The 57,671-nt window shown below is 47.1% G+C and carries 56 protein-coding genes (2 of these 56 cut by a window edge); 21 read left to right on the top strand and 35 right to left on the bottom strand.

What is annotated here, in order from left to right; all coding sequences use genetic code 11:
• A protein-coding gene (locus U1F02_RS07010) for an AAA family ATPase (protein WP_409989662.1) crosses the window boundary here: on the bottom strand, positions 1-1,298 show its 5' portion. It extends 184 nt beyond the left edge of the window; 1,298 of the gene's 1,482 nt are visible here — the first part of the coding sequence; the start codon lies at positions 1,296-1,298; its stop codon lies beyond the left edge, outside the window.
• Positions 1,299-1,460: 162 nt separating this feature from the next.
• Between U1F02_RS07010 and coq7 the strand changes: the two genes are divergently transcribed.
• Positions 1,461-2,099, top strand: a complete 639-nt coding sequence (gene coq7 / locus U1F02_RS07005) for a 2-polyprenyl-3-methyl-6-methoxy-1,4-benzoquinone monooxygenase (protein ID WP_409989661.1) — start codon at positions 1,461-1,463, stop codon at positions 2,097-2,099.
• A 5-nt stretch (positions 2,100-2,104) separates the two neighbouring features.
• Here the strand turns inward: coq7 and U1F02_RS07000 are convergent, their stop codons facing one another.
• From U1F02_RS07000 to U1F02_RS06975, 6 genes are all read right to left on the bottom strand, one after another.
• Positions 2,105-2,884, bottom strand: coding sequence for a lytic transglycosylase domain-containing protein (locus U1F02_RS07000; RefSeq protein ID WP_409989660.1), 780 nt, complete (start codon positions 2,882-2,884; stop codon positions 2,105-2,107).
• Between the two features lie 124 nt (positions 2,885-3,008).
• Complete coding sequence (locus U1F02_RS06995; RefSeq protein ID WP_409989659.1) at positions 3,009-3,644, bottom strand: MarC family protein; 636 nt, start codon at positions 3,642-3,644, stop codon at positions 3,009-3,011.
• Between the two features lie 125 nt (positions 3,645-3,769).
• Entirely contained in the window at positions 3,770-4,264 is a 495-nt protein-coding gene (locus tag U1F02_RS06990) for a CinA family protein (RefSeq protein ID WP_409989658.1), read from the bottom strand.
• Positions 4,265-4,267: 3 nt separating this feature from the next.
• Positions 4,268-4,621, bottom strand: a complete 354-nt coding sequence (locus U1F02_RS06985; protein ID WP_409989657.1) for a hypothetical protein — start codon at positions 4,619-4,621, stop codon at positions 4,268-4,270.
• 101 nt (positions 4,622-4,722) lie between these two features.
• The gene (locus U1F02_RS06980; RefSeq protein ID WP_409989656.1) at positions 4,723-5,712 is read right to left on the bottom strand and encodes a rhodanese-related sulfurtransferase; all 990 of its coding nucleotides are present in this window, start codon (positions 5,710-5,712) and stop codon (positions 4,723-4,725) included.
• 130 nt (positions 5,713-5,842) lie between these two features.
• The gene (locus U1F02_RS06975) at positions 5,843-6,169 is read right to left on the bottom strand and encodes a BolA family protein (RefSeq protein WP_409989655.1); all 327 of its coding nucleotides are present in this window, start codon (positions 6,167-6,169) and stop codon (positions 5,843-5,845) included.
• A 205-nt stretch (positions 6,170-6,374) separates the two neighbouring features.
• Here U1F02_RS06975 and U1F02_RS06970 point away from each other — a divergent pair, with 205 nt between their 5' ends.
• Positions 6,375-6,572, top strand: coding sequence for a hypothetical protein (locus tag U1F02_RS06970; protein WP_409989654.1), 198 nt, complete (start codon positions 6,375-6,377; stop codon positions 6,570-6,572).
• Between the two features lie 50 nt (positions 6,573-6,622).
• On the opposite strand, the gene galK is transcribed toward U1F02_RS06970, so the two are convergent.
• The 3 genes from galK to U1F02_RS06955 form a co-directional block, all read right to left on the bottom strand.
• Complete coding sequence (gene galK, locus U1F02_RS06965; protein WP_409989653.1) at positions 6,623-7,777, bottom strand: galactokinase; 1,155 nt, start codon at positions 7,775-7,777, stop codon at positions 6,623-6,625.
• A gap of 6 nt (positions 7,778-7,783) precedes the next feature.
• Positions 7,784-8,830 (bottom strand): UDP-glucose--hexose-1-phosphate uridylyltransferase, encoded by a 1,047-nt coding sequence (locus tag U1F02_RS06960; protein ID WP_409989652.1) that lies wholly within the window; start codon positions 8,828-8,830, stop codon positions 7,784-7,786.
• A 175-nt stretch (positions 8,831-9,005) separates the two neighbouring features.
• On the bottom strand, positions 9,006-9,380 hold the full coding sequence (locus tag U1F02_RS06955) for a diacylglycerol kinase (RefSeq protein ID WP_409989651.1): 375 nt from the start codon (positions 9,378-9,380) through the stop codon (positions 9,006-9,008).
• Between the two features lie 101 nt (positions 9,381-9,481).
• Between U1F02_RS06955 and U1F02_RS06950 the strand changes: the two genes are divergently transcribed.
• Complete coding sequence (locus U1F02_RS06950; RefSeq protein WP_409989650.1) at positions 9,482-10,693, top strand: MJ1255/VC2487 family glycosyltransferase; 1,212 nt, start codon at positions 9,482-9,484, stop codon at positions 10,691-10,693.
• 41 nt (positions 10,694-10,734) lie between these two features.
• Here the strand turns inward: U1F02_RS06950 and arfB are convergent, their stop codons facing one another.
• The 5 genes from arfB to rpoE all read right to left on the bottom strand — a co-directional run bounded on the left by arfB (position 10,735) and on the right by rpoE (position 14,158).
• The gene (arfB, locus tag U1F02_RS06945) at positions 10,735-11,151 is read right to left on the bottom strand and encodes an alternative ribosome rescue aminoacyl-tRNA hydrolase ArfB (RefSeq protein ID WP_409989649.1); all 417 of its coding nucleotides are present in this window, start codon (positions 11,149-11,151) and stop codon (positions 10,735-10,737) included.
• 4 nt (positions 11,152-11,155) lie between these two features.
• Positions 11,156-11,629 (bottom strand): SoxR reducing system RseC family protein, encoded by a 474-nt coding sequence (locus U1F02_RS06940; protein WP_409989648.1) that lies wholly within the window; start codon positions 11,627-11,629, stop codon positions 11,156-11,158.
• Between the two features lie 41 nt (positions 11,630-11,670).
• On the bottom strand, positions 11,671-12,636 hold the full coding sequence (locus U1F02_RS06935) for a MucB/RseB C-terminal domain-containing protein (RefSeq protein ID WP_409989647.1): 966 nt from the start codon (positions 12,634-12,636) through the stop codon (positions 11,671-11,673).
• A 3-nt stretch (positions 12,637-12,639) separates the two neighbouring features.
• On the bottom strand, positions 12,640-13,341 hold the full coding sequence (locus tag U1F02_RS06930; RefSeq protein WP_409989646.1) for a sigma-E factor negative regulatory protein: 702 nt from the start codon (positions 13,339-13,341) through the stop codon (positions 12,640-12,642).
• Between the two features lie 226 nt (positions 13,342-13,567).
• On the bottom strand, positions 13,568-14,158 hold the full coding sequence (gene rpoE, locus U1F02_RS06925) for an RNA polymerase sigma factor RpoE (protein ID WP_409989645.1): 591 nt from the start codon (positions 14,156-14,158) through the stop codon (positions 13,568-13,570).
• A 305-nt stretch (positions 14,159-14,463) separates the two neighbouring features.
• Between rpoE and nadB the strand changes: the two genes are divergently transcribed.
• Positions 14,464-16,089 (top strand): L-aspartate oxidase, encoded by a 1,626-nt coding sequence (gene nadB, locus U1F02_RS06920; protein ID WP_409989644.1) that lies wholly within the window; start codon positions 14,464-14,466, stop codon positions 16,087-16,089.
• Between the two features lie 68 nt (positions 16,090-16,157).
• On the opposite strand, the gene U1F02_RS06915 is transcribed toward nadB, so the two are convergent.
• Positions 16,158-16,667 (bottom strand): protein YgfX, encoded by a 510-nt coding sequence (locus tag U1F02_RS06915; protein ID WP_409989643.1) that lies wholly within the window; start codon positions 16,665-16,667, stop codon positions 16,158-16,160.
• The gene (locus tag U1F02_RS06910) at positions 16,624-16,842 is read right to left on the bottom strand and encodes a succinate dehydrogenase assembly factor 2 (RefSeq protein WP_409989931.1); all 219 of its coding nucleotides are present in this window, start codon (positions 16,840-16,842) and stop codon (positions 16,624-16,626) included. The genes U1F02_RS06915 and U1F02_RS06910 overlap by 44 nt, the downstream gene beginning before the upstream one ends.
• A gap of 188 nt (positions 16,843-17,030) precedes the next feature.
• On the opposite strand from U1F02_RS06910, the gene U1F02_RS06905 reads away from it, so the two are divergent.
• Entirely contained in the window at positions 17,031-18,050 is a 1,020-nt protein-coding gene (locus tag U1F02_RS06905; protein ID WP_409989642.1) for a YgfZ/GcvT domain-containing protein, read from the top strand.
• Positions 18,051-18,113: 63 nt separating this feature from the next.
• Entirely contained in the window at positions 18,114-18,950 is an 837-nt protein-coding gene (locus U1F02_RS06900) for an HDOD domain-containing protein (protein ID WP_409989641.1), read from the top strand.
• A gap of 3 nt (positions 18,951-18,953) precedes the next feature.
• Here the strand turns inward: U1F02_RS06900 and ung are convergent, their stop codons facing one another.
• Together ung and U1F02_RS06890 are read right to left on the bottom strand one after the other, a co-directional pair.
• Positions 18,954-19,652 (bottom strand): uracil-DNA glycosylase, encoded by a 699-nt coding sequence (gene ung, locus U1F02_RS06895; protein ID WP_409989640.1) that lies wholly within the window; start codon positions 19,650-19,652, stop codon positions 18,954-18,956.
• Between the two features lie 108 nt (positions 19,653-19,760).
• Positions 19,761-20,363 carry a peroxiredoxin gene (locus tag U1F02_RS06890; protein ID WP_409989639.1) on the bottom strand — a complete coding sequence of 201 codons (603 nt, stop codon included), beginning with the start codon at positions 20,361-20,363 and terminating at the stop codon, positions 19,761-19,763.
• A 359-nt stretch (positions 20,364-20,722) separates the two neighbouring features.
• Here U1F02_RS06890 and gcvP point away from each other — a divergent pair, with 359 nt between their 5' ends.
• Together gcvP and U1F02_RS06880 are read left to right on the top strand one after the other, a co-directional pair.
• Positions 20,723-23,614, top strand: coding sequence for an aminomethyl-transferring glycine dehydrogenase (gcvP, locus tag U1F02_RS06885; RefSeq protein WP_409989638.1), 2,892 nt, complete (start codon positions 20,723-20,725; stop codon positions 23,612-23,614).
• A gap of 150 nt (positions 23,615-23,764) precedes the next feature.
• Positions 23,765-24,061, top strand: a complete 297-nt coding sequence (locus tag U1F02_RS06880; RefSeq protein ID WP_409989637.1) for a hypothetical protein — start codon at positions 23,765-23,767, stop codon at positions 24,059-24,061.
• Between the two features lie 92 nt (positions 24,062-24,153).
• Here the strand turns inward: U1F02_RS06880 and U1F02_RS06875 are convergent, their stop codons facing one another.
• The gene (locus U1F02_RS06875; RefSeq protein WP_409989636.1) at positions 24,154-24,480 is read right to left on the bottom strand and encodes a four-helix bundle copper-binding protein; all 327 of its coding nucleotides are present in this window, start codon (positions 24,478-24,480) and stop codon (positions 24,154-24,156) included.
• Between the two features lie 188 nt (positions 24,481-24,668).
• Between U1F02_RS06875 and U1F02_RS06870 the strand changes: the two genes are divergently transcribed.
• A complete protein-coding gene (locus tag U1F02_RS06870) occupies positions 24,669-25,958 on the top strand; it encodes a CAP domain-containing protein (RefSeq protein ID WP_409989635.1) in 1,290 nt (429 codons plus the stop codon).
• A gap of 10 nt (positions 25,959-25,968) precedes the next feature.
• On the opposite strand, the gene U1F02_RS06865 is transcribed toward U1F02_RS06870, so the two are convergent.
• Genes U1F02_RS06865 through U1F02_RS06855 form a run of 3 tightly spaced genes read right to left on the bottom strand, consistent with a single transcriptional unit; the run spans position 25,969 to position 35,052 of the window.
• On the bottom strand, positions 25,969-26,796 hold the full coding sequence (locus U1F02_RS06865; protein WP_409989634.1) for a CheR family methyltransferase: 828 nt from the start codon (positions 26,794-26,796) through the stop codon (positions 25,969-25,971).
• A gap of 34 nt (positions 26,797-26,830) precedes the next feature.
• Positions 26,831-33,133, bottom strand: a complete 6,303-nt coding sequence (locus U1F02_RS06860) for a HAMP domain-containing protein (RefSeq protein WP_409989633.1) — start codon at positions 33,131-33,133, stop codon at positions 26,831-26,833.
• 35 nt (positions 33,134-33,168) lie between these two features.
• Positions 33,169-35,052, bottom strand: coding sequence for a diguanylate cyclase domain-containing protein (locus U1F02_RS06855; RefSeq protein ID WP_409989632.1), 1,884 nt, complete (start codon positions 35,050-35,052; stop codon positions 33,169-33,171).
• Between the two features lie 440 nt (positions 35,053-35,492).
• Here U1F02_RS06855 and U1F02_RS06850 point away from each other — a divergent pair, with 440 nt between their 5' ends.
• Genes U1F02_RS06850 through U1F02_RS06840 form a run of 3 tightly spaced genes read left to right on the top strand, consistent with a single transcriptional unit; the run spans position 35,493 to position 36,352 of the window.
• Entirely contained in the window at positions 35,493-35,801 is a 309-nt protein-coding gene (locus U1F02_RS06850) for a hypothetical protein (protein ID WP_409989631.1), read from the top strand.
• Complete coding sequence (locus U1F02_RS06845; protein ID WP_409989630.1) at positions 35,801-36,055, top strand: DUF5985 family protein; 255 nt, start codon at positions 35,801-35,803, stop codon at positions 36,053-36,055. The genes U1F02_RS06850 and U1F02_RS06845 overlap by 1 nt, the downstream gene beginning before the upstream one ends.
• A 3-nt stretch (positions 36,056-36,058) precedes the next feature.
• Positions 36,059-36,352: a DUF5985 family protein gene (locus tag U1F02_RS06840; RefSeq protein ID WP_409989629.1), complete on the top strand. Its 294-nt coding sequence runs from the start codon at positions 36,059-36,061 to the stop codon at positions 36,350-36,352.
• Positions 36,353-36,474: 122 nt separating this feature from the next.
• On the opposite strand, the gene U1F02_RS06835 is transcribed toward U1F02_RS06840, so the two are convergent.
• The 3 genes from U1F02_RS06835 to U1F02_RS06825 form a co-directional block, all read right to left on the bottom strand.
• Entirely contained in the window at positions 36,475-36,894 is a 420-nt protein-coding gene (locus U1F02_RS06835; RefSeq protein ID WP_409989628.1) for a PRC-barrel domain-containing protein, read from the bottom strand.
• Positions 36,895-37,062: 168 nt separating this feature from the next.
• A complete protein-coding gene (locus tag U1F02_RS06830) occupies positions 37,063-39,087 on the bottom strand; it encodes a glycoside hydrolase family 97 protein (RefSeq protein WP_409989627.1) in 2,025 nt (674 codons plus the stop codon).
• A 203-nt stretch (positions 39,088-39,290) separates the two neighbouring features.
• Positions 39,291-40,307 (bottom strand): nucleoid-associated protein, encoded by a 1,017-nt coding sequence (locus U1F02_RS06825; RefSeq protein ID WP_409989626.1) that lies wholly within the window; start codon positions 40,305-40,307, stop codon positions 39,291-39,293.
• A 64-nt stretch (positions 40,308-40,371) separates the two neighbouring features.
• Between U1F02_RS06825 and U1F02_RS06820 the strand changes: the two genes are divergently transcribed.
• The 6 genes from U1F02_RS06820 to U1F02_RS06795 all read left to right on the top strand — a co-directional run bounded on the left by U1F02_RS06820 (position 40,372) and on the right by U1F02_RS06795 (position 45,559).
• On the top strand, positions 40,372-40,746 hold the full coding sequence (locus tag U1F02_RS06820) for a RidA family protein (protein WP_409989625.1): 375 nt from the start codon (positions 40,372-40,374) through the stop codon (positions 40,744-40,746).
• Positions 40,747-40,846: 100 nt separating this feature from the next.
• A complete protein-coding gene (locus tag U1F02_RS06815; protein WP_409989624.1) occupies positions 40,847-41,842 on the top strand; it encodes an LLM class flavin-dependent oxidoreductase in 996 nt (331 codons plus the stop codon).
• Positions 41,843-42,070: 228 nt separating this feature from the next.
• Positions 42,071-43,183, top strand: coding sequence for an MlaE family ABC transporter permease (locus U1F02_RS06810; RefSeq protein ID WP_409989623.1), 1,113 nt, complete (start codon positions 42,071-42,073; stop codon positions 43,181-43,183).
• Between the two features lie 2 nt (positions 43,184-43,185).
• Complete coding sequence (locus U1F02_RS06805; protein WP_409989622.1) at positions 43,186-43,998, top strand: ABC transporter ATP-binding protein; 813 nt, start codon at positions 43,186-43,188, stop codon at positions 43,996-43,998.
• Positions 43,995-44,975, top strand: a complete 981-nt coding sequence (locus tag U1F02_RS06800) for an MlaD family protein (protein WP_409989621.1) — start codon at positions 43,995-43,997, stop codon at positions 44,973-44,975. Before U1F02_RS06805 ends, U1F02_RS06800 begins: the two co-directional genes overlap by 4 nt.
• Before the next feature lie 2 nt (positions 44,976-44,977).
• Positions 44,978-45,559 carry a membrane integrity-associated transporter subunit PqiC gene (locus U1F02_RS06795; protein WP_409989620.1) on the top strand — a complete coding sequence of 194 codons (582 nt, stop codon included), beginning with the start codon at positions 44,978-44,980 and terminating at the stop codon, positions 45,557-45,559.
• Positions 45,560-45,604: 45 nt separating this feature from the next.
• Here the strand turns inward: U1F02_RS06795 and U1F02_RS06790 are convergent, their stop codons facing one another.
• Positions 45,605-46,024: an OsmC family protein gene (locus U1F02_RS06790; RefSeq protein ID WP_409989619.1), complete on the bottom strand. Its 420-nt coding sequence runs from the start codon at positions 46,022-46,024 to the stop codon at positions 45,605-45,607.
• A 233-nt stretch (positions 46,025-46,257) separates the two neighbouring features.
• On the opposite strand from U1F02_RS06790, the gene crp reads away from it, so the two are divergent.
• Both crp and U1F02_RS06780 read left to right on the top strand, forming a co-directional pair.
• Positions 46,258-46,893 (top strand): cAMP-activated global transcriptional regulator CRP, encoded by a 636-nt coding sequence (gene crp, locus U1F02_RS06785; RefSeq protein ID WP_409989618.1) that lies wholly within the window; start codon positions 46,258-46,260, stop codon positions 46,891-46,893.
• A 176-nt stretch (positions 46,894-47,069) separates the two neighbouring features.
• On the top strand, positions 47,070-48,227 hold the full coding sequence (locus U1F02_RS06780) for a serine hydrolase domain-containing protein (protein WP_409989617.1): 1,158 nt from the start codon (positions 47,070-47,072) through the stop codon (positions 48,225-48,227).
• A gap of 2 nt (positions 48,228-48,229) precedes the next feature.
• Here the strand turns inward: U1F02_RS06780 and U1F02_RS06775 are convergent, their stop codons facing one another.
• From U1F02_RS06775 to rpe, 7 genes are all read right to left on the bottom strand, one after another.
• Positions 48,230-49,318, bottom strand: a complete 1,089-nt coding sequence (locus tag U1F02_RS06775) for a helix-turn-helix transcriptional regulator (RefSeq protein WP_409989616.1) — start codon at positions 49,316-49,318, stop codon at positions 48,230-48,232.
• Positions 49,319-49,378: 60 nt separating this feature from the next.
• Entirely contained in the window at positions 49,379-50,176 is a 798-nt protein-coding gene (gene trpC / locus U1F02_RS06770; RefSeq protein ID WP_409989615.1) for an indole-3-glycerol phosphate synthase TrpC, read from the bottom strand.
• A gap of 22 nt (positions 50,177-50,198) precedes the next feature.
• Entirely contained in the window at positions 50,199-51,227 is a 1,029-nt protein-coding gene (gene trpD, locus U1F02_RS06765; RefSeq protein WP_409989614.1) for an anthranilate phosphoribosyltransferase, read from the bottom strand.
• Between the two features lie 97 nt (positions 51,228-51,324).
• Positions 51,325-51,714: a tautomerase family protein gene (locus U1F02_RS06760; protein WP_409989613.1), complete on the bottom strand. Its 390-nt coding sequence runs from the start codon at positions 51,712-51,714 to the stop codon at positions 51,325-51,327.
• A complete protein-coding gene (locus U1F02_RS06755; RefSeq protein WP_409989612.1) occupies positions 51,715-52,296 on the bottom strand; it encodes an anthranilate synthase component II in 582 nt (193 codons plus the stop codon). It abuts the gene before it with no gap.
• Entirely contained in the window at positions 52,293-53,768 is a 1,476-nt protein-coding gene (trpE, locus tag U1F02_RS06750; RefSeq protein WP_409989611.1) for an anthranilate synthase component I, read from the bottom strand. The genes U1F02_RS06755 and trpE overlap by 4 nt, the downstream gene beginning before the upstream one ends.
• Before the next feature lie 363 nt (positions 53,769-54,131).
• Positions 54,132-54,818 (bottom strand): ribulose-phosphate 3-epimerase, encoded by a 687-nt coding sequence (gene rpe / locus U1F02_RS06745; protein WP_409989610.1) that lies wholly within the window; start codon positions 54,816-54,818, stop codon positions 54,132-54,134.
• Between the two features lie 152 nt (positions 54,819-54,970).
• Between rpe and U1F02_RS06740 the strand changes: the two genes are divergently transcribed.
• Positions 54,971-56,062 carry a DUF3530 family protein gene (locus U1F02_RS06740; protein WP_409989609.1) on the top strand — a complete coding sequence of 364 codons (1,092 nt, stop codon included), beginning with the start codon at positions 54,971-54,973 and terminating at the stop codon, positions 56,060-56,062.
• Positions 56,063-56,078: 16 nt separating this feature from the next.
• Here U1F02_RS06740 and U1F02_RS06735 read toward each other — a convergent pair whose 3' ends face one another.
• Positions 56,079-57,671: the 3' portion of a methyl-accepting chemotaxis protein gene (locus U1F02_RS06735; RefSeq protein ID WP_409989608.1), read on the bottom strand. The gene runs 51 nt beyond the window's last position; 1,593 of the gene's 1,644 nt are visible here — the last part of the coding sequence; the start codon falls outside the window, past its right edge; the stop codon is at positions 56,079-56,081.

Here is a 57,671-nt window from a genome sequence, read left to right as displayed (position 1 = left end):
AAACCACTGGTGGCGTTCGCTAATTTACTCACGTCAAACTCATTCGCCAGCATATTGCGTTTGTTGATGTGAATAATAAAAATATCTTTGCGTACTTCTGAATCCGGCAAATCCACAAAGAAAATTTCATCCAAACGACCTTTTCGAATTAATTCCGGTGGAAGTTTGGAAATGTCATTGCTGGTAGCCACGATAAACACTTTGGTTTTTCGCTCCGCCATCCAGGTTAACAGAGTGCCTAACAAGCGCTGAGACGTACCATTATCATTGCCATCCTGCGCCATACCTTTTTCAATTTCATCCAGCCAAATCACGCAGGGCGACATGGCATCAGCCAGCTTTAACGCTTCGCGCAAATTGCGCTCGGTTTCGCCATGAAATTTGTTGTACAGCGCTCCAATATCCAAACGTAAAAGCGCAAGCCCCCACAAACCCGCAACCGCTTTTGCGGCCAAACTTTTTCCGCCGCCTTGCACCCCCAATAACAAAATGCCTTTGGGCATATCTAGCTTGCTGTCCTCGGAAATAAAGGCATCGCGGCGAGTCATTAACCAACGTTTTAAATTATGCAAACCACCCACTTGGGAAAAATCTTTAATATTGGATTCAAAGCTCATTACGCCTTCCATATCCAAGAGCGCGAATTTGGCTTTGTTAATGGAGTGAACATCCAATTCCGACAATTCACCATCAGCCCAAATCGCTAATCGCACCAAACGGCGAACATCGCTCACACTTAGACCTTGTAAATTATTCATTAATTTTTTGAGCGTGAGATTGTCGGTTTTTACGCGCGCACCATGGTGTTTGTCTGACCAAACCTTGGCTTCTTCACGAATCACTTCCATGATTTTTTCATCGCTAGGTAAGGCGAGCGTGTATGAACTGCTGTAGCGCGAAAGTTCTGGCGGTAAGCGCAATTGGTAACTTAAAAATACCAAGGTATGCGGAACGGCAAAATGATTTAAGGCGATGTCTTTTAACAGCCGCACTACATTCGGCTGGCTCTCCAAAAACGGGTGTATGTCACACAAGGCATAAATGCCGGGCAGAGTTTGGGCTTTGATATGTTTTAAGGCTTCTTCAACTTGATTCAGCTCGCTGCCTTTGGGTACAAGCTGAGGACCAAAGTTAATGCGCGTGAGGCCGTCAGTGACCGACCACCGATGCAAATCGCGACCTTGGTTGTTGGCGACCATGGAAAGCACATCCAAAGCTTTCTTTTCTTCAAAGGTTTCAATGACCACCAGCGGAATGCGCGAATCGAGTAAAAGTTTTAATTCATTAACGTCTTGCACTTGTCCCTCGCCGTATATTTATATATGTTTGGATGGTGATTTGGCGCTAGACCCCATAGTGCCAGAAACTCCTCTATTCAGCAGCAAAGCTGATCCCAAACAAACTTTTATTGAAGATTTTGGTTACAATTCGCGGAATGATGGAATTTAGAGGCCAACCCCATGCGTCAGCTCACCGCCATTGATCAGTTTATCGCCCATGCAGACCGCGCGCTGCGCACACTCTCCAACGCCAAGCAACCAACTCAACGCCCCTCACCTGCATCCGGTGTTGCCGAGCAGGACTTGAGTGCAGAAGAAAAACGCCACGCTGCGGGTTTAATGCGCGTTAATCACTCAGGTGAAGTTTGCGCTCAGGCGCTTTATCAAGGCCAAGCGCTTACCGCCAAGCTTCCCCATGTACGTGCAGAAATGGAACACGCCGCCGCCGAAGAGATCGATCATTTAGTGTGGTGTCAGGATCGCTTGGATGCATTAAACAGCCACCCAAGTTACTTGAATCCGCTGTGGTATGGGCTGTCATTTGCCATAGGCGCTGGCGCTGGCTTGGTGAGCGATAAAGTCAGTTTGGGATTTGTAGCAGCGACCGAAAATCAGGTTTGCAAACATCTGCAGAAGCATTTAGAAGATTTACCAGCGCAGGATCAAAAGAGCCGCGCTGTGGTTACGCAAATGTTGGAAGACGAAGCTCGCCATGCTGATATGGCGTTGAATGCGGGCGGCTACAACTTCCCTGCTCCCGTAAAAGGTTTGATGACGCTGGTCTCCAAAGCCATGACCAAAACCAGCTACAGAATTTAAACACCTCAGTTAGTCGCCAACTGTTTTTGGCTTTTGTAGCGATCTGACAAAATTTTCACACGTTTAACATAAGTTTGGGTTTCCTCGTAGGGAGGAATCCCGCCATAACGCGTTACTGCGCCCGCACCCGCGTTGTAAGCAGCTGCAGCCAAAGTCTCGTTGCCGTTAAAGGTCTGTAGCAACCCCGCCAAATACTTCACACCACCCTTAATGTTTTGCTCGGGGTCAGTGGTATCAAAAACGCCCATGTCTTTTGCCGTGCCGGGCATTAGTTGCATCAAACCCATAGCACCCTTGCGCGAACGCGCCATAGGGTTAAAGGCGGATTCCGCGTGAATAATCGCACGAATAAAACCTACGTCTACTTTGTAAGCTCTTGCTGCTACCGCAATGGTATCGCTGAATTCAGTCAGGAATAAGCGCGTTTTATACCAGTCAATATTCGAGGTAAGACTACAGGCATAACAACTGTTGTAGATCACCACTTCGTATTTAGTTTTATAGGGAACGCTATCTGAAAAGGCGGTGGCACCGTCTTTTTTGTATTTAAAGATACGGAAGGAAGAATCTGTAGGAGTTTTGCTGCCGATAATTTTGGCGCGCTCAAGACGCTCTTGCTCTTTCTTTGCCTTTGACTCAGCAGCCGTCTGTTCGGCGACCTTACGAACCTGTTGCTCGTAATCGTATACGGAGCTCGCTTGGCCGCTAGCGCTGGACTCTGCTGCCAAAGAGGCTGCAGACCACAGAAAGGCGAGCAAGAAACTGTATACAAAATGCTTTGCCACGATCAATCTCAACGCATGTCGCTATTGGGGTTTTATGCTGGAGGAAATCTTAGTGTAGCTCAATAAAAAGGGAAATCGCTTCGCCAATTACCAAATTCGTGACCCTAGCCAAGATTTTGATGTGCTACAGGTGCGACAACGCTGTGAGCGACGGGAACAATCCCTTCATACCGCCGGCGATAAATTCAATTGCGATAGCGGCGAGCAACAGCCCCATAATCCGGGTGGACATAGCAATGGATTTAGCCGTGAGATGTTTAGATAACCACGGCATAGCCACCAGCGTTAGCCACAAACAAAAGCACACGCTCACAATCGCGGCACCAATTAAAAAGAAATGCGACCACTCGTGGGATTGGTGTGCATACACAATGACCGTACTGATTGCACCGGGACCCGCCAGCAGAGGAATCGTTAAGGGCACCAAGGCCACCGTATCATCTTGATGTTTAGCGCTCACCTCTTCCGATTGAGTCAAATCCGACTGCAGCATTGAAAGGGCCATTAACAACAACACCAGCCCCCCCGCGCACCTAAAGGCATTAATGCTGATGCCGAGCACACTTAAAATCCATTCACCTAAAAATAAGGAAACAATTAACACGCCAAACACCGACAACACAGTCAAACGAATCGTTGCGCGCTTGGTCACCGCCGATTGATGCGCGGTTAAAATTAAAAACACAGGTATCGCGCCCAGCGGATCAACAATCGCTAACAAACCTACAAAAAATTGCGCGTACTCTGCAAACGACAGCATATAAAATCCTTAGCAAGTTTTTTAAAACCAAAGCGTGAAAAAAGCCTTTTGATAACAGAAGTATAGGAGAGATAAGCGCGTAAACTTTTGGAGAATGAAAATATAAAAAAGTTTAGAAGGATAAATTATATATGCGCCAATAATCCATTTAAGGCTGCAACAACGGATTGCTGTTGAATAGCTGCACGGTCGCCAGCGAAATGAAACAACTTTGTATCTACAACACCGCTTGAAAGTCCCCAAGCGAACCAGACAGTGCCAACAGGTTTATTTTCTGTTCCGCCCGATGGCCCAGCGACACCACTAACGGCTACGGCAATGTCAGCGCCCGATAATGCAAGAGCACCTTTTACCATTTGTTCAACAACAGATCGGCTTACGGCGCCTTCCGTCGATAGCGTATGCGAATCCACATGCAGTAATTTTTCTTTGGCTTGGTTCGCGTAGCTCACAATTCCGTATTCAAACCACGCAGAGCTTCCGGCGATTGCCGTGATTGCCGCCGCAACACCACCGCCAGTGCACGACTCTGCCGTCGCAACGCGCCACTTGCGCGCCAACAATTTTTCACCGAGCACTTGGCTAAGTTCTGTGACGGAAAGTGTTGTTGACGACACCATGCTTTATTTATTTTTCTTGAGGGATAAAACGGATCTTTCGGGCTTGTTGGTGCGCTCCGCAAATTGTTTTGCCAATGCCTCGCGCTCTTTGGTGGCTTCGCTTTTAAGCGATTCAATATCAGTAACACCGCTCGCAATGCTTCTGTATGAACTCGTGTTATTTGCTGCAGCTTTGGCCAAGAACTCGAGTCCGCAACGCATTAAACGGGCTTGATCTACGAAAGATAAGTTAGCAGGAAAATTAGCGGGATTAATTGCAGAGGGGTCGCGTGGATCTCCTTCCACTTGTAAAACAAATCCCGATTCATGAGTTACAGTCCCAGCAGCCAAATCGGCTACCCATGCAGTAAAGTCCATAGAATACCTTTAGTGGTAATTAATTTAATAGCTGAGACAGCCTTCATCTAGCCAAGGCAATTTTATCACCACAAAAATTGCCTTAATACTTTTTACACTATTTAACCTTGAGCTTGCGACAAGCGGCGTTGCGCTTCGCGCTTCTCAACTTTTTGCAAGCGACGCAATTGACGCTCTGGTGGCAAAGCACCAATGTGTGCTTCGTTGCGGTTTTTCGCCAACTGAATTTGCTTTTGGCGCTCAGCAAAACGTGTTTTTTGTTCTTCAGTTAATTTATCGTAACAACGCGGACAACTTACACCCGGCATATACAGTTCGGAGAGTTTATCTTCCTCAGTAATGGGGTGGCGGCAGCCGTGGCATTGATCATAAATGCCTTTCTTTAAACTATGATTAACGGCAACGCGGTTATCGAATACGAAACATTCGCCTTTCCACAAACTTTCTTCTTCAGGCACTTCTTCCAAATATTTCAGAATGCCGCCTTCCAAGTGATAAACCTCTTCAAAGCCCAGCTCTTTCATATAGGCCGTGGATTTTTCACAGCGGATTCCGCCAGTGCAAAACATAGCGACCTTTTTGTGTTTGGCAGGGTCAAGATTTTGCGCAACGTAGGCAGGAAACTCGCGGAAGGTTTCGGTTTTTGGATCTATAGCGCGCTCAAAGGTACCAATGTCGTACTCATAGGAGTTACGTGTATCAATCACGGTCACTTCCGGGTCACTGATCAAAGCATTCCAATCTTTGGGTTTAACATAGGTGCCCACAATTTTTTTCGGGTCGATTCCACTAACACCCATGGTCACGATTTCTTTCTTCAGTTTTACTTTCATGCGATAAAACGGTGTACCCTCAAAGAAAGACTCTTTGTGAACCAAATCGACAAAGCGCTCGTCCGATTTCAAAAACGCCAGCAAACCATCAATACCCTCGCGAGTGCCCGATACAGTACCGTTGATACCTTCTTCGGCCAGCAATAAAGTGCCTTTCAATTCAAGTTGGTCGCAACGCTCTTTCAAGCGCGGAGCGAATTCCTGGTAATCGGGTAAGGAGACAAATTTGTAGAGAGCAGCAACAACGATTTGATTCATATGTGTTCACTTAGCGGATCGAAAAAAGGGGACTTAACTGAAGGATCGCGTCCGAAATTAGGTGCCAGCAAGCCAGCGGGCGCGCATTATAAAAGCTTGTTTTTTGAACAGCCAGAAAAACTTCCGATCTTTACGAAGAATGATCGTGCTTGGAGCCACCCATACAGTTCGGAGATGCCGGAACTGCACCTGAAGCGGCCCACTCCTCTGGACTGAAGGTGTGTAAGGCCAGCGCGTGAACACCGCTTTTCAGCTCATCGGCCAAGCAGGCATAAACCGCTTGATGGCGCTGAACTTGGCGTTTCCCGACAAAGCAGTCTGCTGCCAGCACCACTTTAAAATGTGTTTCTGAACCGGCAGGAACCGAATGCATGTAGCTTTCATTCAGAACCTCCAGATGAACAGGATTAAAAGTTTGGGAAAGTCGAGCGAAAATGCGGCTTTCAACGGGATTCACAACCTATACCTCGCGTTGGGCGTTATAAGAACTAAGCCTCTAAGGCCAAAAAAAACTGCGGTATTTTACTGGATAACGACTAGACTTTGTGGGAATTCAAAATAAGGGAACAATTTCCCACCCATGAAGGTCAGCTAGTTAACCATCTTTAAGGTATTAGTAAGATAAGCTGACGGTGTATAGGCAGTGTTTTTCAGAGAGCATCATGAACTTACATAAAATTTTTGTAGACAGACGTCGAGGCGAGGATCGCAGGCTGGACAACGACCCCTGCAAGAATATGCCCATTGATATTTACCATCGCAAACGCCGCAAATCACCAGATCGCCGGCACCCCCAGCGTACTTTGGTAGATGACTACCAAGCCTACCTAGGCGATGCTGAAAGTAAATCGACTCATTAAAGTACATCGACAAAAAAGCCCTGCAGTCGCGGGGCTTTTTCTTTCACACACTAGCCGGCAAAAGCACCTTTACTGGCCTTAGCCGGAATCAATCTCGGGGTACAACCGGTTTCTGCCTCGTAGAAATCATCTACGGCTTTCATCAATTTAGGGATAAGGCTCTTAGGTGCAATTGAAACCACGCAACCACCAAAACCACCACCCGTCATGCGCGCTCCCGCACTCCCCGCTCCTGCTGTTTGCAGAATCTCAACCAAGCGATCTATTGCAGGAGTGGTGATATTGAAATCATCACGCATGGATTCATGAGACTCAGCCATCACACGTGCAAGCGTTTCCATATCGCCAGAACTCAGTGCTTCGGCCGCTAAGAGCGTGCGGGCATTTTCCGTCAACACATGGCGCGCGCGGCGAAAACTCAAGTCGTCCAACTTGCCCTCGGCAGCTACCAGTTGCTCAATAGACACACCGCGCAAACTTTTTTGCCCAAAGAACGCGGCGGCTGTTTCGCACTGGGCGCGACGTTGGTTGTATTCGCTTTCCACTAAACCACGCTTTACACCGCTGTGAACAATCAGAATTTCCCAATCGCGCGGAATGGAAACGCTGCGAGTAGATAAATCTTGGCAATCAATTAAGAGTGCACTGCTCTCTTCTCCACGAGCAGAAATCAGCTGATCCATAATGCCGCAGTTGCATCCCACAAAATTATTCTCAGCGGCCTGGCCGACCAAAGCGGCTTGGGTTGGATCAATGGACTCACCGCTCAGCTCAGTTAGTGCGCGAACAACGGCAACCTCCAAAGAGGCAGAACTACTTAACCCTGCGCCCGCCGGTACGTTGCCGGAAATTAGCAAATTTCCACCTTTTAACGTGTAACCTTTTTTCTGCAACTCTTGAACAACACCACGAACGTAGTTAGACCAGGTTGCAGCTTGATCATGCTGCATGGGTTGATCGAGTTTGATCACAACAGATTGCGCATCGAAATCCTGCGCGATTACATGAAGCTCATTGTCAGCACGGGCAGATGCCGCAATCCAGGTTGCATAGCTAATCGCAGCAGGCAAAACGAAACCGCCGTTGTAGTCGGTGTGCTCCCCAATCAGGTTTACGCGTCCTGGTGCTTGTACGACTAACTCGGGCGATTGTCCGAAAGCCGCCGAAAATAACTCACTGAGCATGTCTTTATTTAATGCGCTCACTCACTCTTACCTCAAACGAAAATGAATAGGGCTTTGTTGACGCAAGCGCTCTGCGGCTTGCTCGGGGGATAAATCGCGCTGGGGTTCACCCAACATTTCATAACCCACCATAAACTTGCGCACGCTAGCACTGCGCAACAGGGGCGGGAAAAAGTGGGCGTGTAGTTGCCACGGCGATGCATCCTCAGCATTAAACGGCGCGCCGTGCCAGCCCATGGAATAAGGAAATGAGCATTCAAACAGGTTGTCGTAACGGGCGGTTATGTTGCGCAGAATCTCGCCCAAGCTGATCTGCTCCGCCTCCGTTAATTCGGTAATTCTGGAACGCGAATGTTTGGGAAGAAGCAAGGTTTCGAAGGGCCAAGCTGCCCAAAAAGGTACGACGACAACCCAATCCTGATTTTCCACAACCACGCGCTCGCCCGCAGAAATTTCTTTATGGGCATAGTCCAGCAATAGGGATTTTTGATGCTCGGCATAAAATGCGCGCTGATTGTCATCTTCCTTTTGAACCAAGGTAGGCAACTGGGTTTGCGCCCAGATCTGGCCATGGGGATGCGGGTTAGAGCAACCCATGATCGCGCCTTTGTTTTCAAAGATCTGTACCGATGGGTAAGTTTCCCCCAATGCTGCGGATTCACTAATCCAGGTTTTGATCACTGCCAGCATTTCTTCGTCATTCAACAAGGGTAAAGTCTTACCGTGGTCCGGCGAAAAACAAATGACACGGCTGGTGCCATGCTCGGATGATATTTGGAACAGAGGATCTGCAGACGCTGGCGCAGCGGGAACTTCGGGCATCAAAGCCGCAAAATCATTGGTAAACACATAAGTCGTTGTGTAGGCCGGATTTTTTTCACCACCCACACGGGTATTACCGGGGCAAAGATAGCAATGTGGGTCGTGCGCAAGGCTTTCAGGCCACTGATTGGGCTCCTGTTGCCCCTGCCATGGGCGCTTTGTTCTGTGCGGGGAGATTAACAACCACTCACCGGTTAAGGGGTTAAACCGACGATGCGTATGGTCATTAACCGAAAAGGTCTCGGAGTTCATGCTTCGCTGCCATATAAATATGATAAATAGACAGACAGACTACCTGAAAAGACTTTTCCGCACAATCATATTAGCGATCAACGCGCCAAAAGTAGGTGGGCACAGCACAGAATGTAGCCTTTGAGGAGGCATTAAACGAACACCCAGCAAACCTGGGCGTTCGTGAAAAACAAAATTAAGGAAGGAAACGATGTGCAGCCACTATGCCCCACACCACCGCTAAAAGAATGAGACTGGTGAAAACGAGGGCTGAACCTATATCTTTGGCGCGACCCGATAATTCGTGCCGCTCAGAACCCGTTCTGTCCACCACCGCCTCTACCGACGAGTTTGCCAATTCTGCCATCCACACCCAGAAAATACTGGAGATCAACAAAATCAGCTCAACATGAGTTGTCGCCAACCAAAAGGCTACGGGAATCAGAATCAAACCCAAGACTACTTCTTGCCTGAACGCTGCCTCGAATTTCCATGCAGCGACAAAGCCCTTCATTGAATAACCAAAGGCATCAATGATACGGGCGATTCCCGTTTTACCAGGTTTACTCATTCCAAATCTCCACAGTGTTTGTCACGGTTAATTCATCTCTTCTTCATCGAAAAGTCATAGGCCGGTGATATTTCTGGCGTTGTAACAGTTCAGAGGCGTGAATGATGAAGACTTTTATTCTCGTCGTCTATCGCGCCAACCTAAGAATTGTCACAGCCACGGAATTGTTACAGCCACAGATTTTGACAGCGAGATATGACAAGCGCTTTGCAGCCGCTCGCTTATTTTTAACCTTCACGACAGGTAGCCCTATGAAAATACTTTATGGTGTTCAAGGAACAGGAAACGGTCACGTCACGCGTGCGCGCATTATGGCCAAAGCATTTGCGGCAAGAGGTGTAGCAGTTGATTGGGTATTTTCTGGTCGTCCCCGTGAAGATTTTTTTGATATGGAAGCCTTTGGCGATTTTCAATCCTACCGCGGATTAACCTTCGCCGTAAAAAGTGGGCGCATCCTTTATTTGAAAACTGCGTTGCAAGCAAACCTGATGCAATTAAATGACGACATTAAAAAAGTAAACGTAGAAGGTTACGATCTCATCATTAATGATTTTGAACCTGTTTCTGCGCACGCCGCAAAACGCGCAGGAAAAAACGTGATCGGCATTTCTCACCAAAACGCGTTTTTACACAAAATTCCGAAAAAAAATAACAACCTGGTAACAGATTGGTTTATGCAAAATTTTGCGCCCGTTACCCAAGCGATTGGTTTGCACTGGCACCACTTTAACCAACCGATTTTACCGCCGCTGATTGAACCATCGCACTACTCGAATGATTCACTGCACAAACATTATTTAGTGTATTTGCCCTTCGCCGGCTTGGATGACATTGTTCCGCAACTGCGTAAGTTCCCCGACTACGAATTCTTTGTTTACCAAAATATTCCGCAACCCATTGATGACGGTCACATTCATATTCGTCCCTTCTCACGCGAAGGTTTTCAAAAGGATTTGCATAGATGCGAAGGCGTGATTTGCAGCGCGGGATTTGAATTACCGAGCGAAGCGATTCAGCTCGGAAAAAAATTGCTCGTACAACCTGTTGCAGGCCAAATGGAGCAAGCCTCAAATGCACTTGCCTTAACACAGTTAGGTTACGGCTCATCAACACCCATTTTGAATGAAGCCGCTATAGGCCGCTGGTTGCCTTTAATGAAACCGGCGCCGATTATTTACCCAAACGTGGCGGATGCATTAGTCGATTGGATTTTAAGTACCGGTGGCAAAAATTTCGATGCTTTCCAGAAGTCACTCTGGGAGCAAGTTAAGACGCCACAACAAATGTTTACACAAAACGCTGCAACCAATTGATTGAAGTTGCGTCATAAACCTGAAAGCGCGTGACGCAAGCGTTACTCAACAATGACTCTTGCACGCGCGGATTTGATGGTAGAACGAATAGTTTTTCCATCCATTCGTTTTTGTTTTGAACTGAATGTAGGTTTGGTGGCGCGACGATCTTTCACAATTTTTATCGCGTTTACCACAATCTCACGCAATCGCTCCAAGGCGTCCGCACGGTTCATTTCTTGTGTACGATGACGCTGCGCTTTAATGATTAATACACCGTCACTTGAAATACGTTTGTCATCCAACGCCAGTAACCTCGATTTGCAAAAATCACTGAGGGAGGATTTATGAATATCAAATCGCAAATGTATCGCGCTCGACACCTTGTTGACGTTTTGTCCCCCAGCACCTTGCGCTCGCATGGCCGTGAGTTCAATTTCATGGAGGGGAATATGGACGTGGGAATTGATGATCAACACAGTTTCACTCCAGATGACAGGTTTGAATGGCCTGCCCCCTCGTTTGCTCGTCAATCAACATGGGCTGCACGCGAGTATCGAAGCGTAATTGGTGAGAACGCCACCGTACAATAACGGCTCCCACGATTAAACCCGCTAGCGCGCTCAGTGCGCTCCACCCATCGCCGAGTTGTTGGTGATGGGCAACAAAACTAGCGACGAGCATCATCACCAATGGCACGCAATAAATAAACAGAGAACCGGTTGCAATTACCTCTTCCGGAACGCCAATCTGTACCTCATCGCCCACCCGAAATTGCGATGAATCGCGTCCATCTAAAAAAACTTTAAGACGCGATGCAGAAGCGCCCCACTTGGCCAATGCGCTGTGACCGCAACCTTTTTGCGCCTGGCACGAACCGCAGGCCGAGCGCTGAATGGTTTCCACCCATAAGCAATCGGCTTCAACAGCAATAATGCGGCCTGTTTCGAGAAGCATGTGAGACCTGAATATTTAAGAATGAGAATGAAAAACGGGGCTTAAAGCCCCGTGATATTTTGCGCGATTTTTGCGGCGGCGGCGATGGGAATTTCGCCAACCACATTTAACCGATAAGTTGTGTCTTTCAAAGTAAGGCGGGACATATACGCGAGTGTCGCCCCGCGCTTACCCTGCCCTTCAGGCACTGGTGCCGTGGTGGGTTCAATAAATACGCTAAACGTGGTTAGACCATCGGTGTACATCAACATGGTCTGGCCATTCGCTAATTTGCGTTCACCCGCAAATGCAAAGCCCGGAGGAATCCAGCCCAATTGCCATGCCGAAGGTTTGCCCACTTCTGTTGGGTTGCAAGGCGTTACATCGGCAACGGCTTTGTGCTGATGCGATGAGCTGCGGCCTTTCATTTGGTTAACATCTGGATTCAAATCAATAGAAATGAACTGGTAACGCTCCAAGGGGCGCGCGTTTTCATCAATCAACCACGACTTAAGTACCAAACCGGTTTCTTCATCAATGCTCAGCAAATAACCGTATCGGTAAGGATCTTTGGGAATAACTTGCAGCACGCGCGACCAGCGGCCAGCAATGCGTTCACGACCGCGAATCTCAAACTGATAGAGCTGATCCATTTTCACCAAGTTCGCGCCCAACTTGGCGAAGCTGCCTTGTAGCAATTCGTCGCCCATGGCTTTGCAATCTATTGGCTGACCGTCACGCACAATCAAACGCTCCGGGCCATTCAGGAACAAAAAGCGGTCGTGCTCAATGCCGTCTTCAATCCAGTGTTCAACACGAAAACTTTGCAGTTCGATACTGTTTTGGTTTTGGTAGGTGAATGAACCCCGATAATTAATGTGCGCCGCGTTCTGCGACATCTTGCCAATGAGCGCTTGAACACTGGGTACGTTATTGGGAGCTGGATCTTTCGCGGGAAGAGTTTGAGCGGATACAGATGTGGCTATCGCCAACGCAAGGGACGATAACCACAGGGACATGTTGGGCATAGCTTATTCTTCGTCAGTAATGATTACACGCGCATAAGGTAATACACCTTGACCAGCGTTCATAGCCGCATTGTCAGAATGCGCCTTAATCATTTGATTCACGTAGCGTGATACTTCTTCGTCAGACACAGCCGTATTGGGCTGGCGAGGTTGGAAATTCACGCGGCGATTTTCTTGCGGGCGTGATTCATAACCTGTTTGTACCGCTACAGTACGTGTATTCAACATAGGACTATTAATACCGGAAGGCAGAGATATCGATGTATCCACCGGCGTTTGTACCGGTGCAGCGACTGTATTGCTCGCAATTTGGCTAGCAGCTGGCGAACCAGTAGTGTTGAGTTGGTTCACACCTAAAATCATACCGCCTGCGACTGATGCAACCAGAGCAACGCGACCCAGCTGATACAGCCAGCCTTGTTGCGACTTGCCCGAGGCTTGAGTTGCAATCGGCGTTTTAGCAACTAGCGCATCTTCTTCATCAATAGCAGCGCTGATGCGAGCTGCGAAATCTGACATCACAATTGGAGCTTGTTCGCCGCGTATAACAGCGCTCGCCATTTGGTAGCGCGCCCAGGTCGCTTTGACTTCCACATCCTGTTCACTGGCTTTCAAAATGCGCTGCAGCTCCAACTCGGATGCCTGATTATCCATCAGGGCCGAGATTGATTCTGCGAGGACTTGCGGCCGGTTTTGCTCACTCATTGAGATTTACCTGTAACTGAAAAAGGGTTTTCAAACATTAAAAACATCAATTTCTTTCTGTAGCCTTTATGACCTAAGCTCACTATAAAGGTTCAGCTAAGATCCACATTTTTTGCATATTTACGCGAAAACAGTTTTCTTACTACTTTTGGTTACCCTTCTACCCATTTTGGGGTGTGTTTGGATGCTCCAATTTTAATTCCGCTTACAACATGCTAATCCGGTTCTATTCAATCAACGGCTGGATTTTCTTATCAATCGCTTCGCGTGCACGGAAGATACGCGAGCGCACGGTGCCTATAGGGCAATCCATCGCTTCTGCTATCTCTTCATAACTCAAACCATCTATCTCGCGCAGAGTGACGGCCATACGCAAATCATCTGGCAAATCGCGAAAGGCTTGGTCGATAACCGTTTGTAGCTCATCACGCAGCAAGTTACGCTCAGGCGTGTTCATTTCATGCATGGCGTCGTTGCCAGCAAAGAATTCAGCATCTTCTACTTCAAGATCACTGGCTGGTGGGCGACGGTTGCGAGCGACCAGATAGTTCTTGGCAGTGTTAATCGCAATGCGGTACATCCACGTATAAAACGCACTCTCACCGCGAAAGTTGGGCAATGCGCGATAGGCCTTGATAAAGGCATCCTGGGCAACATCCTGAACTTCTGCATGGTCACGAATAAAACGGCTGATTACGGCAAAAATTTTATGTTGATATTTAAGTACCAACAAATCGAAGGCGCGCTTGTCTCCTTTCTGAACGCGCTCTACCAATTGTTGATCGACATCGACTTCGGGCGCTACTTGCGCTGTCATTCTAAAACCCCCAAGCGTCCCAGCACCTAAAAGCTGGCCGGGACTAAAAGTTCAGTACCTATCATGTGTACCGACAGTATATTAGTTACGAGCAATACTGAGTTGTAATTGCTGCTTTGTACGCCATTGACCGGGAGGCATTACAAAAGTTCCACGAGTACCCGTTCCACGAATCTATAAATCCTAACTGTAAGCGTGCAGCCATTTAGCGCTTAGCTAAGCAATGGCAATGACCCCGCCCAGAGGCTTGTATATACTGGCGCCAGTTTACGACGTTGTTCTTCTTATTGCTGTAGAAAAAACTCATGAATCAAACCTATTCTCACGATGTTCTTGTTATTGGCTCTGGCGCAGCGGGGTTAACCCTTGCGTTGAGTCTAGCTCGTCATTCCAAAGTGGCTGTGCTCAGCAAGAATGCCTTAAAAGATGGCTCAACCTGGTTTGCCCAAGGCGGTATTGCCGCTGTGTTGGATGATCAGGATTCCATCGAAGCTCACGTGGAAGATACTTTAGTTGCAGGCGCTGGCCTCTGCCATGAAGATGCTGTGCGCTTTACCGTGGAAAATAGCAAAAGCGCCATCGAATGGTTAATCGAGCAAGGTGTGAGTTTCACCAAGGAGAACGGCAAAGAGGATTACCACCTCACCAAAGAAGGTGGCCATAGCCATAGACGAATCATCCACAGTGCCGATGCAACTGGCCGTGCGGTGCATAGCACCTTGATTGACCAAGTTAAGCAAGAAGCCAACATTCATCTTTTCGAAGATCATATTGCCGTAAACCTTATCACCCAAGCTGATACCGATTCCCGCAAATTGCGTTGCACCGGTGCTTACGTGCTCAACAACCACACCGGCCAAGTACATGTATTTCAAGCCAAGGTTGTTGTTTTAGCTACGGGCGGCGCAAGCAAGGTTTACCTTTATACCACCAATTTAGATGGCGCGAGTGGCGACGGCATTGCCATGGCGTGGCGTGCGGGCTGCCGCATTGCCAACATGGAATTTAACCAATTTCACCCGACTTGCTTGTATCACGCATCTACCAAGAATTTTTTGATTACCGAAGCTCTGCGTGGTGAAGGTGCAGTATTGAAGCTGCCGAATGGCGAGCGTTTTATGCATCGCTTTGATGAGCGACTCGAACTAGCACCGCGTGACATAGTGGCCCGTGCCATCGACCACGAAATGAAACGCCTTGGTTGCGATTGTTTGTACTTGGACATTAGCCACAAACCTGCGGAGTTTATTAAGGAACATTTCCCCACCATCTACGCACGCTGCCTTGAGCTGGGGATTGATATCACCAAAGAACCTATACCCGTTGTACCAGCCGCACACTTCACCTGTGGCGGAATTGTGGTGGATAACAATGGCCAAACCGATTTGCAAAATCTTTACGCCATTGGCGAAACCTCTTTCACCGGCTTACACGGCGCTAACCGTTTAGCCAGTAATTCACTGCTGGAATGTGTGGTCTACGCGAAATCCGCGGGGCAACATATTCTTGCATCTTTGCCCGCGATCAACACGCCTGAACAATCCAAACCTTGGGATGCCACCCGCGTTACCGATTCCGATGAAGACGTTGTGATATCACACAACTGGGATGAGCTGCGCCGTTTTATGTGGGACTATGTAGGCATTGTGCGCACACACAAGCGTTTGCAACGCGCATCGCACCGCATCAAGTTGTTGAAAAAAGAAATTGCCGAGTATTACAGTAACTATCGAGTAAGCAGCGATTTGATCGAGCTTCGCAATTTGGCCACAGTAGCGGAGTTAATTATTCGCTCCGCCTTAGATCGCAAAGAAAGCCGCGGATTACACTATTCACTGGATTTCCCTGAAAAATCCAACATCGCCCGCGATACAATTTTGGTGCCCATGAATTACGCGGCGCAGGATGTGGTTGTAAGTAAGGAAAGTTAAGCAAGGAAAGGGAAACCTAGAAAATTTATGAACAGGATATGTGTCATCCTCAAGCGCGAAGATGACACTCAATTAGTATGATTTTTAAAAGCAGTTTTCAACCAAACCCGCAAACGCCGCCAATCATCTTTTTTCACCGAATCTTGCAAAATCACAATGCGGTGTTTTTTCCTGCTATCAATTTCCCCCAGCGGCAAAATAATTACCGCAGGCCAAAGCAAAATTTCGTCGAAAGGTTCCACTACACATTCTCTGTCTGCTGTTTTTAATCGCCACACATTTTTCTGAATACTCAATTCTATGCGCGCTGCATGTGTTGCTCGCCAAGCTTTACGCAACTCAAACGCAATAAAACCACAAAATACCAACCACACGATTGGCCAGTAATATGCGCTCAAGAAAAAAGGAAAAAGTGCGACGGACGCAGCGCACAAAAACCCGCTGTAAATAGCGAGCTCCAAACGCCATAACATAATGGAAGGAGCGATGAAAAATGGCGCCAAATCGACGCCAGATTTTTTTGATTCAGCGGAGCTAAGCGCGCTCGCCGGGCTGGAGCCCTGTGTTGTTTCTGACAATGGTGACAATCCTTTTCAAATCTTTATCATCCGGGTCTTCGCGGCGTAAAAACCACGCAAACATATCCTGATCTTCACATTCCAACAATTTCCAATAGAGCTCTTTATCCGCTTGCTCAAGGGTGGGATAAACATTTTCGAGAAATGGCATAAGCACCAAGTCCAACTCGAGCATGCCGCGGCGGCTGCCCCAAAATAAACGATTTTTTTCCACCGACTACACCTTTCACAAACATCAAAGCAGCGATTATACCTGAAAAGCTTTTGGCGCAGACACGCTTTACCCAAGTCGTTTTACGCAATTTTTACTGAAGTGGATTTGGGATACACTAGCTCCAATTTTAGGCTTATTGAGTGTTTATCATGTTGGATTGGAATGCATTTTTAGCGGCCAAAGGTGCAAAGGCAACTGCCGATGGCAAGGTTGTTTTTCCCATCACTGACTTTTCGCCTGAGCAGACTTATCTGATCCCGCTCGCGCAAGGTTTGATTGAAATTAAAGGGCCCGATAGCGCTAAGTTCCTGCAGGGCCAAGTGACCTGCGATGTACGCGAACTATCAACGAAAACTACTCGCTTGGGTGCGCAATGTAATCCCAAGGGGCGCATGCTTTTGTGCTTCCGCGCTCTGCAAACGGATGCAGAGCGGATTTTGCTCCGTGTGGGCGCAGGTTTGGTTGATAAAGGTTTAGCCAGCTTGGGGAAATATATTGTTTTTTCCAAGGCGAAACTCGCAGACCAAAGTGAGGCCTATCGCTGTTTGGGTGTCGCAGGGCCAAACGCAACACAGATTATCGAACAGGCTTTTGGTTGGAATATTCCCAATAACGAGGATTGGGAAGCAGCCGGAGAAAACCTTATCATTCGACTAGACGAAAATCGTTACGAGTGTTGGGTGATCGCGACAGAAGCAGAACGTCTTTGGAACTTAATCAGCGAGAAAGCGATTCCAGCAAACCAGAACCATTGGAACCTGCTCAATATTCGCGCCGGCTTGGGCGATATCACACCTGAAACCTACGAAGCCTTTACACCGCAAACCATTAATTTCCAACTGGTAAACGGCATTAACTTCCGTAAAGGTTGTTACACCGGCCAAGAGATTGTGGCACGCTTGCATTACCGCGGCACACTCAAACGCCACATGTACCGCTTTGGTTTTGAAAGCAACCAACTGCCTGTTGCGGGCAGTGAACTGTTAAACACTGAAGGTAAAGCTATTGGCGATGTTGTTCTGGCCGCTTGGGCGTCGACCGGTAAGGGCGAACTTCTGGCCAGTGTCGTGGATGACGAGCGAGACTCTCTACTAGTCCCAAATAACCCGCAAAAACTCAGTCTACTTTCCCTGCCTTATGCTATACCTACTTCGAATGAGGCGGATTGATCCGCCGCTCAAACCGGGTACGCCCTTTTGAGCACTTATTAATCCAATACAAGTAGGTAGCCCATGAGTCAAATTGCCGAGCGCGTTCGCCAGGACATTATTACTGCAATCAAAACCGACCAGCTCGTATTACCCACCCTTCCCGAAGTTGCGCTTAAAGTGCGCGAAGTGGCAGATGACCCCAACTCGGATATCGAAAAACTAGCGGGTGTCATAGGTGGTGATGCAGCGCTAAGTGCGCGCATCATTCGCGTTGCTAACAGCCCCTTGCTGCGCGCATCCCGCGCAATTGAAGACTTGAAAACAGCGCTTATGCGCTTGGGCATTTCCTACACATGCAACATAGCCACGGGCTTGGCCATGGAGCAAATGTTTCAGGCAACCTCTGATTTAATTGATATGCGCATGCGCGAAGTATGGAGCCGCTCAAGCGAAGTGGCAGGCATTAGCCATGTATTGTGCCGCCACTACACCAAGCTGCGCCCGGACCAAGCCACGCTGGCAGGATTAATCCACAAGATTGGTGTACTGCCGATTCTGACTTATGCGGAAGATCATCCCTTCTTGCTCAATGACAGCCTCACGCTGGATAAAGTAATTGACGAGCTGCATGCCCCCATCGGCGATCTGATTTTGCGCACATGGGGTTTTCCTGAAGAACTCTCGCACATTCCATCCCAGCACATGGATTTCCAACGCAAAATTCCCAAAGCAGATTATGCCGATATTGTGACCGTCGCCATGTTGCAAAGCTATGCGGGTTCCAATTCTCCCATGGCGCAAGTTGACTGTACAAAAGTCACGGCATTTGAGCGTTTAGGACTAGACCCAGACATTCAAATCGCAGAATCTGAAGACTTGTCTGCCGACATGGAAGCAGCAATGTCTTTGCTGCTTTAACACTCACACCACTTCGGGCAATCGCCACTCAATCGGCTTTTGCCCGTGATCTTTTAGATAGTTATTTGTCTGCGAAAAATGCCCACAACCAATAAACCCACGGTGTGCCGACAAGGGCGACGGATGCGGCGCTCGCAAAATTAAATGTTTACGACCATCAATAAACTGCCCTTTCTTTTGCGCGTAACTTCCCCACAATAAAAACACAACGCCTTCACGCTGCGCATTCACAGTTTGAATTGCACGATCGGTAAATTGCTCCCACCCCTGCCCCTGATGCGAACCTGCTCGGCCTTGTTCAACCGTGAGCGTCGCGTTTAACAAAAACACACCTTGATCAGCCCAGTTTTGTAAAAAACCGTGTTTGGGAATGGGGTAATGAAAATCGCGCTGAATTTCTTTGTATATGTTTTGCAAGGAAGGCGGCGTTGCAACACCGGGCAATACTGAAAAACATAAACCATGGGCTTGATGTGGGCCGTGGTAAGGGTCTTGCCCCAAGATAACAACCTTCACATCTTCAAGCGGTGTTGAATTGAAGGCGTTAAAAATGTTTTTGGATTCCGGATAAATTACCTTCCCGGCTTTCTTCTCCGCCACTAAAAATTGTTTGAGGTGCTGCATGTAGGGCAACTCAAATTCAGGTTCTAAATGCGCAAGCCAGCTGGGATGTAAATCGATTGGTTTTTTAGCGGAACTCATAGCGTGCTATCCAATAAAATTTTGTGGATTTTACACAGATAAAAACTAAAGAACATAAAAAAACCCGGTATCGCTACCGGGTTTCTCGTGCTCAATTCGTATACAGAATTAAAGCTTGTCGCCGTGTTCAGCCAAGTATTTAGCAACGCCTGCTGGAGAAGCGTCCATACCTGCATCACCTTCTTTCCAACCTGCTGGACACACTTCGCCGTGTTGTTGATGGAAAATAAGCGCGTCAATAGTACGCAGAGTGTCGTCAATGTTACGGCCGATTGGCAAGTCGTTTACGATTTGAGAACGCACTACGCCATCTTCATCAATTACGAAAGTACCACGGAAAGCAACACCACCTTCTGATTCTACGTCGTAGGCTTTTGCAATCGCATGATTGATATCGGCAACCAAAGTGTATTTCACTTGACCAATACCACCTTGGTCGATTGGAGTATTCCGCCACGCATTGTGGGTAAAGTGAGAGTCGATAGAAACACCAATCACTTCTACATTACGCTTTTTGAACTCTTCAACGCGGTGGTCAAACGCCAACAACTCTGAAGGGCATACAAAAGTAAAGTCCAACGGATAGAAGAAAACTACCGCCTTTTTACCTTTAGTGGCCGCTTCAAAGCTGAAATCTTCAACAATTTCACCATTACCCAGTACTGCTGCTGCAGTGAAAGTGGGTGCTTTTTTACCTACTAATACGCCCATGACATATCTCCTATAGTTCAACTGAAAGTTATGATTAGCCTTAAACATTAAACCCAACATATTAAGAATATGTGAAATTTGATCGCTTAAGATTTATCAATAGTGCCCAGCTATCATACACAGGCATTTTTGAGTGTCCCATTAATTTTTTATATGACTGTTAACAGCCAAAAACTATGAGCTCTAACCGAATAACTTTGCGCGCCACCCTTGGTTAAGCCTTGGCTTCATTCGCGCTTCGATTGCCCAAAACACCCCAAAATTGATACCATAGCCGCCTTTTTAAGCAAGCCGGACTCTTTTTGAATTCTGCTGCGCTTTCCCGCCTTACCTTTATTTTTCCTTTACAGAGAACATCTATGTCAGTTGATTTTCGCTCAGCTTCGCTCACTCATTTGGCTAACCAAGACGAGTTCGTCGCTCGCCACATTGGCCCCAACACCCAACAGACAGCCGCCATGTTAGCGACTTTGGGCTTAAGCTCAGTGAAGGAATTGATTGATAAAACCGTGCCGGACAACATCCGCCTGAAAGGCGAACTCAACTTGGGTGCAGCAGTGAGTGAAGCCAATGCCTTGGCGCAGCTGAAAGACATCGCTAGCAAAAACAAGATATTCAAAAGTTACATCGGCATGGGTTATCACGACACCCATGTTCCGCTCGTTGTTCTGCGCAATGTGTTGGAAAACCCAGGCTGGTACACCGCTTACACACCCTATCAACCTGAAATTGCGCAGGGTCGTTTGGAAGCTCTGCTGAACTACCAGCAAATGATCATCGACCTGACCGGCATGGAAATGGCGAACGCTTCTGTGTTGGATGAAGGCACCGCTGCGGCCGAAGCCATGGCCATGTGTAAGCGCCAAAACAAGAAGAGCAAATCTGACGTATTTTTTGTGGATGCCGATACCCACCCACAAACCATCGCCGTAGTAAAAACCCGTGCTGAACATTTCGGTTTTGAGGTGCATGTTGCGCCTGTGGATGAAGTCGCAACTGGCGATTACTTCGGTGCGTTGCTGCAATACCCTGGCTCAAGTGGTGCGGTACGCGATTTAACATCGCTCATCGAAGCTGCGCATAAAAATAATGCCTTGGTGACTGTGGCTACAGACCCAATGGCATTGATGCTCTTGAAATCACCCGGTGCAATGGGGGCGGACGTAGTGGTCGGCACGAGCCAACGCTTTGGTGTACCAATGGGCTTTGGCGGCCCACACGCTGGTTTCTTCGCCTTCCGCGATGCCTACAAACGCTCTGCTCCCGGCCGTATTATTGGTGTATCCATTGATGCACGCGGCAAACAAGCATTGCGTATGGCAATGCAAACGCGCGAACAACATATTCGCCGCGAGAAAGCCAACTCCAACATTTGTACTTCGCAAGTTTTGCTCGCCGTGATGAGCGTGTTCTATGCGATTTACCACGGTCCCGACGGATTAAAACGCATCGCCAACCGCATTCACCGTTTAACCGCAATTGCAGCAACCGCATTGCAACAAAAAGGTTTTGCATTAACGAACGCCACTTACTTTGACACCATCACTATCAACGTTGGCGATAAGCAAGCGGAGATTAACCAAGCAGCACTCGCTACAGAAATTAATGTGCGATTGGTTGGCACTGATGCAATCGGCATTAGCCTGAACGAAACCAGCAGCCTTGAAGATGTTGCACAATTGTTGTCTGTGTTTGGCATTACCGATGTTGATCTTGCAAGCATTGATGACGTGCTTTCTGTCACCAACAAAGCAATTCCACAAGAATTGTTGCGCACAGATGCAGTGTTAACTCACCCCGTATTCAATAGTTTCCATAGCGAAACCGAAATGCTGCGCTACTTGAAGCGTTTGGAATCCAAAGATATTGCGTTAAATAACGCGATGATTCCGCTCGGCTCTTGCACCATGAAATTAAATGCGACAGCTGAGATGATCCCTGTAACCTGGTCGGAATTCGGTAAACTTCATCCTTTCGCACCCATCGATCAAGCACAAGGATATAGCCAGTTGTTTGAAGAATTGCAGGAGATGTTAAAAGCCTGTACCGGTTACGATGCAATTAGTTTGCAGCCTAACGCAGGTTCGCAAGGTGAATACGCCGGCCTCGTCGCTATCAAAAAATATTTTGAAAGCAAAGGCGAGAATCGCGACATTTGTTTAATTCCATCCTCTGCTCACGGTACTAACCCAGCATCTGCGCAAATGGTGAGCTTTAAAGTGGTTGTCGTTGCTTGCGATAACAACGGTAACGTAGACCTCAATGACCTTGCAGAAAAAATCGAAACTCACGGCGAACAAATCGCGTGCATCATGGTGACTTACCCTTCTACACATGGTGTGTTTGAAGAAGGTATTACACAGTTGTGCGATATGGTACATGCGGTAGGTGCTCAGGTTTATATCGACGGCGCAAACATGAACGCGTTAGTTGGCGTTGCAGCACCGGGTAAATTTGGTGGCGATGTATCGCACCTCAACCTGCATAAAACTTTCTGTATTCCACATGGCGGCGGCGGCCCCGGTATGGGTCCCATTGGTGTGGGCAAACACTTGGCTCCGTTCCTTGCGGGCCACAATGTACAAAGCGTTCCCGGTACAAATCCAAGCAACGGCACTATTTCTGCCGCGCCTTGGGGTTCTGCGAGTATTTTGCCTATCAGCTGGATGTACATCAAAATGATGGGCGCGGTGGGTATGCGTCAGGCAACTGAATACGCAATGCTCAACGCAAATTATGTCGCGAAAAAATTGGAAGATGCCTACCCGATTTTGTACAAAGGTACTAATGGTTTTGTCGCGCACGAATGCTTGCTGGATTTACGCCCACTTAAAGAAGCCAGCGGCATTAGCGAAGAAGATATCGCCAAGCGCTTAATGGATTTCGGTTTCCACGCACCCACAATGTCATTCCCGGTGGCGGGCACTTTGATGATTGAGCCAACAGAATCTGAATCAAAAGTGGAATTGGATAAGTTCATTGAAGCCATGCAGATCATTCGCAAAGAGATCGCGCAAGTGGTTAGCGGCGAAGTAACAGCAGAAGCCAGTGCCTTGCACAATGCTCCACACACACAAGATGACGTGCTCGACGAAAACTGGAACCGCGCTTATTCGCGCGAAACCGCAAGCCGCCCTGCAGCTTGGTTGAAAAACCACAAGGTATGGCCGAGCGTGAATCGTATTGATAACGTCTATGGTGACCGCAATCTCGTATGCTCATGCCCAAGCGTTGAAAACTATGTTGAATAGCAACACCACATACTTGCGCTGCAATAATGCGCAAGTAGTATAACTTTGAGTCTTTTTAGTTTATTGTCTACAACTTAGTGATTCATTTTTTAATAAAAACAGGTATCCATTATCGGATGCCAAACGAAACCTAAAAATGGGAGCAATTAAATGTTTAAAGAATTAGTAAAAATTGATTTAGAGAGCCAGTACAAAGGCTTCAACATTTGCTTTTGGACTATGTTGGTTATTGCAACTATAGCTTCTTTATTAGGTAGCTCCACTTTGGCAATCGCTTTAGGTACTTTGGGTTTGGTGAGTGGTGCAATTGGTCAATTAAAATTAATCTTAATCAACCAACAACGCTTTTTGGCAAATCAGGAAATATTTCTGGCCAACCAAGAAACCTTTCTTGCAAACCAAAAACTGTTTCTGGAGCAACTGGACGCTCTTAAGTCCAAGTCGTAATTTTTAATCCACTTCTAAACGCAGAAAAAGCCAACGAAACCCAAAATTTCGTTGGCTTTTTTCTTACACATTGCGCCTAAACACTTAGTAGATCAGGCCGCCATAGCGGCGCAACTCTCAGCACATTGTTTACACGCGGCAACGCATTCTTCCATATCGCCTACTTGCTCACAGCTTCGCGCACAGGCCTCGCATATTTTCGCGCATACCGCACATATCTGTGCCGAGAATTGCGACCCACCTAATTGAAATACGGCAGACGTTGCGCAAATTTTTGCGCAATCCATCATTAACTTAAAGTGATCAGGTGCTACGTGCTCACCGCCCATATTCAGGCAATGAGTCATGGCTGTTTTTAAGCAAACCTGATGGCAACGCGTACAGTTTTCAAGGCAGTTGGAATGTTCGTTAGTAACCATATGCAATCCTCCGGTATGGGTAGACGTGCATCATAGTTAATTGAATTGAATCGGTATGTTAGCAAGAACGCTTAGCCCAATAATTTGCCGGAATTCGGTATCACCTTATAATTAAGCTAAATTGCGCACAGATAATAGAAAGGCCAACTTATAACCTAGCCCGAGACCGGATTAGACAGGTGCAGATTATGAAAGCTTTTTACTATTTCATTGTTCTAAGTATTTCAATGCTTACAGCGTGCGGCGGTGGTGGAAGCGGAGCCGGCGGGAATGGAAGCAATAACTCGCCCAGTTTTAGTGCAACCAGTTCCAGCACCAGCAGCATTCAAAGCAGCTCGCTGCAATCACAATCATCACAGGCGTCTATTACACCGCTAAACGCCCCGCAAAACCCTGTTGCCATCGCCGCTGATGCATCCGTCAATTTAAGCTGGAATTCAGTGTCAGGCGCCACCGCTTACAATATTTATTACGCAACCGAACCTAACATTATGTTTAAAAACATAAGCACATTTCAAAATGGTGCTTCGGTTAAAAATGTGACTTCGCCTTATATCATCAGCGGTTTGCAAAATAATAAAACTTACTATTTTGTAGTAACGGCAGTGAAGAATACCGATGAAAGCGCAGCTAGCGCGGAAGTCAACGCAACACCCACTGCTGAAAGCGGTGCTCGTCAGCCAACACCGCAAGAGACTTTGGTAGTAGAACTTATCAACCGCGCACGTTTTGATCCAACCGCTGAGGCAACTCGTTACGGCATTGGACTCAACGACGGAATAACTGAAACAGTCATTAGCACAGATAAAAAGCAGCCGCTTGCACATAATTTGTTTTTGATCGATTCTGCGCGCAAGCATTCGCAATGGATGTTAGACACAGATATCTTTTCTCACACTGGCATTGCAGGTAGCACGCCCACGGAGCGCATGATGGCAGCCGGTTATATTTTCTCTGGCAGCTGGAGCAGCGGTGAAAATATTGCATGGTCTGGTACTACTGGCAGTTCGATCAATCTAACCCAGTATGCGCTGCAGCATCATGAAGGTTTATTCAAATCACCCGGCCACAGACTTAATATACTGAACGGTAACTTCCGTGAAATCGGCGTGGGCCAAAAACAGGGAGACTTCACCTACAACAACCAGATTTATTTATCGTCCATGCTCACGGAAAACTTTGCGCGCTCCGGTGTAAATTTCTATTTAACCGGCGTTGTTTACGATGATAAAAACAGCAACAAATTTTACGATGTAGGAGAAGGACTTGATCGAGTTACCATTTCAATCAATGGAAAATCCTACCCCGTTTACGCAAGCGGCGCTTACGCGATTCCTTTGGCGAATGGTATTTACGATCTAGTTATAGATGGGGCGTCTTTAGGTTCCACCCTCAATTACCGGATTCAAATCATGGATGCGAATTTAAAATTGGACGTTTTAAAAACCGGCAGCAGCGCCAGCGTCGTAACTTGGTAACTCAACACCATTAGCCTAATTTACGATAAAGACCGTGCCTGGATGATAGCGTAGTAAAGCGCGAAATTAACGGCAGTAAATCCGTGTAATCTGAATTGGCAACACTCAAGATGCCGAATACAGGAAGGCTGTCGTAAAATACTTGTAACGCACGCCGACGAAGTTTTGATGCGTAATCTGTCAGGCCACCGCGACACACAATTAACTCGAACTCATTGAAGGATGAGTCCGTGCCTAAATTATATTGCGCCCATGTGATATTGCGGTTCAGTTCCGAGCGAAACACAGGTTCACCGCGAACAATGGTGTAATAATTTTCCAGGGATTCTGTACCGCCTGCCCGCAGGTAATTTTCTTCGTACTGAGGCAGCTTTTCGCGCGGAAATTTTGCTTCGCGAGCTCCGCTCAACAACAAGGGGTTGGCACCCGTCGCAAATATTTGCGTCTTATGATAAATGCCCTCTTCCATCAAGAGAATTGCTATTGTGTACACATCTTCAGCTGTTGCGCATTCAGCAATCCAAATCTTTGGTGCAGGGCAAGAACGCAACCATGGAATTAATACTTTACGTAATTCGCGAATATGTTTTGGATGGTCAAACAAACCCGCCGGATGCGCATCCAGTGCGCACAGTAGCGGGGCGATAAAGGTTGAATCATGTAACACGCAATCCTGCAATGACGATATGGTGGAAATATTGTGCACTAACATAAATGCATGCAGCTTGCGTCGCACCACGTCCTTTTGATAGCCGCGAAAATCATCACCAAAGCGTTGGTAGATTGCCTCTAATAAGAGTGCTACTTCAATATCTTCCAGCGATTGTGAATGACTCATAATCCTTCCCTATTGCGCTCCCGCACTTTCAAAATTAGTGCAACCAAACGCGCATAAGCGACAGTAACTGTGCAACATCTACCGGTTTGGTAATGTAATCCGATGCACCCGCAGCAATACATTTATCTTTATCGCCTTTCATAGCCTTTGCGGTTAACGTAATGATCGGCAAGGTTTTAAAGCGTGGAATTTTCCGAATCGCCCGCATGGTGTCGTAGCCATCCATCTCCGGCATCATAATATCCATTAACACAATTTCGATGGATGGATCTTTTTCCAAAACCTCAATACCATCGCGGCCGTTTTCTGCAAAAGATACTTTCATGTTTTGGCGTTCAAGCACAGAACTCAACGCGAATATATTGCGCAAGTCATCGTCCACAATAAGAACGCTGCGGCCACTTAATCCGCCATCGGCTGCCTGCATTTCGTCGATCATTTTGCGTTGCTGCTCAGACATGCTGGCGTGGGCGCGATGCAAAAACAGCGAGGTTTCATTCAGCAATCGCTCCGGTGAACGCGCGTCTTTTACAACAACCGTTTTTGCAATACGTTTTAACTTGGTGATTTCTTTGCGGCTTAGGTCTTTTGCTGTATAGACCACCACAGGAATTTCACGCATGTTTTCGCTTTTGCTCATTGTCTCCAGCACATCGAAGCCACTCATGTCCGGCAAGCTTAAATCGAGCACAACGCAATCAAACCAATTCTCGGATAAAACCATGAGCGCATCACTACCCGTTGCTACAGCCTCAATTTGAATATCCTCTGTACCAATTAGCTCGATAATATTATTGCGTTGAACTTCATCATCCTCGATTACCAACAACTTGCGTTTTCCGTGCACCAAGTACCGCTGTATGCGCTCAAGTTCGCTGTGCAGTGATTCGGGTGTAACAGGCTCCGCCAAATGCGAAATTGCGCCCAATTTCAAACTATGTTCACGTTCCTGATCTTGCGCCGCTGCTTCATCTGCCGGTAATTTTGAAATTACATGCACGGGAATATGGCGCGTTGCAGGGTCGCGTTTCAATCGCTCTAAAATGACATAGCCCTCTGCATCATCCATTTTTGAGCCAAGCAAAATGGCGGAGGGAGAATAATCACGCGCCAGAGTGAGCACAGCATCGCCCGAGCTTGTGACTATGCCTTTGAAGTTTTGTTCACGCGCCGCGTTCAGCAACATTTTCGCACGCTCACAATTGTCTTCAACGATAAGCACTGCCGGGTCACCTTGAGTAATTAAGGCGCGATCATCAAAGTTTTCCGAACTCGTGTTTGCTAGATGTTTGGTTATGTTTATGTATTCCGCATCTAAAATACTTTCGCTATTAGTTGGGCGAGTGTAAATAACATTGGGCGGCAATGCGGGCATATACAAAGTGTCAGATTGCAACAAAGTGTCGCTTTTGTTATTGGCGCGGTGATAAGGCAGGAATAACGTAAATGTACTGCCTACATCCACTTCACTTTCCACTTTAATTTCACCACCCAATAAGCGAGCGAGTTCACGACTAATTGACAAGCCCAGGCCTGTACCGCCGTAACGACGAGCCGTACTACCGTCTGCTTGCTGAAAGGCTTCAAAAATTAATTGCAGCTTATCGCTGGGAATACCCACGCCAGAATCGCTGACGGTGAACGCAAGCACAGCGTCAGCCTGTGATAAGGCTGGGTGATCCACCGTCCAACCTGAACTAATTAAACCTATGCGTAAAGTAACACTTCCGCGTGAGGTAAATTTAAACGCATTGGACAACAGGTTTTTCAAAATTTGTTGCAACCGCGTGGTGTCGGTCATCATTGCAGGTGGAAGTGATTCGGCCAATTCAATTTGGAAATCCAGTTGCTTGGCTTCCGCCATATGGCGGAAAGTCCGCTCCACATAACTGCGAATAGCTTGGAACCGGTATTCGCTGATTTCCAATGTAACCGTACCTGATTCGATTTTAGAAAGATCGAGAATGTCATTAATCAGCGTTAATAAATCGCTACCGGAACCGTGAATAGTTTTCGCAAACTCCACTTGCTTGTCCGACAGGTTTCCACTCGGGTTATCACTTAATTGCTGTGCAAGAATCAGCAAACTATTCAGCGGTGTACGCAACTCGTGCGACATGTTCGCCAAAAATTCTGATTTGTATTTGGATGAAAGCGCGAGCTGACTGGCTTTTTCTTCCAGCGCCAATTTGGCTTGCTCTACCTCCGTATTTTTTCGTTCAACTTCAATATTTTGCTCAGACAGCAAGCGTGCTTTTTCCGCTAGCTCCTGGTTAGTTTGTTGCAACTCTTGCGCGAGTGATTGTGATTGTGCGAGTAAGCTTTCAGTGCGGCTTGTTGCTTCAATGGTATTCAACACCACACCTATAGATTCCATGAGTTGATCGAGGAATGACAAGTGCGTTTCGGTAAAGCGATCGAGCGAAGCAATTTCAATAACGGCTTTAACTTCCTGCTCAAACAAAATGGGTAAGACTACAATATTGTTTGGCGCCGCTGAGCCGAGACCTGAGGACACTTGAATATAGTCGGTTGGAACATCAGTCAGCCAAATGCGATTTTTTTCCAAGGCGCACTGCCCTACCAATCCTTCGCCCGGCAAAAATGACGTTGGCAATTTGCGATTGAGTCGGTAACCGTAACTCGCAATCATGCGTAGGCGCGAATCTTTGTTGCGGCCATCCATCATGTAGAACACGCCGTGATGCGCGCTAACAAGAGGCGCCAATTCCGAAAGAATTAACGAGGTTACGGTTTCTAAATCACGCTGACCTTGCAGAATCCGTGTGAAGCGCGCGAGGTTGGTTTTGAGCCAGTCTTGCTGCGCGTTTTTCTGCGTGGTTTCTTTGAGGTTGCGAATCATCTCGTTGATGTTGTCTTTCAAATCCGATACTTCGCCACGCGCTTCCACCTGAATAGAACGCGATAAGTCGCCGCGTGTAACCGCCGTTGCTACTTCCGCAATTGCACGCACTTGTGTTGATAAATTTGCGGCAAGTTGGTTTACGTTTTCGGTCAGATCTTTCCACGTGCCCGATGCACCCGGCACGCTTGCCTGCCCACCGAGTTTACCTTCCACACCCACTTCACGCGCTACTGTGGTCGCTTGGTCTGCAAACACGGCGAGCGTGTCGGTCATTTCGTTAATTGTGTTCGCGAGTGCGGCAATTTCACCTTGTGCCGCCACGGTTAATTTCTTTTTCAAATCGCCGTTGGCTACTGCCGTTACCACGCCCGCAATACCACGCACCTGTGCGGTCAAGTTCGCGGCCATAAAGTTCACGTTATCGGTAAGGTCTTTCCAAGTACCCGCCGCGCCTTCTACTTGTGCTTGGCCGCCGAGCTTACCTTCGGTACCCACTTCTCTCGCCACACGCGTTACTTCCGATGCGAATGACGAGAGCTGATCTACCATCACGTTGATGGTATTTTTCAATTCGAGGATTTCGCCTTTTACGTCCACGGTGATTTTTTTGGAGAGGTCACCACGCGCTACCGCCGTAGTTACCGCGGCGATATTACGTACCTGACCAGTCAGGTTGGATGCCATGAAGTTCACGTTATCGGTAAGGTCTTTCCACGTGCCCGACGCACCCGGTACGTTCGCCTGTCCACCGAGACGACCTTCGGTACCCACCTCTCTTGCCACCCGCGTTACTTCCGACGCGAACGAACGCAATTGATCCACCATCGTATTGATCGTGTCTTTGAGTTGGAGAATTTCGCCCTTCGCGTCCGCCGAAATTTTCTTGGACAAATCGCCGTTCGCCACCGCCGTGGTTACATCAGCGATGTTACGCACTTGCGACGTGAGGTTGCCGGCCATGGAGTTCACCGAGTCGGTCAAATCCTTCCAGGTGCCTGCCACACCCGATACGTTCGCTTGTCCGCCGAGCTTACCTTCGGTACCCACCTCACGCGCCACACGGGTTACTTCCGACGCAAACGAGGAGAGCTGATCCACCATCACGTTGATGGTGTCTTTCAATTCGAGAATTTCGCCCTTCGCATCCGCCGTAATCTTGCGGGACAAATCGCCCTTTGCCACCGCGGTGGTTACGTCGGCGATGTTACGCACCTGCCCCGTCAGGTTGGATGCCATGAAGTTCACGTTGTCGGTAAGGTCTTTCCAAGTTCCGCCCACACCTTTTACCTGCGCTTGGCCACCGAGCTTACCTTCGGTACCCACTTCCCTCGCCACACGGGTTACTTCTGACGCGAAGGAGTTGAGCTGATCTACCATGATGTTAATGGTGTTTTTGAGTTCAAGAATTTCGCCTTTTACGTCCACGGTGATTTTTTTAGAGAGGTCGCCATTCGCCACCGCCGTGGTCACATCTGCAATGTTCCGCACCTGCGCTGTGAGGTTACCGGCCATGGAGTTCACCGAGTCGGTGAGGTCTTTCCAGGTTCCTGCAACACCGAGTACGTTTGCTTGGCCGCCGAGCTTTCCTTCCGTACCTACTTCCCTCGCCACGCGAGTCACTTCCGATGCGAATGACGAAAGCTGATCCACCATCACGTTGATCGTATCTTTGAGCTCCAGAATTTCGCCTTTTACATCTACGGTGATTTTTTTGGAGAGATCGCCTCGCGCTACCGCCGTGGTTACCTCGGCGATGTTCCGCACCTGACCCGTAAGGTTGGATGCCATAAAGTTCACGTTATCCGTCAAGTCCTTCCAGGTTCCGCCCACGCCGCGCACCTGCGCCTGGCCGCCGAGCTTACCTTCCGTACCCACTTCCCTTGCCACCCGCGTTACTTCCGATGCAAAGGAATTGAGCTGATCCACCATGATGTTGATGGTGTTTTTGAGCTCGAGAATTTCACCTTTTACGTCTACGGTGATTTTTTTGGAGAGGTCGCCGTTTGCCACGGCGGTGGTTACTTCCGCAATGTTACGCACTTGGCCGGTCAAGTTGCCGGCCATAGAGTTCACCGAATCGGTGAGGTCTTTCCAGGTTCCCGCAACGCCAAGTACGTTGGCTTGTCCACCCAACTTCCCTTCCGTACCCACTTCCCGCGCCACGCGGGTTACTTCGGACGCGAAGGAGTTGAGCTGATCCACCATCACGTTGATGGTGTTTTTCAATTCGAAAATTTCACCTTTTACGTCCACGGTGATTTTTTTGGAGAGGTCTCCATTCGCCACCGCCGTGGTTACCTCAGCGATGTTACGCACCTGCCCGGTTAAGTTCCCAGCCATGGAGTTCACCGAGTCGGTCAAGTCCTTCCAAGTCCCCGCAACGCCTTTTACTTGCGCCTGCCCGCCGAGCTTACCTTCAGTACCCACCTCACGCGCCACGCGCGTTACTTCTGACGCGAATGACGACAGCTGATCTACCATCACGTTGATGGTGTCTTTAAGTTGGAGAATTTCCCCTTTTACATCCACGGTGATTTTTTTGGAGAGATCGCCGTTCGCCACCGCCGTGGTTACCTCGGCAATGTTGCGCACCTGCCCCGTCAAGTTCGAGGCCATGAAGTTCACGTTATCTGTAAGGTCTTTCCAGGTACCACCCACGCCCGGCACATAGGCTTGGCCGCCAAGCTTACCTTCGGTGCCCACCTCACGCGCCACACGGGTTACTTCTGATGCAAACGACCGCAACTGATCCACCATGGTGTTGATGGTGTCTTTGAGCTGGAGGATTTCGCCGCGTACGTCCACGGTGATTTTTTTGGAGAGGTCGCCGTTGGCTACGGCGGTTGTTACATCAGCAATGTTCCGCACTTGCGAGGTGAGGTTACCGGCCATGGAGTTCACCGAGTCGGTCAAATCCTTCCATGTACCCGCTACGCCCGGCACGTTTGCCTGACCGCCGAGCTTACCTTCGGTACCTACTTCACGCGCTACACGGGTTACTTCGGATGCAAATGAAGAGAGCTGTTCCACCATGGTATTCGCGGTAGACGCAGCGCGTAAAAACTGGCCTTTCAAAGGGCGACCATCCACATCCAACTCCATGGTTTGCGAAAGATCGCCTTTTGCCACGGCACCGATTACACGCGCCATTTCGGTCGTGGGGCGAACAAGGTCATCGATGAGTGTATTCACCGATTTTACGATGGTCGCCCAACCGCCCACCATGGAGGGAATTACAGCGCGTTGCGTAAGGCGACCTTCGCGCCCTACTACGCGGCTTACATCGGTAATGCCGTGGGATAAGAGTTCATTGGATTCAATAATTTCATTCAGCGTGTCCGCAATTTTGCCGGCCATGCCCGTAAGATTTGCGGGCATACGTGCAGAAAAATCACCCTTCCTTAAAGCAGTGAGTACTTGCAACAAAACCTTGCTATCAAGTTCGCTATCAAGCTCAAGGGTAGTATCCATAAATAGCTCCCGACCAACCGAATTTATTTTTTTGATTAAGCAGAACAGCTCATTGCAGTAAACAGTTTTAAATGCTGTTCCAGTTTTTTAGCGGGTAAAGGTTCGCTATAAAAATTGCCTTGGTATTCATCGCAACCAATTTCTTTCACAGCATCCAAATGTTTTTGTGTTTCTACACCTTCCACGACCACTCGCAAACCAAACGCACGCGCCAAGGCAACCAGCGCAGAAACCAGAGTGGTATCATCAGGAAACGTTTTTTGTGTGGGTAAAAAATTTCTTTGTTTTTCCTGCACCGGAATTCTGCGCGGATCAATTTTTACCGCCGATATAGGCAGCGAATTTAGTGCAAGTGGTGAACAAAGATCTGAGCCGAAAGCATCCAACACAATATGGACACCACCGTCACGCAACTCGCGAAACACGGCCGCTGCCCGCGCTAAATCACTCACCACAGCCGATTCGCAAATCTCAAACTGCAAACAGGACGATGCCACCGCACAATCTTGTAAGGACTGCACAATACCGCTAAAAAAATCAGGCTGAAGATGAGCAATATCCAAATTAACTGCAACCGGTAAGTCAAAGGGAAGCGCTCCGGATTTCCACTGTTGGATTTGTTTACATGCAGCGCTTACCACCCAGTTGCAAACATGAGGAGCCTGTGCACTTTGTGAAACACGCCCCAAAAAATTCTCTGGGGCGAGCAATCCGTGGCGGGGATGATGCCAATACAACAAGGCTTCTAGCCGCGCGATTTTTCCCGTGGCAACTTCAATGGTAGGTTGGTAAAAAAGTTCGAATTGTCCGGTTTGAATAGCCAATGTCACTTCTTGTTCAAATTCATTGCGCAAACGTTCGGTTGCGTTGAGCTCTTCATGAAAAAATTGGATAGAACCACGTTGTCTCTGTTTGGCGTGATACATAGCCACGTCTGCATTTTTAAGCAGCTCTTCAGCCGTTTTGCCATCTTGCGGATAAAAACTAATGCCGATAGTAGTAGATGTTTTTACTTTCTGGCTTCCAATAGTCAAAGGCTCTGCATGAGCATTCACAATTTTTTTGGCAACCTTCATAACATCAGCGGTGTCGGGAAAACCTTCGAGCAAAATTACAAACTCATCCCCACCGAGCCGAGCAACCAAATCCGATTCGCGTACAGCGCCGGTTAAATGATTGGCCACTTGCTTTAAGAGATCATCACCAGCCTCGTGCCCAAGGGTATCGTTAATTTCTTTAAATTTATCCAAATCCAGAAACATTAACGCCAAACCTTCTTCACGGCGCGCAGCTTGAACAATGGAATGTTTTAAACGCTCCAACAATGAGCGCCGATTGAATAGTCCGGTTAAGGTATCGCGCGTGGCAAGCTCAGTGGCGCGCTGCTCTGCAATACGGCGCTCTTGCACTTCGGTTTTAAGCGCAAGGTTAACGCGTTCTAAATCCTGCATGCGCTGAATACGCAAATTCACGTTAATGGCTTCCAACTCAACGGTTTTTCGTTCCAGCTCAATATTTTTTTGCGCCAGCTCTACAAATACCGCCACTTTGGACTGCACAATCTTTGGAATGAGCGGAGCAAATAAATAATCGGCTGCCCCACTTTGATAACCTTTAAGACGATTAAATTCATCGCCGTAATAGGCCGTTACGAAAATAATGGGCACCGAGGCAGAACGTGGATGAGCGTGAATGGCTTCAGCAGTTTCAAATCCATCCATGGTGGGCATACTTATATCGAGCAAAATGACCGCGAAGTTGTGTTTCAATACTTTGCGCAACGCTTCTTCACCCGACTGAACAGTGAAGACTTCGTATTTAGGATGATCAGGATCTTCCAGCATACCCGCTAATGCGAGGAGTGTTGAAGCGTCATCATTGACAATAAGAACCTTAGGCAGTGATTCCTCGGAATACATGCAGTGTGAACCCTTAAAAATTTTATATATTCATCCTGAAAAATGAAGGATGAGCTCGAGCCGCGCGAACGGAGACGGCCTTAACCTACTGGCCTAAATAAAACTGAATCGCTTACTTTTATTGGGCTCGCAGCGCAAAAAAATATTTAAGCGCCGACAGAACTCAGGGCAGATAAGTTTGTTCACAGCGGTAGCACAGGCTCTGTTCGGCAGCGCACATAAGCTGAACAAATGGCGGCTATATACTTAAGATGCGTACTTGGGAAATAAACTTTACACAATAAGCACAGCTGCTTCGCTATCTCAGCGAACTGCATTTCCGGGGCGCAAACACTACAGCTTAGGTTACCCGGTTAAAAAAATTGCCAAAAATATCCGCTGAGCTCCGTCGCTTTATTCACTCCATTGAGTCTATACCGCATCTGGAAGCCATACTGCTAATGAATCAATTTCCCCAAGAAACCTGGGATATTACTGCTATGGCCAAACGTCTATACGTAGCAGAAGACGCCGCGGAAAAAATGCTCAAGGATTTAGCGAAGATTGGAATTTGCAAGCAACACCCCCAAGAGCGCGAACATTTCGTATATGCCCCAAAACGCGCCGAACTCAATCAAATGATTACCGAGCTGGCGGACTTTTATGCGAGTAATCTGATTGAGGTTACGAATATGGTCCATTCAAAAGCACACCAGGGCAAACGGGTTCATTTGTTTGCCGACGCTTTTAAATTCAACGAGGATAAATAATGGACGCGCTCATTTACGGATTATGTGCAGGTACCGCGTTCCTGTGTGCTGTTTTGTTGCTACGCGGTTACTTCAAAAGCCGCTACAGGTTGCTTCTCTGGGCGGGCTGGTGTTTTGTTTTTTTTACTATTAACAATGTGCTTGTAGTGGCCGACAAATTTTTTGTGGAAGATTACAGCCTTTTGAACTTCCGGCTTAGCATAGCCTTGTCCGGGCTTATTTTATTATTGTACGGCTTAATATTTGACGAGTAATCTATGAACGAAATGTTAGTTGGCGCAATTGCCACTTCAAGCTTTATTGCGGGCTTGTTCTTTTTACGGTTTTGGAAGTCTACGCAGGACAGATTCTTTTTGTTTTTTGCATTATCGTTCCTAATAGAAGCTGAAAACCGGATTTTTTTAGTCACATGCTTCAATTTAAGTGAAGAATCTCCCCTATATTATCTGATTCGATTTATTACTTACGCATTTATCATACTGGCCATTTTGGAAAAAAATAAACGCACTAAACAAGATGAGAAAGAGAAAGGGAAAGAGAAAGCGAAGTAATAAAGCAACCGGCAGCGTGCAAGCTGCCGCTATACTAGATGTAGCCTAACAATCGCAAACGGCCACAGTTTCAATAGCACTTGTTGCCTAACTCCAGAACTAAGGTTCCATACCCGCCAGAGTTAAAATTCCTGCTCAAAGCTATAGACACGCGTTTGGTAAAAGGTGTGAATTTTATTAATCCAATTTTTTTCTTCCATATTAGGCCAGCAATTTTTGTCAAAACCTGGCGCACGCTCCAAGCGTTCTTTGCATTCGTTCAGAATTAAAGTTCCGTTACGAGTATTTAACGTCAATGCCTTCCAGGGTACCGCAAATAATTTTTCGCCGACTCCAAAAATCCCACCAAAGGAGAGCACCACATAGGCGATCTCACCCGTAAAATTATTCAAAATAATTTCTTTAACATCGCCCACATGCTCATCGTCGTAGTTGTAGACATCTTTCCCGATCAGGGTGTCAGTGCCAACGAGATCGCAGTGGTAATTGCCCGCGTATTCATAGGCAGCGCCTGCGTAGTTTTCACTGGTAATGTGACTCATTTTGTACTCCCACTATAAGAATCTTCAGGATACCTAGTGTAAGAAGTGACATTTAACTATTCTGTGCGTCTGCGTACGCAAGTTATTTTCATTGATCCAAGTGTGCATAAATCACCATTTATGGCGCAAAAAAAAGCCGCCCGAAGGCGGCTCCAAAAATACCTCTCATTATTTTTTCAACACCACCGCTGCGCCGCCCGAGGGTGCGAGCGTTAAGGTGATTGTATCTGCACTGGTTTGCGTGCTCTCAGTTTTTGTTAGGGTGGAAATGGTTTTTCCATCTTGGAAAACCTGCGCTTTGTAATTGCCTTTACCTAAAAAGCTGAGCGGAATATTGAGCGTTCTTCCCGCTTCGTTAGTCATTGCACCAATGTACCAATCCTTACCTTTGCGGCGCGCGCTCACAATGTATTGGCCAATATCGCCTTGCAAGATTTTTGTTTCATCCCACACGGTTGGAACATCTTTAATAAATTCCAAACCATCTTCCCAATCACTTTTCGGCTTCGGCCAAGGGCCTTCGGTTTTTGAATAGGTGATTGGCGAATCCGCCAACATTTGGAAGGGACTGTCGTACACAACATACATCGCAACCGCTTGCCCGCGCGTGGTTTGTACATAAGGCAAAATATTGCGGCGCACTTGTGGGTATTCTTGCGGCGTTGCATGGCGGAAGCCACCCGGCGTGTAATCAATGGGGCCAAGAATCATGCGCGTAAATGGCAAGGTCACGTTGTGCGTTGCGGTTATGCGCGCGCTCCATTTGTTGTATTCCGCTCCCATCACACCTTCTTGGGTCATAAAGTGCGGATAGGTTCTGACCAAACCATTGGGCGGATATGCGCCGTGCAAATCAGCCATGATGTGGTGCTTAGCCGTCAAGCTCAACAGCTTGTGATAATAGCCAACCATGTCTTGATCTGAGCGATCCATAAAATCGACTTTAATACCTTTAATGCCCCACTTCTCATAAGCAGCTATGGCATCTTCCATTTGCCAATCCAATTGTTTCCACTGCAACCAAACCCACACGCCCACGTTTTTACTTTTGGCGTAACTGATGATCGCTGGCATATCCATAGCGGGAACTGGCTTCAACAAATCTGAACCGGGTTTCGCCATTTCGGAAGAGCCGGTGTACCAACCTTCGTCAATCAGAATGTATTCAAGGCCGAGTGTCGCCGCGAAATCGATGTAGGCTTTGTAAGTATCGGTATTCTTGCCCGACTTGGTGGCTGTTGCGCCTTTGCCCAAAACAACCTGATCACCATTCCACCAATCCCACGCGGTTTTACCGGGTTTTATCCAGCTGGTATCGGTCATTTTGGTAGGTTCGCCTAAAGCGGCGATCAGCGAGGATTCAGTTAGTTTGCCGGGATTGTCTCCCACCATAATCACCCGCCAAGATGTTTTGAAACCATCTGCGGACATGGTTACGCGGGCGGACGCGTAGTTGGAACCGTCATTCAGATTATCGAAGCTATAGGTCAAACGTGTTTCTACGCCGAGAGCGCCATCACCCGTACCGGTAAAACCTGAGCCCGGGTAATCGCGAATATCCGATTCAGCCAGAGCAAAGGTGGTTTGGCCAGCGCCGGTTTTACACACGAGCGGGTTGTCGTAGAGATTGTGTGCACGAATCGCAGAAGCCTTGATGGGATCAAACTCACCCTCGTGGCTACCCGTCATCTTGCCGGTGTTAAAGCCAAAACATTGGTAATCACCCGCGAATAAAAAGCGGGTCATTTCATTTTGAATCGTAAACTTTTCAAGGCCAGCCTGATTCGGCAATTGGTAGCGAATAGCGACGCCATCGTCATAGGCACGCACAACCAGATTCAAATTGAGTTTGCGCTCATCTTTGGCCGCGAATTTCAGCGTTGTGGTGTTGTAATGGTCGGCAACATTTTTGGTTCTGCCAAACATAGTGAAACTGGTGTTGATGGATGCATCATCCTTACCTTTGAACTCCATTTCGCTGTGCCCAACCGGCCTGTTGTTCACGATCAATCCTAAGGCAGATTCGCTGATGATGGCTTTTCCATCGAGACTGACACTGTAAGTCAACCCGTGGCCACCATTGTTTAAATCCACCTGAATGCGCGAGTTGGGAGACTTGAGCGAGTAAGTATCTGCTTGCGCAGACAAGGCTAGCGCCAAGAGACTCGCAGAGAGCACCTGATGTTTTTTCATTATGTTTTTCCTATGTGTTTGTGTTTTGACCAATTGGGTGCGGTTATTCTACTTTTTAGCCCACCAATATTAGGATATATATTACATAACTAAACCATAGATACCAACAAACAAATACCAACTAAATATAAAAAACACTTTATTGCATTAAGATGCTAGTCAAGGGGAGGACACGAATGCCCTGCCCCTCAACGAATCGACGCTCAATGGGAGCTTAAATGTTTGAGTAATCGCGCTTTAAGCGCTGGGGGAAGGTTCTTGATGGTAAGGCTGTCGGTAGCCGCATCGTAGAGGATATTGTTACCGAGGCAATCCGCATCGAAACTCATGCTTATGGAATCATTGCGGCCGCTGATACGAGCGTAACTGCGAACCTGACTGGTATCGGGAATGAACTCGGCTTTGATGTGATCTTGCGTTGACTCCACGTAACGTGAAAAGTGATCTGGCTCGTAGGTTTTCAGTTCATCCGACAAACTATTGGACAGATCTTTTATCACCACGCTCTTACCCGCTTTATTTTGCTCAAGGCAATAATCCACCACTTTATTGCGCGTTAACTTCGCGGTGGTTTCGTCCAACGATTCGGTAAAGTTATCCACGATTTTTAGGAACTCAACCGTATCGCTTTTAAGATCGTGCTTATCGCTAAAACCAATAAATTGGGTAAAGGCGTCTGATAATTCTTTCTCTCCACGTTCACGTAAAATAGCTAAATAGGTTGCCGATTCACCCGCATCCCAATCGCTTAAAGTGACTTTCGCCGCCAAACCGAGTTGAGATGAATTTAAAAAACAACTATCCGTAACAGCAAGCTCCGTATCCAAATAAATTGCATAACTATGCTCAACCACAAACACGTAGAGCAACTCGCCTGCTTCAATTTTTTCAATGACGAAAAATACGTAAGCGTCCAAAATGGTTTCAGATTTTTCTAACTCCAGCGCAAAATGCTGCATCGCTTTATGCGTAAAGCTTTCAAAACTGAAGCGTTCCTCGCGAAACTCTTTTAACCAAGACGAAAACGGAAATTCAATCGTTTCTGGCGAAAAACGTCCGTAAAACTTTCCGCCTTTGCGAATAAAGTTCACTTTTAATTCGTAGCCCAACTCCTCCAATTTTCCATTGGTATCAAAAGCAGCTTGGCGTAATTGCAATTGTGCGGATTGAGTAGGTTGCAAGCGTTGTATACGGTGGGCGATGATTCGAGTTAAAGCCATAGAAAAGCGTCTTATTGTAGTAAGATGATTGAAGTAACCAAAGTTTAACACGCAGGTATTTATTATGGATATTAAACCCAACAGCATTCAGCGTTTACGCCCTACACCGCGCTGGTCAGATGCAACGCTATTTAACGGCATAGCGCATTTTGTAGAAGTGGCGGCTGACACTGAACAAGATGTAATCAGCCAAACGTCGCAAATTCTTGCACAAACCGAAACAACGCTTGCAGAAATCGGCAGCGATAAATCCAAATTATTGTCTGCCACCATTTATTTAACGGATGCTAAAAATGCTCCCGCTTTTAATACCTTGTGGGAAGCGTGGTTACCAACAGGGAGCGCACCCTCGCGCGCTTGCGTGGTGGCGCAATTACTTGATCCTAAGATGTTGGTTGAAATTGCATTTGTTGCAGCGGTCGCCAAATCCAGATGGTGAAAATACTCATGGCAAATGTCATGAATTGTGTGAGTTCGCTTGAAAAGCCTTTTAATCATCCCAACCAAGAGATGATCGCTTGTTTTTGAGAGACCCAACCATGTTAGCCAATATTCCGTTTTCTCTACTCGAACTAGCCTCGGTACGCGAAGGCAGCACCATTAGCGAAACCTTGGCCAATTCGCTGTGTTACGCGCAAGCCGCAGAGCGTTTAGGTTTCCAACGATTTTGGTTGGCGGAGCACCACAACATGGAAGGAATCGCCAGCTCCGCGACAGCGGTGTTGATCGGTCATATCGCGGGTGGAACCAAAACCATTCGTGTGGGCTCGGGCGGCATCATGTTGCCAAATCATCCACCCTTGGTGATTGCAGAACAATTTGGCACCCTCGCCTGTTTGTACCCCAACCGAATTGATCTCGGGCTTGGGCGTGCGCCCGGTACAGATCCGATTACGAGCAGAGCACTGCGCCGCGATAATCTTGCCGCAGATCAATTCCCTACCGAAGTAAACTTATTGCAACAACTGCTGGCTCCCACTGTTCAAGGGCAAAACTTAAAAGCTATTCCCGGTGCAGGAACTCAGGTGCCTATCTGGCTATTAGGTTCCAGTTTGTTTAGCGCGCAACTCGCCGCAAAACGTGGTTTACCTTATGCATTCGCAGGGCACTTTGCCCCCAGATTAATGCGCGAAGCTGTGCGTATTTATCAAACCCAATTTCAACCCTCAGCCAACTTAGAAAAACCCTATGTGATGCTAGGCATGCCTGTTATCGCTGCTGAATCCGAACGCGAAGCAAAATTTTTATCCACGACCAGCCATCAACGCATTTTGGCGCTGCTGCGCGGGCAACCCTTGTGGCTAAGGCCGCCCGTTGAAACTATGGATGGTTTATGGAACTTGGAGGAAGAAATTCACGTGAAAGATTTCTTAGGTTTGGCGGCGGTGGGAACCCCTGCGCAAATAAAAGCAAAGCTGGAAAATTTGGTGAGCGAATTGGGCATTAACGAATTTATGTTTACGGTGGATGTTTATGATCCCGCCGTGCGTATCCATATTTTGGAATTACTGGCTTCGATAAAGGCGTCTAATTAAAAGAGGACTCGGTTTCGCGCAAGAAACTGAAAATCTGAAACTGATATAACGCAAATCCGCATCATTTAACCCAGTTAAATCCAAGAGACAGATTTACTCATCCCCTCCAAACAGCCTATGATCGGCATAGGTTAGATGCCGAACAGTAAAATGATTTAAGCGCACCTATTCTGCGAAAATGCTTTGCCTAAATTCACTAGCTAATGCAATACATCCAGCAGGGAAAAGATGACTGATGCCAACTTTCGTATTGAAGCCGATCACCAGCAATGCAACCTGGTGATTAGTGGCAATTGGGAACTGGGCAAATCTCCCGATAGCAGCACATTGACCGCGGAAATTCCTGAACATACACGGAAGATTGATCTTGTCATCCGTGAGTTAGGTCAATGGGATTCAAGTCTTGCGATTGCATTGCTAGGTATTGCGCGCTGGAGCAAAAGCAACAATATTGAATTCGATATTTCACAAGTACCGCAAGGGCTGCAACAACTCTTACGCTTGGCAACCGACGTTCCCGCTTATGAACCGGCCAACGAAACTAAACCAACCTCGCTCCGCACACTTGTTAAAAAAAGTCTTACTGCACTCGGGCAGGAAGTCCAATTAACTCTCACATTTATCGGCGACACCACTCTGGCTCTTATTCGCTGGTTGCGCGGCAGCGCTAAAACGCGTCGCAGCGATATTTTTTATTTTATCCAACAAGCCGGCCCACAAGCTTTAGCCATAGTGACGTTAATCAGCATACTCGTCGGTATGATTTTGGCGTACTTGGGTTCCGTACAATTGCGGCAACTGGGCGCACAAGTTTATGTTGCCAATTTGGTTTCACTCGGCATGGTGCGCGAGATGGGCGCACTTATGACCGCCGTGATTATGGCGGGTCGCACCGGTGCAGCCTATGCTGCGCAATTGGGTACTATGCAAGTGAACGATGAGATTGATGCGCTAAAAGTCATGGGTATTCCCAGCGTAGAATTTTTAGTCTTACCGCGAATGCTCGCTTTGGTTTTTGTTATGCCACTGCTGTGTATTTATGCTGACATTATCGGCATGGTTGGTGGCGCTTTTACCGCAGCAAATATGGATGTAAGTTTTACCCAATATGTTTTACAAACGCAGGATGCCGTGGATTGGGTAGACATTTCCACCGGAATTATTAAGAGCATCTTCTTCGGCGTTCTTATCGCAATAGCAGGTTGCCAAGCAGGTTTGCAATGTGGGCGAAATTCAAATGCTGTGGGTATGGCCGCTACCAATGCCGTAGTTCGCGCAATTGTTTACCTCGTGGTTGCAGATGCTGCCTTTAACATCCTCTACGACAAGCTGGGGATTTAAAAATGAATACGCAAAATAAAATTGAAACCCAACAAACAGATTTTATTTTGGCAAGAGACATCTGCATCGGCTACGGCGATCGAGTCGTGCAGCAAAATTTGAATTTCACTGTTAACAAGAACGATATCTTTTTTATTATCGGTGGCAGTGGTTGCGGAAAAACAACACTACTGAAAAGCATGATCGGCTTGATAGCACCTTCAAAAGGCGAAGTGCTTTACAACGGAAAAAATTATTATCAATCCGATGAAGACACACAGCTTTCATTGTTAAAAAGCTGGGGAATCACCTTTCAGTCAGGCGCACTCTTCTCCAGCATGACACTTGCGGAAAATGTCGCCCTTCCCTTACAGCTTTACACCGACCTAAGCGAAAAACAAATTGCAGAAACTGTCTCCTACAAGTTGGCTCTCGTTGGCCTCGCCGGCTTTGAGGATTTTTATCCCGCAGAAATCAGCGGCGGCATGCATAAACGCGCGGGCTTAGCTCGCGCTATTGCACTTGATCCGCAATTGCTATTTTTCGATGAACCTTCGGCCGGCCTTGATCCCATCAGCTCCTTGCGACTAGATCAATTAATTTTACAGGTGTGCCAAGCATTGGATTCTACTGTAATCATCGTTTCCCATGAATTGCCCAGTATTTTATCCATAGGCACCAATTGTATTTTTCTGGATGCACAATCTAAAACCATGCTGGATAGCGGTGATCCAAAAGTCCTATTACACAGCAGTAAAGAAGAGAAAGTCCGCCAGTTTTTAAGCCGTGCCGAAAACACAGCGGCGGATAAACCTAAGGAAGAACAATCACTATGAGTAAATCCAAAAATTCCTCGTTTGCCATAGGTGCGTTTATTGTAGGAGCGCTCATATTAATTTTTGTGGCTTTACTCTTTTTCTCTGGCGGTAAATATTTTTCAGAGAAAGAAAAAGTCATCATGTACTTCGAAGGCTCAGTACAAGGCTTACAAGTTGGAGCGCCCGTTAAACTCAAAGGTGTGGAGCTTGGGCAAATTACGGATATTCAAATTAACTTTCAAAGCGATAATAAAACCATCGTTAATGCAGTTACAGCGGACTTGGTATTAAAACGCATCAATAGCAAAGGTGCGCGCATCACCAACGAGTTTTTTGATGAAGCCATTAAAAACGGCCTTCGTGCACAATTAAATTTCCAGAGTTTTTTAACGGGTCTCTTGTATGTGGAACTTGATTTCTACCCAGACACACCTGTCAAACTCTATGGCTTGCAACAGAATACGCGAGAGTTGCCCACTGTCGCCACGCAGTTCGAGGAGCTCTCAAAAAGCTTCGCCGAAATGGATATTAAAGGCATAGCTCGTCATATAGATGAGTTTGCGATTGGGCTTAACAACATTGTAAAAGGCGGCGAGATCCAAACAACAATTAAGAACATTAACAAAGCTGCGGTCTCCATTGAGAAAACATCCAACAATGTTAATACCCGTATGACGCAGCTAAGTCAAAATATAGAGGTAACACGCGGCGAAATAGACAAGCTATTAGCAGAGCTCAACAAACAAACGCCAGAAGTCGCGAAAGCATTAAACAAAAGCCTACAGGACTTAAGTTACAGCCTCGAGCAAGTTAACAAAACCGCCGCATCTATTGATGGTGCTGTGTCCGAAAACTCACCCCTGATTAATCAGCTGAACAGTACGTTGAGTGAAATTAACCGCTCGGCACTCGCGTTCCGCAATTTAACTGAAACGCTGGAACAACAGCCGGAAGCACTGCTCCGTGGCAAAAACATTCCCAACAAGGATAAATAATCATGCGTAGATTTTTATTCGTTAGCGGCCTTTGTCTTCTTTTGTGCGCGTGCCAGCACTCGCCCAAAAAGAATTATTTTTACTTATCGCCGCTTAACGAAAAAGCGGCAACGCAAAGCGCTAGCAACCAAACATCACAATTGATTGGCATAGGCCCCGTGGATATCGCGGAATACTTGATGCGCTCCCAAATTATCGAAAGCCAATCTGACAACACGCTCACCTTAGCTGATAACGCTTACTGGGCAGAGCCATTAGACAAAAGCATTGCGCGAGTCATTTCGCTCAATTTAACGCAGCTTAATCCCTCACGCAGCTTTGTTCATTTTCCGTGGCGAAACGACAGCAAGCCGCGCTATAGCCTGCGCATTCACATAGACCAGCTTTCGCGCACTGGTAGAAACGCGAACATCAACGCGACTTGGGAACTGGTAGATAACGACGGGAAAAGCGGAACTTTACGCCGCAACTTTTTACGCAGCATTCAAGCTGATTCTGGTACAAAGGGTTTAGCACAGGCTTACAGCCAACTGCTGGGTGAGCTTTCAAAGGAAATGGATGATGCTTTGAACAAGGCTCCTTGAGACCAGAGTCGGAAAGGAGCCTTAACAAAGGCGGGTTAAACGAAATTAAGCCTCGCGGATCTCATAGGCATGAGTGATCTCCACACCACCTGCTTCCAACATGATAGATGCAGAACAGTATTTTGTGGCAGATAATTCGACAGCACGTTTCACCTGAGCCTCTTTAAGTTCTTTACCCGTCACAATGAAGTGCATATGGATTTTGGTGAATGGCGAAGGGATTCCTTCGGCACGCTCTGCTTGCAACTCACAACGGCAATCGGTCACTGCTTGGCGAGCCTTGGTCAAAATGCTCATCACATCAAAAGACGAACAGCCACCCAATCCCATCAACAGCATCTCCATGGGACGCACGCCTGTATTGCGACCGCCATGGTCTGGTGGACCATCCATCAATACCGCGTGGCCGCTGCCTGACTCGGCCAAAAACTGCGCGCCATCAACCCATTTCACAACTGCTTGCATAGAAACCTCGTCCACAATAATTAAGGCGGCAAGGTTACCACAGGACTGTCTTAAAAATGAAAATGTCACCAAAATCAACAATGATCTTCAATTTACAACTTTCTTGTGGACAAGATTCCACTCTGGGCTTATAACAACGTCACAAAGATTTGGCGTTGAACTGGTAGATTTGGCTTTCTCCAGCCATAATAAAAAATATTTATCGCCCCACGCTTATAAACAGGAGCAACAACTTGGTCGCTGTATCACTTACCCCTCACATCAAGAACGTGGACGAATTCCTGGTTCATTGCCATCGCCGCCGTTATCCGGCTAAAAGCACCATCATCTATGCTGGCGATAAGAGCGACTCTCTCTATTACATCGTAAAAGGTTCTGTCACCGTTTTGATCGAAGATGACGACGGCCACGAGATGATCGTTGCCTACCTTAATGACGGCGACTTCTTTGGTGAGATGGGCTTATTCGACGATAAGGATTCGCGTAGTGCGTGGGTAAGAGCCAAAACCGAATGTGAAGTGGCTGAAATCAGTTACGCCAAGTTCCAGGAAATTTCAGAGGCACACCCTGAGTTCTTGTTTGCCCTGGGTATGCAAATGGCTCGACGCTTGCGTGCCACCACCCGTAAAGTTGGCGACCTAGCATTCCTGGATGTGACTGGTCGCGTTGCGCGCACCTTACTCGAGCTTTGCAAAGAGCCCGACGCCATGACTCACCCGGACGGTATGCAAATCAAAATCACCCGTCAGGAAATCGGCCGCATAGTAGGTTGCTCACGTGAAATGGTTGGCCGCGTACTTAAAACCTTGGAGGATCAAGGCTTGGTGTTGGTGAAAGGTAAAACCATGGTGGTGTACGGAACGCGATAATTCCCCCCCTATATTCCCTGCTCTCAAAAGCCCGCATCTCGCGGGCTTTTTTGTATCTGGCATTGCGTTAAATACTAACAGTCTCGCCCACACCGTCTTATCCGATGGGAAAAGACGATACCTCGTAGATTCCTTTGCACACTGAGCTCCCATTTCAAATACCCAAGGAGCTTTCTGTGATCAATAAAAACTATTTGCATTCATTCTTCGTAACGGGCGCTGTGTTAGTAAGCGCTTGTCTATCCTCGTGTAACCAGGATGATAAAAAGCCAGAAGATCCCCCTATGATTAGAACAGCACAGCAAGTTGTTCAGCAGGGATTAGTAGGAGCCGTTTTCAGTAAGCTCACAACAGAGAGCACGAGTTTTGATTCAGCAGGTTTTACCAATCAAGAACAAGGTATTGCCCTTCAATCCACACAATATTTCGCATTGGGTTCCAATGGAAAATCTATTACTGCCATGCTCGCTGCGAAGATGGTTGAAGCAGGGCTAGTTCAATGGAACAGCCGCATTATTGATGTACTGCCCGAACTTAAAGACAATATTCGCGCTGAGTATTCGGAAGTTACACTTGAACAACTCCTCGATCATCGCAGCGGTATGATTCCATTAACCAGTATTGAGGAGGCTCAAAGCTATGACGGAGATTTCCCTGATGATCGATGGGAAAGACGAGTACACATCATAAAATGGATACTGAATCAAAAGCCTGTTGCGGCACCAGGAACCAGTTTTAGCTATTCCAACGCAGGATATACAGTGGCGGGCGCAATGCTCGAAAAACTAGGGAAAGACAGCTACCTCAACCTAGTCAACCAATGGGTATTAGCTCCACTCGGCATATCCGCCATCATGACGATGCCCGCAACACAATTGGCGAACCAGCCTTTGGGGTATCTGGGGCAAAAAAATCACTTGACCCAAGTAAACCCACTGGATGAGACACTGCTAAGACTGGATGACGCTATAGCACCGGCTGGTAGTCTTTGTATGACCGCCCAAGACTACGGCAAATATTTGCGTTGGCACCTGATGGCATTAAGTGGCAAAAATACTCCCATTCCCTTCAGCTACATCGATAAGCTGCAAAAGATGAGTGACGGTGAATATAAACTAGGATGGGGGTTGATTAAAAATACGCAAAGTAACGCGGCAATTCTTCTACACCTTGGAGAGACTGACGGATTTACGTCGCTTGCGATTCTCGATCAAAAAGGAAGCCTTGGCGTTTTCGCACTGGCCAATACAGCCACCGATGATGATAACCAACCTTGGGTAGCTAGTCTGTTACAAAACAATGCCCTACAACTTTACGTAAACGCAAAACATTAATCCTAGATTTGATTCGTTCGATATTGTGTTGGCGTCATGCCTGTGACCTTTTTAAAAGCCGCATTGAATGTTGCTTTTGAATTGAATCCAGATGCCAACGCAATATCCAATATGGTCTGTTGCCCGTAGGCAGCATCGTGTAAACAGCGCTGAACCTCAATCACACGATGCCGATTAATATAGTCAAAAAAACTTTCGCCTAGTTCCTCATTAAGCAACTGAGATAACTCATGAGGTGTTGCGGATAACAATTCAGCTAACTGCGTTAAGGTTAGCTCAGGCTCTAGATAGGGATGATCTCTGGTAAAAACTGTATGCAGCTCATGCTTTAATTGCGCAGTACGCGATTCAGTTAGCTTCGCTCGTGCATAACGATTTGAACCTGTTGAAGCCAACGTCTTAACCAATGGCTGGCGTTTATGATCGTCATCAAACCTTGCAAGACTTAGCGCCGGGAGCAGAATATTTTTATGCAGTAATGCGCTATACCCTAAAAAGTAAACACCGACCATCATCGCAAAATCGCTGAGAACAACAAGAGACGAATTTAAAAAATCACCTAGCACCCACACAAGCCACATAGCGCAAAATATTATTAGGGATTGCCTAAGCCAATTCATGGTTAAAATAATGTCTGACGAATATTCTTTTTTAACCGCCTTCTCAAATCTACGCCACAGCATAACGCTACAACACAGATAAATCCCCACCTGCAACTGTATTGCCACGCCGAATCCATCAATGCTCGTGGCTTCCCTATCCGCAATTAAATATTTCCTTAAGTCTTCTGTACTACCTATCAAATCAATAACAATAATTAGTGCGTAAAAAATAATAGTGGGTAAAAAATGAAGTAGATGAAAAACGTTAAAGACTGAATTGCGCCCTAATATTCCCTTGATATACAAGAACAACAAAGGGCCAATCATAAAATAGACAGGCGTTAGTATTTGCGCTAACTGCGGGTACTCATACACCACAGGAGTCGTTACCCACAAATCGACACACAAACACAACGAAATGGCGACTAATAATGCAACGAGTAAGTTATTAGGAGCAGAACCCGAAAAGCGTTTTAATAAAAACGCCAAAAATATACCGTGAGTAGCCGCTATTAAAGAAAGAACGTCGGTTAATAGCATTATGAGTAATTAGCGAAAGAATTCTTTCAATGCTGTGCCTGGATCCTCAGCTCGCATAAAGGCTTCGCCAACCAAAAACGCATTCACATTTCGCGCTCGCATGGCTTCTACATCTGCGGGAGCCAAAATACCGCTTTCAGTCACGACAATTCGCTCGCTACCGATTTTATCAAGTAGCTTGTAAGTTGTTTCCAACGTTACATCGAATGTGTGCAGGTTACGATTGTTGATTCCGATGAGTTTGTTCGGCAATTCCAACGCAATATCCAACTCCTTTTCGTCATGCACTTCTACTAACACATCCAAACCGATTTCTTGCGCAAGCGAATTCAGTTCTTTGAGCTTGGCAGTTTCCAAGGCTGCAACAATCAAAAGCACACAATCTGCGCCCAAGGCGCGCGCTTCGTAAATATGATACTCATCCACCAAAAAATCTTTGCGGATAACGGGAAGGTTTACTGCCGCGCGCGCTTGCTGTAAATACTCGTCTGCACCTTGAAAGAAATCCACATCAGTTAAAACCGACAAGCATGCTGCACCACCATCTTCATAAGAACGCGCCAAATCTGCTGGTACAAAATGTTCGCGAATTACACCTTTACTTGGCGATGCCTTTTTAATTTCAGCGATTACACCAGATTTACCCTGTGCAATTTTTTGCTCAATAGCGTTCACAAATCCACGTGCAGCTGTTTGCTCTGCAGCACGTACTTTTAAATCAGCCAAAGAGGTATGCTCTTTACGCGCTGCGATTTCTTCCCATTTGCGCGCGATAATTTTGCGCAATACGGTTGGTGTTTCAGACATACAATTTTCTCAATTCAAACCATTATAAATATTGGGTAAAGGCAGCAAGCTCGCGAATTTTTTCACCCGCCAAACTGCTACCAATTGCATCGCGCGCCATTTCAACGCCATCGGCGAAACTATCGACCACACCGCTCACATAAATAGCTGCACCGGCATTTAAGGTAATAATATCAGCGGCCTTCTCAGCGTATTGTCCACGGCGGTTGCCCAATGCATCTTTAATCAACAACAGTGAATCTTCGGCGCTGGATACACTTAAACCAATCAAACTTTTGCTTTGGATGCCAAAGTCTTCAGGCTTGATAGTGTATTCGCGAATTTCACCATTCTTTAATTCCGCAACTTGCGTTTCTGTGGCAAGACTAATTTCGTCCAAGCCATCTTTCGCGTGTACAACCATGACATGTTCGCTACCTAAACGACTCAGCACTTCTGCCATGGGTTTACACAAAGCACCGTTAAAAACACCAATAACCTGACGCTTTACTTTAGCTGGGTTTGTCATGGGGCCGAGCATATTAAAAATAGTACGCATGCCTAATTCTTTGCGCGGGCCAATCGCGTGTTTCATTGCACTGTGATGCGCTGGTGCAAACATAAAACCCACACCAATCTCTTTTACGCAACGCGCAACTTGCTCTGAGGTTATATCAAGTTTAATACCCGCAGCTTCTAATACGTCTGCACTGCCCGTTACACTAGAAACAGAACGATTCCCGTGCTTGGCAACGCGCGCGCCAGCCGCAGCTGCAACGAAAGCACTGGCTGTGGACACATTAAAAAGGTTTGCACCGTCACCACCTGTTCCGCAGGTATCAACCAAATAATCCGCTTGAATATCAACAGGTGTTGCAAGTTCTCGCATCACCATAGCAGCGCCAGTGATTTCATCCAGAGTTTCGCCCTTCATACGTAACGCAACTAAGAATCCACCGATTTGAGCAGGTGTAGCGCCGCCCGTCATAATAACGCGCATAACGGAAATCATTTCTTCTGTGCTGAGATCTACACGCGCAACCAAAGTACTTAACGCCTGTTTGATATCCATTTACCTATTGCCTCTTATTGTGATGTCTTACGACAGCATAACTGTCGTGCACCATGTTTATTTTGAGATTGTAAATCTCTCAAATATTTCTATGCAGTTAAACGTTGATCGAATAATTTAGTTTTATTTCATCGCCATGCATCCCACGAAAACCCCAGTTACAAGCCGGGCTTTCGTAAATACAAATCTCAACATCCATACAATCAATACCAATTTCTGCTTTGATTCTGTCGAATAACAAGCGAATCAGTTTTTTCTTCGCATCAACCGAGCGACCTTCGATCATCGTAATTTCGATAATAATGTAGGAATCACTTCTGCCTGCTGGCATAAAAAAGTCATCTATCTCCAAACCAATAAAACGATGTGCGCGTTTATCGGCCGGAAACTGCAAAGCGTCCATCACACATGAATGAATCGTATCGGACAGTTTTGCTTTAATGGGATCGAGAGACGATTTTAGGCCGTAAATCTTGATCTGGGACATTTATTTGCCCTCAAGAAAATTACGCAACATGTCGTGACCCTGCTCGGTCAAAATCGACTCGGGGTGAAATTGAACACCTTCAACCGCAAGCGTCTTATGTTTTACGCCCATGATTTCGCCCATACTGCCATCTTCATTTTGCGTCCACGCGGTGATTTCCAAACACTCAGGAATAGATTCTTTTTCAATCACCAAAGAATGATAACGCGTAGCTTGAAAGGGATTTTTCAGGCCGGTAAATACGCCCGTGTTGTTGTGATAAACCTGCGAGGTTTTACCGTGCATTACGTAAGGTGCACGAATCACTTTTCCACCTAAAGCCTGACCAATACTTTGGTGACCTAAACAAACACCTAGCAGTGGAATTTTTCCCGCAAAGGTTTTAATCGTATCAACCGAAACCCCCGCTTCAGTAGGCGTACATGGGCCGGGAGAAATCACAATTTTTTCTGGGGCGAGTGCAGCAATTTCTTCTATGGTAATTTCATCGTTGCGCACAACTTTTACATCTGCACCCAACTCACCTAAATATTGCACCAGGTTGTAGGTAAACGAATCGTAATTATCAATCATTAAAATCATTCTGCTTCTCCCACCATATCAACGGCTTTAAAAATGGCACGCGCTTTATTCATGGTTTCTTTCCATTCCAAGGCAGGTACTGAATCCGCAACAACACCAGCGCCCGCTTGTACATAAAGCTTGTTATCTTTGATTACTGCTGTACGAATCGCAATTGCAGTATCCATGTTGCCATTCCAGGAGATATAACCTACCGCGCCACCATAGATGCCGCGTTTTTCTGTTTCAAATTCGTCAATGATTTCCATTGCGCGAATTTTCGGCGCGCCACTTAAAGTACCCGCAGGAAGCGCAGCACGTAAAACGTCCATTGCATCCAAACCGGCTTTTAATTTTCCGGTTACGTTGGAGGTAATGTGCATAACATGCGAGTAACGCTCTACGACCATTTTGTCGGTGAGCTTTACGCTGCCGATTTCAGCAACGCGACCCACGTCGTTGCGCCCCAAGTCAATCAGCATTAAATGTTCCGCAATTTCTTTTGGATCATTGACCAACTCAATTTCAAGTGCCTTGTCTTCTTCCGGCGTGTAACCACGACGACGTGTTCCGGCGATGGGGCGAACAGTAACTTCACCATCTTCCAAACGCGCGAGAATTTCAGGGCTTGACCCCACAACGTGGTGATCGCCCAAATCCATGAAATACATGTAGGGCGATGGATTCAGGTTACGCAGTGCGCGGTACAAATTGATTGGTTCTTGCGTGAAATCAATCGACAAGCGTTGGGAGATAACCACTTGCATAGTATCGCCAGACAAAACGTATTCTTTGATTTTATCGACAACATCATGGAAATTTTTCTCGCCAAAATGCGATTGAAATTTCGCTTCACTGTGGGTGCTCATGCCCAAGCTCAAACTGGGTGTTGCGGGAATTTCACCACGCAGTTTTGCTTCAAGTTCATCCAAACGCGCATTGGCTTTTGCATAGGCGTTATCGACTTCTGGATTCGCATGAATGACAAAAATAAGTTTTCCGGCAAGATTATCAAACACCAAAACTTCGTCAGAAACGCTGAGCAAAATATCCGGCGTACCTATGATGTCTTTAGGCATGGATGCTTTTAAATGCGGTTCCACATAACGCACGCAATCGTAAGCAAAGTAGCCTACCAAACCACCCGTAAAACGCGGCAAGCCGGGCAATTCAGGCGCGCGATAACGCTGCTTAAATTCATCCACAAAACTTAAAGCATCTGCACGTGTATGGCGTTCAACAATTTCGCCATCGCGCTCAACCTGAATTTCATCGCCAAAGGCTTTAAGAATGGTGCGCGCAGGCAAACCAATCATGGAGTAACGGCCCCATTTTTCGCCGCCTTGCACAGATTCAAATAAATAAGAGTAAGGCCCACTGGCCAATTTAAGATAAGAAGAGAGCGGCGTATCCAAATCTGCTAATACTTCGCGCATAACAGGAATACGGTTATAGCCCTGCTGGGCCAACTCGGCAAAATGTTCGGGAGTCATGTCATTACCTTTTTACTCGCCGCGCTCCTAGGTTGAGCCAATGCGGCAAGCTTTTTTCATTTATTAATTCGAGTTTGCGATTCTAGCGAATAGAGAGCGCAAACATGGAGAAGAGGCCTCACATGCAAACACAACGAACGGCTTGCACACAGGCGAAATGAACTAGCGACGCCATCGGGCGACGAGGTAGGCAGCGCACTCTGTAGTGGTAAAGGTTGCGTTTGTCACGAGGGTAAATTCCCGGAAGTTGCATCTCAATATTGAGACTATTGCGTTTGAACTGAGGGCAAGTGTACTGAATTAATCCAGAAATGCCTACCCTCTAACCGTTTTATTGATCGCCTAAATTACAACTTAGAACAGTTACAACTTAGCGGCCGCCAACTCCGAATGCATCGCACGAATAGCCTCCGCATAATTAGGCGCACCGAAAATTGCAGAACCCGCAACAAAGGTATCCGCGCCTGCCTCCGCAATTTCACGAATGTTGCTGATTCCAACACCGCCATCCACCTCAAGCCTTGTCGAAAAGCCGCCGGCGTCGATAAGCGCGCGCGCTTCACGCAACTTGTCTAATGTGTGAGGAATAAATTTCTGCCCACCAAAACCGGGGTTAACAGACATCAGTAGCAACATATCCAGTTTGTAAAGCGAGTTTTTAACCAGCTCCAGCGAACTGGCGGGATTAAGTACCAAACCGGGTTTACAGCCCTTCTCTTTAATAAGCTCGATAGACCTGTCTATATGGCGAGATGCCTCGGGGTGAAAGCTAATATATGTAGCGCCGGCCTCTGCAAATTGAACAATTAAGTCATCCACCGGCTCTACCATGAGATGCACATCTATGGGCGCGGTGATACCGTATTTACGCAGCGCTTTGCAGACCATGGGGCCAATGGTCAAATTGGGAACATAGTGGTTATCCATCACATCAAAGTGGATAAAGTCGCCGCCAGCCGCTACCACAGCCTCCGCTTCGGCTCCCAAACGTGCAAAATCGGCTGCAAGAATAGATGGGGCGATCTTGAAATCTCGTCTAAAGTTCTGCATAGCCTTAAAGTTTTCCGTAAATGATCCGATTACCTAAATGATCAGATTGTCTAAATGATCTAATTAACAGAAGAGCCCGCATTGGGAACGCCCTTGCTGCTGAGATACCTGCATTCTAAAGAGATGCGTTTAGATAAGGCAACGAAAGAAATATGTTGTTCCCACAAAGACTAATGCAGCAGACGCCAAAACTCTGTGCCGCAATTGCTTGGCTTTTGTTGAGCAGTCTTTGTGCTGCGCAAGATCCCGCCGCGTCTGAAAGCTCATCATCTAGCAGCTCATCCTCCGCTGCTCCAGAGAAGCCGATTTATGCGGACAAACTCGAACGAGACAACGCCCTTCTAGCCAAAGCCTTTACCGCCATCGCCAAAGCAGATGAATTACAACCGCTAGAAACGCCGGATGAAAAAATTCTGGCGCTGTTTAAAAGCGGAGAAACCCGACAACCCAAAGGTGCCCTGCTCCTCATGCATGCGCCAGAAACCCCGCAGTTGTGGCCAGCTACCCTAGAGAACCTGCGCCGAAACTTACCTTTATATGGCTGGGCGACTATGGCTCTGCCGCTACCGGCGAAGTACGAAGCCACTGTTCCTGAACGGGAATCATCATCCGCCAGTAGTGTTACGAGCGAGAGTGCAAGTTCAGCTGCCAGTTCTTCACCTGCTGAAGCAGCTTCTTCTGCTAGTTCATCATCTGTATCGTCAGAAACACCAAAACCGATTATTGCGCGCGATAAGCTTATAGGCGAACGCGTTGAAGCCGCGGTCGCTCAGCTAAATAAGCTCGGGCAATTTAATATTGTCGTATTAGTCGATAACAGTAGCGCGCCGGATGCACTCGCAACCTTGTACAAAAAAATTAATAAATCAACAACGACCGCTGAAACCATGGATGGACCGCTCCAAGCCCTGATTCTTGTGAACCTGCAAAATCAGGAGCCGTTGACAAAGGAACAGCTTGGCAACATTTTTTCTACGCAAGAGTTACCCATCCTGGACGTTTTTTTCAATCCTGACAGCGCCCAACAAATAGAACTCAGACGCCTTCACCAAGCGGAAGCCATGCGTAAAAATTTAAAAGATTATCAGCAGCTGATTTTGCCGAGCCAACCACCCGTGAGCATTGATGACAAACAAAATTTTTGGTTGGGAAAAATTCACGGTTTTGTAGCGAAAAAAGCAGAGGGAAACGAGCTAAAGAATGCTAAAAATTCAGGGCCTGCAACTATGCAGACCCTGCAATAAAGACTTAACGAAACTACTAAACCTTAAATCGGCGTAGGTTGTCGCGCAAACCTGATGAAAGTTGACTCAAGCGCTGACTAGCCGCCGCCGTGCGAGCAGCACCCTCAGAATTGGTCATTGCAAGCTGGTTAATTTCGGTGAGGTTTTTATCTATTTCTGCGGTGACACTGCTTTGCTCCTCTACCGCCGCCGCAATTTGCACAGCCATGTTTGTAATTTCTTGAACCGCAGCACCTATACCACCTAGCGACTCACCCACATCGCTCGCCGATGCAACCGCCTCACCCGTCATGGTTGCGCTGGCGTTCATAGCCTCCACCGCCCGTTGCACGCCTTGCTGCAGCTGGCTCAGCATTCCTTGGATATCAGCAGTGGACTGTTGGGTGCGGCTGGCAAGAGTACGAACTTCATCCGCCACCACAGCAAAGCCCCGCCCTTGTTCACCCGCGCGCGCAGCTTCAATAGCCGCATTCAACGCCAGCAAGTTGGTTTGCTCGGCAACACCGCGAATAACGTCTATAACTGATGTTACATTTTTGGCCTCATCTTCTAATTTGACCATGGTGGCGGCAGTTTGGGTTACATGGGTCGACAACCCCTGAACATGATTCACCGCCAAACGAATGCGTTCCTGGCCTTGCTCGGCAATCTGGTTTGCGTCTTTAGTGCTTTGGGCCGTATTGCTGGTGTTACGCGCAACCTCTTGGACAGCCATAGTCAATTCATTCACCGCCGTTACCACCATGGTAATGGCATGGCATTGATCATCGGCCGCGCGCTGGCTATTGCTGGAAACTTCAAGTAAACCTTCTGCGGCAGAAGAAACCTCATTGGTATTGTTACGAACATTTGTGATCAATTCTTGAAGCTGATCCATAAACCGGTTTACGTGAGTAGCAAGCTCACCAAGTTCGTCATGACGATCCACTCGAATACGGATTGTTAAATCACCATCTCCCGCAGCAATATTTTTGATGCGGTCACTAATTTCTTGCAGTGGAACAGTTACCACTAAAGGCAGAAAAAGCACAGCGGCGATGGTAGATAAGGTACCCAAAACCAAAAGCACATAAAGCTGGTAGGCGATAGCATCGCTGCTGTGGTCGATCTTTTGAGTAAAATTATCCACGTGAGCCAGCCGCTTTTCTTCTAACTGATCGAGCAAGCTACGCGCCTTTGAAAAAGCTTGAAATCCATCGCCCAACGAGCGCGCCATTAAGCTTGAGCGAGTCGCCTCATCTGCACCTTCAGCCGCTTTGACGATAGATTCAGAAATAGTCTGCCACGCTTGTAAATAACTCAAATATTCTTCTTGTTCCGCCTTGGTTGCAGTTTCAGAGGTTTCGATAGATTTAAGGGTACGCTCACGCGCTTGCTTAAGATTATCCGCATGCTCTTTTAAAAAAGTGGCGATTTGTTGTTGTGTTAAATTGGGGGAAAGAAGCGCGCGCTCCGCTGTAAGCGCTTGATACATATCGCGGTCAGCCTGAATCAGCAGTTGTATTTCAGGCAAACTTACCTTAGCGATAGTTTTGGAGTCTTTAGCGAGGAGCCCACTGGAATGTACGGAATAAATTCCAGCGTATAAAAATAATAAAACGAGAAATAC

It is taken from the genome of Cellvibrio sp. (genome assembly GCF_046347455.1).
GTDB lineage: Bacteria > Pseudomonadota > Gammaproteobacteria > Pseudomonadales > Cellvibrionaceae > Cellvibrio.
Note: the sequence above shows the minus strand (reverse complement) of the source record. Positions and strands in the feature narration are given on the sequence as shown.

Excerpts from the sequence above, each read along its gene's own strand:
- U1F02_RS06890 (WP_409989639.1), bottom strand. The coding sequence starts at position 20,363 with ATGGGCGTATTAGTAGGTAAAAAAGCACCCACTTTCACTGCAGCAGCA.
- U1F02_RS06980 (WP_409989656.1), bottom strand. The coding sequence starts at position 5,712 with ATGAATCAAATCGTTGTTGCTGCTCTCTACAAATTTGTCTCCTTACCC.
- U1F02_RS06805 (WP_409989622.1), top strand. The coding sequence starts at position 43,186 with ATGAATACGCAAAATAAAATTGAAACCCAACAAACAGATTTTATTTTG.
- U1F02_RS06760 (WP_409989613.1), bottom strand. The coding sequence starts at position 51,714 with ATGTCCCAGATCAAGATTTACGGCCTAAAATCGTCTCTCGATCCCATT.
- trpC (WP_409989615.1), bottom strand. The coding sequence starts at position 50,176 with ATGTCTGAAACACCAACCGTATTGCGCAAAATTATCGCGCGCAAATGG.
- coq7 (WP_409989661.1), top strand. The coding sequence starts at position 1,461 with ATGCGTCAGCTCACCGCCATTGATCAGTTTATCGCCCATGCAGACCGC.
- U1F02_RS06960 (WP_409989652.1), bottom strand. The coding sequence starts at position 8,830 with ATGAACTCCGAGACCTTTTCGGTTAATGACCATACGCATCGTCGGTTT.
- U1F02_RS06845 (WP_409989630.1), top strand. The coding sequence starts at position 35,801 with ATGGACGCGCTCATTTACGGATTATGTGCAGGTACCGCGTTCCTGTGT.
- U1F02_RS06970 (WP_409989654.1), top strand. The coding sequence starts at position 6,375 with ATGAACTTACATAAAATTTTTGTAGACAGACGTCGAGGCGAGGATCGC.
- U1F02_RS06935 (WP_409989647.1), bottom strand. The coding sequence starts at position 12,636 with ATGCCCAACATGTCCCTGTGGTTATCGTCCCTTGCGTTGGCGATAGCC.
- U1F02_RS06810 (WP_409989623.1), top strand. The coding sequence starts at position 42,071 with ATGACTGATGCCAACTTTCGTATTGAAGCCGATCACCAGCAATGCAAC.
- U1F02_RS06990 (WP_409989658.1), bottom strand. The coding sequence starts at position 4,264 with ATGGTGTCGTCAACAACACTTTCCGTCACAGAACTTAGCCAAGTGCTC.
- U1F02_RS06800 (WP_409989621.1), top strand. The coding sequence starts at position 43,995 with ATGAGTAAATCCAAAAATTCCTCGTTTGCCATAGGTGCGTTTATTGTA.
- trpD (WP_409989614.1), bottom strand. The coding sequence starts at position 51,227 with ATGGATATCAAACAGGCGTTAAGTACTTTGGTTGCGCGTGTAGATCTC.
- U1F02_RS06955 (WP_409989651.1), bottom strand. The coding sequence starts at position 9,380 with ATGAGTAAACCTGGTAAAACGGGAATCGCCCGTATCATTGATGCCTTT.
- U1F02_RS06995 (WP_409989659.1), bottom strand. The coding sequence starts at position 3,644 with ATGCTGTCGTTTGCAGAGTACGCGCAATTTTTTGTAGGTTTGTTAGCG.
- U1F02_RS06825 (WP_409989626.1), bottom strand. The coding sequence starts at position 40,307 with ATGGCTTTAACTCGAATCATCGCCCACCGTATACAACGCTTGCAACCT.
- U1F02_RS06985 (WP_409989657.1), bottom strand. The coding sequence starts at position 4,621 with ATGGACTTTACTGCATGGGTAGCCGATTTGGCTGCTGGGACTGTAACT.
- U1F02_RS06815 (WP_409989624.1), top strand. The coding sequence starts at position 40,847 with ATGTTAGCCAATATTCCGTTTTCTCTACTCGAACTAGCCTCGGTACGC.
- rpoE (WP_409989645.1), bottom strand. The coding sequence starts at position 14,158 with ATGACAGCGCAAGTAGCGCCCGAAGTCGATGTCGATCAACAATTGGTA.
- U1F02_RS06870 (WP_409989635.1), top strand. The coding sequence starts at position 24,669 with ATGAAAGCTTTTTACTATTTCATTGTTCTAAGTATTTCAATGCTTACA.
- gcvP (WP_409989638.1), top strand. The coding sequence starts at position 20,723 with ATGTCAGTTGATTTTCGCTCAGCTTCGCTCACTCATTTGGCTAACCAA.
- U1F02_RS06905 (WP_409989642.1), top strand. The coding sequence starts at position 17,031 with ATGTTGGATTGGAATGCATTTTTAGCGGCCAAAGGTGCAAAGGCAACT.
- U1F02_RS06880 (WP_409989637.1), top strand. The coding sequence starts at position 23,765 with ATGTTTAAAGAATTAGTAAAAATTGATTTAGAGAGCCAGTACAAAGGC.
- U1F02_RS06865 (WP_409989634.1), bottom strand. The coding sequence starts at position 26,796 with ATGAGTCATTCACAATCGCTGGAAGATATTGAAGTAGCACTCTTATTA.
- trpE (WP_409989611.1), bottom strand. The coding sequence starts at position 53,768 with ATGACTCCCGAACATTTTGCCGAGTTGGCCCAGCAGGGCTATAACCGT.
- U1F02_RS06740 (WP_409989609.1), top strand. The coding sequence starts at position 54,971 with ATGTTGTTCCCACAAAGACTAATGCAGCAGACGCCAAAACTCTGTGCC.
- U1F02_RS06875 (WP_409989636.1), bottom strand. The coding sequence starts at position 24,480 with ATGGTTACTAACGAACATTCCAACTGCCTTGAAAACTGTACGCGTTGC.
- nadB (WP_409989644.1), top strand. The coding sequence starts at position 14,464 with ATGAATCAAACCTATTCTCACGATGTTCTTGTTATTGGCTCTGGCGCA.
- U1F02_RS06790 (WP_409989619.1), bottom strand. The coding sequence starts at position 46,024 with ATGCAAGCAGTTGTGAAATGGGTTGATGGCGCGCAGTTTTTGGCCGAG.
- U1F02_RS06795 (WP_409989620.1), top strand. The coding sequence starts at position 44,978 with ATGCGTAGATTTTTATTCGTTAGCGGCCTTTGTCTTCTTTTGTGCGCG.
- U1F02_RS06860 (WP_409989633.1), bottom strand. The coding sequence starts at position 33,133 with ATGGATACTACCCTTGAGCTTGATAGCGAACTTGATAGCAAGGTTTTG.
- U1F02_RS06940 (WP_409989648.1), bottom strand. The coding sequence starts at position 11,629 with ATGCTTCTCGAAACAGGCCGCATTATTGCTGTTGAAGCCGATTGCTTA.
- U1F02_RS06830 (WP_409989627.1), bottom strand. The coding sequence starts at position 39,087 with ATGAAAAAACATCAGGTGCTCTCTGCGAGTCTCTTGGCGCTAGCCTTG.
- U1F02_RS06835 (WP_409989628.1), bottom strand. The coding sequence starts at position 36,894 with ATGAGTCACATTACCAGTGAAAACTACGCAGGCGCTGCCTATGAATAC.
- rpe (WP_409989610.1), bottom strand. The coding sequence starts at position 54,818 with ATGCAGAACTTTAGACGAGATTTCAAGATCGCCCCATCTATTCTTGCA.
- U1F02_RS06755 (WP_409989612.1), bottom strand. The coding sequence starts at position 52,296 with ATGATTTTAATGATTGATAATTACGATTCGTTTACCTACAACCTGGTG.
- U1F02_RS06850 (WP_409989631.1), top strand. The coding sequence starts at position 35,493 with ATGAATCAATTTCCCCAAGAAACCTGGGATATTACTGCTATGGCCAAA.
- U1F02_RS06930 (WP_409989646.1), bottom strand. The coding sequence starts at position 13,341 with ATGAGTGAGCAAAACCGGCCGCAAGTCCTCGCAGAATCAATCTCGGCC.
- U1F02_RS06910 (WP_409989931.1), bottom strand. The coding sequence starts at position 16,842 with ATGCTCGAGTTGGACTTGGTGCTTATGCCATTTCTCGAAAATGTTTAT.
- ung (WP_409989640.1), bottom strand. The coding sequence starts at position 19,652 with ATGAGTTCCGCTAAAAAACCAATCGATTTACATCCCAGCTGGCTTGCG.
- U1F02_RS06855 (WP_409989632.1), bottom strand. The coding sequence starts at position 35,052 with ATGTATTCCGAGGAATCACTGCCTAAGGTTCTTATTGTCAATGATGAC.
- U1F02_RS06950 (WP_409989650.1), top strand. The coding sequence starts at position 9,482 with ATGATGAAGACTTTTATTCTCGTCGTCTATCGCGCCAACCTAAGAATT.
- U1F02_RS06840 (WP_409989629.1), top strand. The coding sequence starts at position 36,059 with ATGAACGAAATGTTAGTTGGCGCAATTGCCACTTCAAGCTTTATTGCG.
- U1F02_RS06900 (WP_409989641.1), top strand. The coding sequence starts at position 18,114 with ATGAGTCAAATTGCCGAGCGCGTTCGCCAGGACATTATTACTGCAATC.
- U1F02_RS06820 (WP_409989625.1), top strand. The coding sequence starts at position 40,372 with ATGGATATTAAACCCAACAGCATTCAGCGTTTACGCCCTACACCGCGC.